We start from the raw sequence: 55865 nt of genomic DNA on the forward strand, positions 1-55865 counted from the left end.
CAATCTGGACGGCCTGCTCTTCGCGCAGCAGACGGTAAACCCCCACGACCTGATCCAACGGATCGGATTTAAGCGCATTGTCGCGCAGGATCAGATGATCGAAATAGGCGTCAAAACGATCAATTTCGAGCCGGGCGTCATGATCGACCATATCCCCATCGGCGCCCAGTTCCTCGACAAACACGCGGTAGCGCAGGCGTTGCGCGGCCCTCAGCTCTTCCTCAGTCGTGGCAAGCTTAACCTGAAATTCCGGCACATGTGCGCTCATCGCCCCACCGTGTCCTCTTTGTTTTGATGCGTTTTAGGCAGGCGACGCTCAGAAATCAACCAAGCGACAATCTGCGCATGCATTCATAGATTTTTCACGCAATACACGATTTGTTAACCAAATCAGACGTCTGATGCGGGCATGAGCATGACACGCGTGCCATCCAAGACGACCTTACCCGCGTCCCGGAAATTGACGGTGATTTTGCCGCCGATGTTGGATTGAACCTGTCCCAGCCCCCAATCGGGTTGATCCGGATGGGTAACCAGCATACCGGGTTCCAAAAAGGCGTTCAGATCTTGCATGGGGCGCTCGTCGCAAAAGGGAATACAGATGTCACATAGTACGGATTTCGCCGCATTGGTAGGGTCACGGATTTGCCACGACCTGATCAGCCCCGTAGGCGCAATTGGAAATGGTTTGGAACTACTGTCGTTAACAGGGGACGCCAAAGGGCCAGAGATGGACATGATCTCTGACAGCGTGAACAACGCAAATGCGCGTATTCGCCTGTTTCGAGTGGCCTTTGGTCAGCCGGGCGATACGCAGATGGTCGGCGAAGCGGAAATTCAATCTATTCTTCAGGGACTTGCGCCCAGTTCTCGCGTCTCCACCTACTGGGAAGTGGACGGTGCGGTGCCGCGCTCTGAACTGCGCCTCGCCTTCTTGGGGTTGATGTGTTTTGAAAGCTCGATGCCCTTTGGCGGGAGCATCACAATCACACGTGAGGGAGAGGGCTGGTTCCTGCTGGCCGAAACGGAAAAATTGCGTGCTGACCCTGATCTGTGGGAGCCGGTGGCAAAAGGCGATGTGCCAGAGGGGCTGGTCCCGGCAAAAGTGCAGTTTGGCCTGCTGCCGGTGGGCGCCAAAATGCTGGGGCGGGATTTGAAAGTGGATCTCAATGAGGTGAGTATTGAGATGCGCTTCTGATTAACCCATCTTTAACAAATAGATAGGGCGCCCTGTTAAGGCGCCCTTTTTCATTTTCACAGTGCCTAGAGATCAGATCGCCTCAGGAACGGGTCGCGCCATCCCCTTCGACCAGATATTTGAAGCTGGTGAGCTGTGCCGCGCCAACAGGACCGCGCGCGTGCATTTTGCCGGTGGCAATGCCGATTTCTGCGCCCATGCCAAATTCCCCACCGTCTGCAAACTGCGTGGAGGCATTGCGCATCAGAATGGCGCTGTCGAGCCGCTCAAAGAACCGCGCTGCTGTCGCATCGTCTTCGGTCAGAATGCAATCGGTGTGATTGGAGCCATATTGGCGGATATGCGCAATGGCCCCGTCAACATCAGGCACCACTTTGGCAGCGATATCCATATCCAGATATTCTTTGCCCCAATCCTCAGAGGTGGCCGCCGTGGTGCCTGCGATCTTTTGCAGAGTCTCATCCGCATGCACTCGCACGCCGGCGTCCAGCAGCATTTGAATGAGCGCCGCGCCCAGCGTTTCTGCGAGGCTTTCATGGATCAGCAGACATTCCGCCGCGCCACAGATGCCGGTGCGACGGGTTTTAGCGTTGAGCACCACATCCAGGGCCTTTTGCGCATCGGCAGCCGCATCAACATAGATGTGCACGATGCCTTCAAGATGGGCAAAGACCGGCACGCGCGCCTCGCGCTGCACGAGGCCCACGAGGCCCTTGCCGCCACGTGGCACAATCACATCCACGGTGTCCACCATGGTCAGGAGTTCCTGCACCGCGGCACGGTCACGGGTGGGCACCAGTTGAATAGAGGCTTCTGGCAGGTCAACGGATTTCAACCCATCAACGAGGCAGGCATGAATGGCACCGGAGCTGTGAAAGCTTTCAGAGCCGCCACGCAGGATCACGGCGTTGCCGGACTTCAGGCACAGCGCGCCCGCGTCTGCGGTCACATTGGGGCGGCTTTCATAAATCACGCCAACCACACCCAACGGCGTGCGCACGCGGCGGATGTTGAGGCCGGAGGGCATATCCCATTCGGTGAGCACTTCGCCGACAGGATCATCCTGTGCAGCGACTGTGCGCAACCCGGTAACGATGCCGCCGATGCGGTCTTCATCCAGCATCAGGCGATCCATCATGGCGTCAGACAAGCCCTTGTTACGGCCAAATTCGAGGTCTTTTTTGTTCGCCTCAATGATCTCGGCACGACGGGACCAGACCGCATCGGCGGCGGCCTCAAGCGCGGCGCGTTTCACCTCCGGCGGGGCAAAGGCCAGCTCCGCGCTTGCCGCTTTGGCTTGCGCGCCAATCTGGGCCATCAGGGCGGGGATATCTGCGATGTCTTTCATCAGATCTGTCCTTTGTGGGTTACGATATGTGATCAGAGTTTCGCCTTCGGCGAGGATATTTGGATCAAAAGGAAGGCTAAAGTGCCATGTCGTCACGGTGAATAAGCGCTGTGCGACCGGGATAGCCTAAAATGGGTTCAATGTCGCGGCTGTGATGGCCCTTAATGCGGCGCGCTTCCTCAGAGGAGTACGCGCTGAGCCCCTGACCGAGACGGTGGCCGGAGGCATCGGTGATTTCAATCGGGTCGCCCCGGCCAAATTGCCCGTTGACCTCGGTCACACCGGCAGGCAGCAAGCTTTTGCCGGAGCTGAGCGCATGGGCCGCGCCGGCATCCACCACCAGAGCGCCCTGTGGTTTCATGGAGGTGATCCAGCGTTTGCGGGCCAGCTGTGGCGTGCCTTCTGCGGTGAACCATGTGGCATTGGCCCCTTGTTCCAGCGCCTGAATGGGACGCAGGGCAGAGCCTTCGGTGATCGCCATGGCACAGCCGCCAGCGGTGGCGGTTTTGGCGGCCATCAGTTTGGTGATCATGCCGCCTTTGGAGAGGCCGGACACCCCTTCGCCGGCCATGTCTTCGATCTCCGGCGTGATGGTATCAATCAGCTCAAAGCGCTTAGCGGTGGGATCTGTCATCGGATTTGCCGAATAAAACCCATCCACGTCCGAGAGCAGGATCAGATGATCCGCGCCGGTGGTCAGCGCGATCTGCGCGGCGAGACGGTCGTTGTCACCATAGCGGATTTCATCCGTGGCCACAGTGTCATTTTCATTGACGATGGGCACAACGCCCAGCGTCAGCAATTGATCCAATGTGGCGCGCGAATTGAGATAACGGCGGCGATTGGCGCTGTCTTCCAGCGTCACAAGCACCTGTGCGGTGGTGATCTCGTAAGGCGCCAAAACCTCTTCATAGGCGCGGGCAAGACGGATCTGGCCCACGGCAGCGGCCGCCTGCGACTGATCCAGCGATAGATCTGCGGCGGCAGGCAGGCCAAGCGCGCCGCGCCCCAGCGCGATCGAGCCCGAAGACACCAGCACCACATCGGTACCGCGCGCCTTCAGCATGGCAACATCAGCGGCCAAAGCCTTCAACCAGTCAGCCTTCAACAGGCCCGTATTCCGGTCAACCAGCAGAGCTGACCCGATTTTAATAACAACCCGCTTGGCAGTGATCAGGGTTGCCACGGCGCCTCTTCCTCATCTGCGGTGTCTTCGATTTTCTGGCGCACACGGTCATCATCGATTTCCGCCCGCAGTGCACGCAGCACCTCGGTGGTGCCTTCATGGCTGGCCCCGGACATGAGCATCACCGGGCCTTGGGCCACGGCCTCCAACTCCTCTTTGAGGAATTCACGCTCTTCGGCGTCCAGACTGTCAATTTTGTTGAGCACGGTCACGCGGGGTTTGTCCGCGAGAATATCGGCGTAGTTGGTGATTTCCTGCACGATGGTTTTATAGTCTTCCAGGAGCGTGCCGGAAGTACCATCCACCAGATGCAGAAGCACCGCACAGCGCTCCACATGGCCAAGGAAAAGGTCACCAAGACCCCTGCCCTCGCTGGCACCCTCGATTAGGCCGGGAATGTCAGCCACAACAAATTCGACCCCATCAACACCAACAACACCAAGGTTCGGATGCAGCGTGGTGAAAGGATAATCGGCGATCTTGGGCCGCGCATTGGAGGTGGCGGCAAGGAAGGTGGATTTGCCTGCGTTTGGCAGGCCGAGCAGACCCACATCGGCGATCAGCTTCAGGCGCAGCCAGATGGTGCGCTCCACCCCCGGCTGGCCCGGATTGGCCCGACGCGGGGCCTGGTTGGTGGCAGATTTGAAATGCAGGTTGCCAAAACCGCCGTTGCCGCCTTTGGCCAAGAGCACGCGCTGGCCCACCTCGGTCAGATCGGCAATCAGGGTTTCCTGATCTTCATCCAGAATTTCGGTGCCCACAGGTACGCGCAGCACGATGTCATCGCCGGATTTGCCCGTGCGTTGATTGCCCATGCCCGGCTGGCCGGATTTGGCAAAGAAGTGCTGTTGATAGCGGAAGTCGATCAGCGTGTTGAGCCCTTCGACAGCTTCGGCCCAGACGTAGCCCCCATTGCCGCCGTCGCCCCCATCAGGGCCGCCGTATTCAATGTATTTCTCACGTCGGAAGGACACACAACCGCCCCCGCCGCCACCGGAGCGGATGTAGACTTTGGCAAGGTCGAGGAATTTCATGTCAGTGGTCCTTTCGGGGCGCGTTTTGCGCTCATACCCTGCCTGCGCGCAAGGCTCAATCCAGTTTCAAACTATAGGTCCAGGTTGGCACTGTGGCATCGCGGGCCACAGAGAAGCTTTCAGCATCCCCCAGATACTGAAAACCGCAGTTTGTCAGCACCCGCGCAGAGGCCGGGTTGTCCTGAAACACGGAGGCGAAGATTGTGCTGCTCTCCAGCGGGTTGGCCGCGATCAAAGCACGTACGGCCTCTGAGGCCAGTCCGGTGTTCCAGAACGCCTTGCCAATCCAGTAGCCAATTTCGGTCTGCCCCTCATCAACGCGCGTGAGGCTGATCAAGCCCATGACCTCAGGATGGCCTTCGGTACTGCCATCAATGGCCCAGACGTCCTCGACCCGATCTGCGGATTGCGCGCGCGCGATGAACGCCTCGGTGGCACCGGGAGGCACCGGGTTGGGGATGCTGGTGGTCATACGGGCCAACTCGCGATCGGCCGTGTGCATTTCAATCAAACCAAGATCGGAGCGGCGCAGCGGCCGCAGCGCAAAACGTGGGGTATCGACAACGGGTTGATTAACTATTGTGTCCAGTTTCATACGCGTTCTCCTCCTCAAAGAACCACATAAAGCACAGAGAGGACGGTCAGGGCCGCCAATGTGCGCATTAAATAAATTTCCCCGCGCGTGCCTGCGACGCGTCTAGCGATCCGGTCTCCGGCATAGGTCCAGATCGGATGCAGAACGGCCTGCGCGCTCAAAAGGCAGATGGCAATTGTTGCCGTGGCCATCAAGGCTGATGTCCCCGGTGTGACAAAATTTGTAAATCCGGCCACGATCATGGCCCAGGCCTTGGGGTTGAGCGGGTGCACCAGAAGGCCAGCGGCAAATCCCGGCGGCGTTTGCGGATCTGTGCTTGCTGTGGTCAGGCGCAGATTGGCAACCTTCCAGGCAAGCCAGAAAATATAAGCCACACTCAGCCATTTCAGCGCTTCAAAAAGCCCCGGCACCGCCTCGGCGAGTTCCATCACACCAAAGCCAATCGGCCAGATGATCAATTGTTTGCCCAGAGCCACTCCGGCCACAAATGGCAAGGCCGCCCGAAAGCCAAAGCGCGCACCTGTTGCCAAAAGCGCCATATTCGCAGGTCCAGGTGTACCCACCTGACTTGCGGCAAAAACGCTAAAACTGATCACGGCAACGCTCATGGCGTATCTCAATACTCAAAAAGAAAAAGGGACCGGCGTTTGCTGCCGGTCCCTTAGATGTCTCATAACCTTTTGGGTCGGCTTATTCAGCGGCCTCCGCCACTGGCAGAACCGAAATAAAGGTGCGGCCTTTGAGGCCTTTGTGGAACTTCACGTTGCCGTCAACGGTTGCAAAGATGGTGTGATCTTTGCCCATGCCAACGCCTTCGCCCGGCCACATCTTGGTGCCGCGCTGACGCAGGATGATGTTGCCTGGGATCACGGCTTCGCCACCGTATTTCTTCACGCCAAGACGGCGACCTGCGGAGTCGCGACCGTTACGGGAACTACCACCAGCTTTTTTATGTGCCATATCGTTAGTCTCCTATCCGTCTTTTACTTCGCCAGTTCGGCTGCTTGCGCAACCCACTCTGGCTTCACTTTGGCGCCTTCGAAGGTGTCAACATCCACGGCTGCCAGAGCAGCGTAAGTGGTGATGCCTGCTTCCACCAGTTTCTTGGCAGCGGCTGGACCAACGCCGGTGATGGCGGTCAGGTCGTCGCCTGCTGCTGCCGGAGCTTCTGCTTTTGCAGCGGCTTTGGCAGGTTTGGCTTCTGCTGCTGCGGCTGGAGCGGACACGGAGCCTGCGCCGATTGCAGCTTTCACACCAGACTTGTCACCACCGGTGGCAAGAATGTCGGTGATGCGAACCAGTGTCAGTTTCTGACGGTGGCCCACGGTGCGCTTGGAGCTGTGCTTACGACGACGCTTCACGAATTTGATCAGCTTTTCGCCTTTGATCTGGTCGATCACGTCAGCCTGCACGGCAGCGCCTTCAACGAAAGGTGCGCCAACAACGGTGGACTCACCGCCAACCATCAGCACATCGTTGAATTGAATCTTTTCGCCAGCGTCTGCAGCCAGTTTTTCGACACGCAGGACGTCGCCTGCTTGTACTTTATACTGTTTACCGCCGGTCTTCAGGACTGCGAACATGTCCTATTCCTTCGATCTGATCGCGTCCTGTGGCCCCGCATCCTGAAGGATTTGGCGTTGTGGCAGGCTTTGACACCATGCCGCCTCGAACTGCGCGCCCCTGTATGGGGCTGTGTTACAATAAAATCAGGCGCAAAGTCTGCACTTCACGCCGGATGCGCGCTTATCCTGTGGAAAACCTCTCAAGTCAACCCTTAACTTCTGCGCCCTCCCTCAAACGGATAACGTCAAAGCTCTTGTGAGGGTTGCAACTCCCCCATGCGCAGCGCCAGCGCTTCAAACCGGTTGGACATCACTTCAAAATGCACCGCGTTCATCAACTCATAAACCGTCATCATATCCGGATGCTCCAGTGCTTCTGTATAGGCTGCTATCTCCTCCACAGAGAAGTCCTGATAGGTATAGGCGGCATTGCGCAGAGACGACTGTTCCATTTCCTGCGCAATCTCTTCTGCATTTTCATTGAGAGCCGCGCGCAGCCCCTCCTCATCCGTGCGCAGAGAGATCACCCCCGCATAAGAAGCCGCCAAAAGGAACCTGACCTGAATTTCAGTCATGGCCTGCCCGCCAATGTCTTTGGGATCAATCGCGTGGTTCATGCGCTTAAACAAATCAATGCGCGGATCGTCATTGGCTTTGAGCGCGTCAAGCAATGCGCCCCCGTCCGTGTCTTTGGCGATATCATCTCCCATATGCGAACTGTTCTCTACCGCCACAAGGCGTTGGCCAAGGTCGCTGGCATAAAATTCAGCCGCATGCGCCAACAAAGCCTCATCCAATGTGGCTTCCAAAATATCAAGCGCGCGATTCTGCATGAGTTCAACATCAAACACATCCTTAGAAAGCGCCTGCCACTGAAGGCCAAAATCTTCCTCGGCCAATCCCAGCATTTCCGGTGCCGCCGAGGCGGAAAGCGCAATTGACTCAATCGCCACATCAAACCCAGTGACCTGTAAAAACGCCGCCACCCGGTCGCGATCTGCGGCCTGCGCGCCGCCTGCGATGCCAGTCAAGCAGAGCAAAAATACAGCGCAGAGGCCAAAAATGGCGCGCAGGGAGATCACGGAGGGCGGGGCCAATCGGGCAAGAGCTGAAACCATGGCCACAGGCTAAATCATTTCGCAGGCGAAACAACGCAAATCCCACTTGCACGTGATCACGAACGCGCGTAAACGACGGCGCACCAAGACCACGGTCTATGCGGACGGAGAGGTGCCGGAGTGGTCGAACGGGGCGGTCTCGAAAACCGTTGTCCCTTCACGGGGACCCAGGGTTCGAATCCCTGTCTCTCCGCCATTTACACGATTTTGCCCCCTGAATCGCCACTTTGGCTGCCCCAATCGGAATGCCTGAACGGTTTTGGTACCAACGGTGCTCAGATGAGCTCGTATTAGTAGGGTAAACTGCGGCAAGATCTTGCTTGGCCCGCAGGCCGTCAGCCTCTTGGCAATACGACCTGCGCCTGAAGTCGCAACCTCCAGCCTTCTGGTCCGTTATCGGGCGACACGGCCCAATAGCCCGCGCCAAGCATCCAGCTGACAGGTACGCCGCCAAGAGGCTTCAACTTGGCCACATTTACGTTCAGGGGCACCGACCATTCATCATTCTCCCAGTCATACGTACTTTCCGTGGTGGCACTGAAGGTCCATGCGTCGGCAGTTGTGTAGGAGACAAAAGGTTGCACAAATGTGCTGTTGGTGGGTGTTGTCGGGCTGCTTTCCAGATCCCAGATATGGTTGGCAAGCGCGCCATATGTCCAAGGCCCGGAAACTTGCAGCGCAATTCCAGTGAGTCCCCCCGCCCAAGTCTCCGTGGACACATCTGACCCAGTTGGGATTCGGGCCACTGGACCAAGCCCCCAGGTCAGCCCAGCCTCCGTTGTTTGCGTATACCATGCACTGAACAGCACATCCGCAAGCCCACTTTGCGACGTTCCGGGAATAACGTCCTCCTGAGACACATAAGGCACAATCGTGCGGGTGACGATATTGGCCCCATTGTCCAGACTGAACGGTACGACGGGCTGAAAATTCACAGTGGTGCGAGACCCTTGATCGTCTTGCCCGATGTTATCGTCAAAGTTCAGTTGAAACGGGACAGAAACAATGGCCGCCACCGGGTTTGCCAACTGCTGGGCGAGATCGGCTTCTTGCGCATGGGCCATCACCCCCAACACGGACAAGATAAGTGATAGTTGAAATTTCATGGAAACCTCCAAAAAACAGAAACCGACTCATGGTCAGTCTAGGGGGGCTGAAGCGCCTGCCAGAGGTGTGCCACATACCGTGACGGCACCTTTGCGCATTTTGGAATAAAGAACGCCTACATGACAGACCGGCACCGCTGGTCAGCTGATCCGCACAAAATCTGCCAATTTGAATCGCTTTTGATTGAAGTCTTCTGTGGGCCCATAGAGGCGCAGGGCCGTCAGCGGGCGTTTGCCCCGCGTTGGGATCCAATTGCTCTGCATGCCCTCCGGCGCGGCTGGACCAACAAACAAGCTCACACCGCCATCGTCATTTTTCACCATGTTTGGAATATCATAGGAGGACAGTGTCGTGCGCCCCTCCTCCGTGTAAATGAACGATTTGGTAGCGCGATCATAGACCGTCAGCGCCCAGAATTGCGACACGGGCATGTCTGCGGGCAAATCCAACCGATACGTCGCGCCTGCCATCAGCGGCGCGCCAGTATTGTCCGCCAGTCCCATCATATATTGCGTTGCCGGAGCGTCGGATAACTCCGTTGGCATGTAGGTACACCAAAAATACTCCGCTGCGCGCTCATAAGTGTCGATCCTATCGTCATATTCCCAAGTAAACCGCTTGTTCTCATCGGTCAGAAGAAGTGAGGCATAGTGACGATCCGGCCAGTAGAGCTTCTCCTTAGGAATGGCGTCAAACCAGGCTTCCATAGCGTACCAGACGTCAATGGCTGCTTGGCGCATGGCCTTCTTTGCAGTGTCATTTGGCGCATAGGGCCTCCCCCTCTTGATCCCCAGTGTTTCCATCATGCCCAGCATGACTTTGTGTTTGTCCTCAGGCGGCTCCACCGTAAACACATGATACATGTCTTCAAAAGCCCGCTCATCAAAGAACGGCAGAGTTTGATAGCCACTCTCGATTGGATCAAAAAACCGCTGTTTAGGTGGGTTTTGCGCTTGCGCGAGCGGATACATACGCAGCTTTTTAGCATAGGCGTAGGCATCTTCGGTGGTTTTGCCTTCGGCGCGCACCGACCTGAATGCAAAGGCAATACGATAGTTGGGGGATGGCACATGAATGTAGCCTTCCGGCGCGTCTCCTTCATATCCGGGTGGTGTGAAGAGATATTTTGCACCTTTGCCTTGATCCATCCCTGATGGACCTACGTCGGCAATCGTATATTGCCATGCATCCACCACTTGACCATAGAGGCTGCCCTCCGGACCAGCAGTAGGCACCTCCAGCACAAGCGGGCCGGCCTGCAAATCAGAAAAGGCTGTGATGTAAGGCGTGCTGGAATTGGCGGTTGTGGCCTCCAGATTGGGGGGCGCCGCAGCGGACCATGCCAGAATATCATTGTCCCTGAGGCCTAAATCTTCGAGCGCAGCGGCGCGGAAGCGATAAATCGCCTGCGCGGGCATGGCCCAAAGCAACAATTCAAAAGCACGCTGATAAGCCAGTTGATAGCCAAAGTCTCCGACAGAGGCGCTTACCCCGGCGGGGGGTTGCCCCCCACGCGGCTCTTTGCCCTGACCATCCGCCGGAAGAGAGGTCTGTGGCGCGGAAGAATCTGCGGTTTGCGCATGGGCGCGATGGCTCAAACCAAGGGCAAGACCAGAAGCGGCCAAAGCATGAAATGCGCGACGGGACATCATGGGCGTCTAACTCCGATTGAATCACTTGTGCAAAGCCTACAGCCTCCCTTAGGAAGAGATTGCCCACCGTTGGGCACTTTGGAAAAAATATGAATTTACAACAAGCAATTGAGAGCGTCGCGCGTAGCGGTTGGCTCTCCCGGCAACCAATGTCCTTTGTGCAAAACTTGCGCGATATCTGTGAACTGCGCCCCCTGAAAGCCGGTGAGCGGCTGACATCCTTAGGAGATCCGGGCGGCAGCATTCTTGGGCTCGCTTCCGGGACCTTAAATGTCTTTATCGCCTCCGGGCCCTTCCCCCCTTTTCTTTGTTACATCGCCCACCCCGGCTGGTGGACAGGCGAGGCCGCCGCTGCCACCCAGAGCGCCAGACGCGTAGAGCAAGTTGCCCGTGTCGATTGCCAGATCCTGGTCATTCCATCCAAAGGTCTGCGTGACTTGGTGCTAAAGGATCCGGAAACCTGGCGTAGGCTCGAAGAAATCACAGTCGGGCATATGGACCATGCGCTTGAGTTGGCCTGCATTCGCGGCGGATCTGACAAATGGATCCAGACGGTCAGCACCCTCCTGCGCCTTGCTAATCAGTTCCCAGCGGATCAGAAACAGGTTGAGATCAATGTCAAACAGGCGGAAATCGCAGAGATGGCGGGGCTGAGCCGCAACAGTGTTGGTCCGGTGCTTTCAGCGCTCACCCAAAACGGTGCCGTGACCCAACGCTATGGGGCGCTTCTAGTAGATCGTGACAAGCTTTCCAAAGCACTCCCGAACTGAAGAGCGGACATGGGCCGAGACAGAAAGACGCAGAGTTTCCCTCCAAACATTAAAAATTTGAAGATTTAAAAGCAAAAAAGCCCTCAAGTCTTTGCGACTTAAGGGCTTTTTATGGCTCCGGCGGTAGGGATCGAACCTACGACCAATTGATTAACAGTCAACTGCTCTACCGCTGAGCTACGCCGGAACATTTATCTCTGAGCTGCCTCAGAAGGTGTCGCAGGGTATAGCCGCGCTTTTTGGGGACGTCCAGAGGATTTCTCACCAATTGCAGGAAGAAATTTCACCTCAGACCACAAGCTTGCGAAAAACAAAAAAGCCCTCAAGTCTTTGCGACTTAAGGGCTTTTTATGGCTCCGGCGGTAGGGATCGAACCTACGACCAATTGATTAACAGTCAACTGCTCTACCGCTGAGCTACGCCGGAACATCTATCTCTGAGCTGCCTCAGGAGATGTGGCGGGGTATAGCTTTGGATTTCAGAGACGTCCAGAGGCTTTTTTGAAGTTTTTTGAATTTCCGCAAAAAACTTTTACAGCAGTTCAAAAACCGCATCTGCGGCGAGCTGATCCCGCACTGAGACACGCTTTTTACCATGCAAATCAACGAGGTGAGCAAAAACGTTGCGTGTGGCAGCTGGCAGTAGCGCGGCAGGAGTTTCTTTATATATTGCCGAAGCCAGTGCCTCTGCGGTGGTTGACCCACTGGTCAGCCCTGCCAGGATTTCAGACTCCCGCCCCTTGCGGTGCGCCATCAACCACGCCAAGCGCTCTGATGGGTTTTCTATCGGAGCACCGTGGCCTGCGTGAAATACCCGCCATTGCCGCGCAGAAAGCTTCTCACAAGACGCCATAAAATCGGTGAGATCACCATCTGGTGGGGACACCAGAGAACTGGCCCACCCCATGACATGGTCTCCGCAGAAACAGACATCCTCCATCGCCAGAGAAATATGGTTTCCAAAATGGCCGGGTGTGTGAATCACCTCAAGCGCCCAGCCCCTGCCCCGCAGCACCTCGCCTTCGCAGACCACACGATCTGGCATGAAGTCCAGATCCACCCCTTCGCCGCCACCAGCCAGACCACTGTCCGCAAGGGCTTGCATCACCGCACTACGCCCGGCATCGGGATCCCCATAAGCATAGACCGGCGCACCAGTTTCGTCCGAGAGCGCCCTGGCCAGAGGGGAATGGTCCAGATGGGCATGGGTCACAATGATATGTGTGATTGTCTGCTCTGGCGTCACTGCTGCCAGAATGGCCTTCAGGTGGTCTGGGTGATCTGGCCCCGGATCAATCACGGCAAGCTCTGTATCTCCAATGAGATAGGTGTTGGTCCCCCGAAAGGTCATCGGCGACGGATTAGGCGCGAGGATGCGACGCAGATTTGGCGCCAATTGCTCGGCTTTTCCGGGTTCAGGGTTGAAAGCCAGAATATGGGCGTCCATGGTCATCCTCTCAGAATATCTTTCGCCAAGGTGTAGGCATGTTTTTTCGCTGGCTCAAACGCTATATGCCCCGCAGTCTCTATGGGCGGGCTGCGCTGATCCTGATCCTGCCGGTGGTTTTGCTGCAACTCGTGGTCTCTTTCGGCCTTGTCACACGGCATTTCGAAGGGGTGACAGAACAGATGTCACGGGCCGTTGCGCGGGAGGTGCAGCTCTTTATTGATGCCGTCGCCGTCAAAGAGAGCGTGCCCGATGCGCTGCCCACGGTGTTAAACACTCTGGATATGGCGGTCACCTACCCCACAGAACTCAGTTATGAGGATACGCGCGTCTGGTATGATTTTTCTGCCTTTATCATCTCGCGAGAATTTCGCGCCTCCCTGCCTCAGGTCACGGCGGTGCAGCTGGCACAGGATGGCAAGGTCTTCTTACATCTGGACCTGCCTGATGGGCCGGCGATTCTGGATTTTGATCGCGACCGTGTCTCCGCCTCAAACTCACATCAGCTTTTTGTAAATATGGTCTTTTTCGGCGCGGTCCTGACATTTGTGGCCTATCTCTATCTGAGAAACCAATTGCGCCCAATCAAACGCTTGGCCGTCGCCGCAGAGGCATTTGGGCGCGGCCGCTCGGTTGCTTATTCCCCCGGTGGCGCGATCGAAGTGCGCGCAGCGGGCAGCGCCTTTCTGGACATGCGTGCCCGGATTGAGCGCCAGATGGAGCAACGCACCCTTCTGTTGTCGGGTGTCAGCCATGATCTGCGCACGCCGCTGACACGGTTCAAGCTTGGTCTATCCCTCCTGGATGATGTGGATCGGGAACCGCTGGAACGCGATGTCGAAGAAATGCAACGCATGCTGGATGCCTTTCTGAGCTTTGCCCGCGGGGTCTATGAGGATGAAACCGAAGGAGTCGACCCTGTCGTGCTGACAACCGAAATTGTTGAAGATTTCAAACGCAGCGGCGCGGATGTTGCGCTTGTCTCAACAGAGGGCAGCGGTGAGGTGGAGCTGCGCCCTGCCACGGTCCGGCGCGCCGTTGAAAATCTGATCGGCAACGCGGTGCGCTATGCCAATTGCGCCCAAGTCTCTGTCCAGATCACAGATCGATATCTGCGCATTCGCGTGGAGGATGATGGGCCGGGCATCTCGCCTGCGCAACGCGAAGAAGCGCTTAAACCCTTTGCCCGACTGGAACCCGGACGCAATCAGAACAAGGGGATTGGCGTTGGTCTGGGCCTCTCCATTGCCGCCGATGTGGCCCGCGCCCATGGTGGCATTCTGCGCCTCGGCGAAAGTGAAACTCTGGGTGGCCTACGCGCAGATCTGGTGCTGGGCATGTAGGCGCTCTGCCGCTTTGACCACTGGCTCACACAGGCGCCCGCTTTACAGCGCAATTCAGAGACGATAGCAGTCAGAAAAATGTGCTGCGACAATTAGAAAGGAAGCGACATGCGTATTGGCAACCGAGAGATTGGCCCAAATCATCCGCCCCTCGTTATCGCAGAAATCGGCATCAATCACGGCGGTGATCTCTCTGTCGCCAAAGAAATGGTGCGTCTTGCGGCCCTGTCTGGCTGCGAGTTGGTCAAGCATCAGACCCATTTTGTCGACGATGAAATGACAGATGAGGCCAAACAGATCTTCCCACCAAATGCAGATGTCTCGATCTGGGAAGTGATGGAGCAATGCGCATTGTCCGCCGAGGATGAGCTGGAGCTGATGCGCTATACGAAAGAGCTGGGCATGATCTTCATCTCCACGCCCTTCTCGCGCAAAGCCGCAGATTTCCTTGCAGAGGCGGGCGTTCCGGCGTTCAAAATCGGCTCCGGTGAGGCCGACAATCTGCCCTTGATCCGCCATATCGCCTCCTTTGGCAAACCGGTCATCATGTCCACCGGCATGCAAACCATTGAAACCATGCAACGCTCTGTCGCCATCCTCGAAGAGGCAGGCGTGGAGTATGCGCTGTTGGAATGCACCAACCTCTACCCCTCGCCGCCTGAAATCGTTTCGCTGCGCGGTGTGACCGATCTGAAAGAGGCCTTCCCAAATGCAGTGGTGGGCTTCTCCGATCACTCTATTGGGCCGGAAATGGCGCTCGCTTCCGTGGCGCTGGGTGCCTGCATTCTGGAACGGCACTATACCGATACGCGCTATCGTCAGGGCCCGGACATCATCAATTCGATGGACCCATCAGAGCTGCGTTTCTTGATTGAACGCTCCCGCGAAATCTGGATTGCCGCAAATAACCCGAAACAGCGCACTGAGGCCGAAGAACCGGTTTATGCCTTTGCGCGAGCCTCTGTGGTGGCTGACAAGGATCTGCCAGAAGGTCACGTGATCACAGAGCAAGACATCTGGGCGCGCCGTCCGGGCTCAGGCGAAATCCCGGGCTATGACTTTGACAAAGTGGTCGGCAAGACCCTGACACGGGCGGTCACACGCAACACGCAGTTGAAGTGGGAAGATTTGAAGTGATGCACGTGCCGGACAATTTGGGCATCTGGTTGATAAACCTACCCAAGGACAGCAAGCGTCTGGAGAAGATGCAGAAGCAGCTCGCTGATTTGGGAGTAACTGCAACGATTTTTCCGGCGATCAATGGCAAAGAACAAGCGCTAGAGCTGAAAAAAAATGTTGATGAGGCGGCCTACACTCGCAACATGGGGCAAAGCTTATTGCCGGGAAAGATGGGGGTTTATGCAAGCCATGTTTCTGTCTGGGAAGCATTTCTGCAGTCAGATCACGATTACGCATTGATTTTAGAAGATGACGTAATTTTTCATGATGATTTCCCCACTGCATTTCAGACTGCATTGGACGCCCAGCAGCATTGGGATCTGATACGTTTCAACTGCATTCGCGCAAAAATGCCTATTTCTCAGGGAGCATTGGGGGCATACCGTCTGAATGCTTACTTGGGGCCGTTTACAGGTAATGCGTGTTACCTCATCAAACGATCTGTTGCGGAAAAACTCTGCACTAAAATTTGGCCACAAACACGCGCGATGGACCATGAACTTAACCGTTTCTTTGTACATGACTACCGCCAGATGGGTCTCGAGCCTTTTAGCAGTCACCCAGACGACGGTGGAGTGTCGACGATTACTGGCCGTGAAATGGACCAAGTCCGCAAGCCTAAATGGCATAAAAGACTGCCACACTATCGCCTAAAGGCCGCGAACTATTTCCGGCGCGCATGGTGGCTCATGAAAAACGGAATGCTCTTGCCCTCTCATAAGGACCTAACATAGCGTCAGTCTTCTGAACACTCTCAACTATCGCTATCTGGGCAATGTGTGGCATGCAGATCCAAACCCTTTCTTTCGGCCTGGTTCCTCCTGAACTGGAACTGACGCGTGCTTTGCCGACACGTTGCGAGATCCGCGATGAGAACGTTTGGCAGTCGTATGATCAGACAACACTGTTTTATGATGTGGTGCATTGCAGCCAAAGCGGGCTAGTGAAAGTCTTCATGCCGAAGCTTTTCAATTTAAAACATGCCTTTCTGGCATCGTCATTTCTGTTTGACGATACGCCGATCAAAATTCACCGTCTGATCGAAGGGCGTCAGTTTGATGTTGCGGTATTTAAAGTGGTGTCAAAGCCCAACATCTTTCGTGTTGTGATGTCAAAAAATGCCGAAGTTACAGCCAGAGTAAATACACGCGATACAACTATCTCCGACGCAAATATCCTGTTCACAATGTCAAAAGACAATCCACTGGAGTGGATCAAGGATTGGGCGCAGTTTCACGTACGGCAGCATGGCACGGATACAATTGTCATCATCGACAACGACAGTGACACCTACAATCTTGAAGACATCCTTGAATGCCTTTCTTCAATCAATAACTTAAAACACATTCGCATCCTGAACGCACCATTGCCCTTTGGCCCCAGTCAAGGCGACTGCACGCATTGGAGCCTTGCAAAATTTTTGCAAGTGGCCATGCTCAATCTCGGATTTTGGAGATTTGGAATGCGCAATTCCGTTTTTCTAAACTTGGATGTAGATGAATTGCTTATGTCTCGAAAAGACAACTCAATCTATGACAAGATACGCCAGAAGCCCTTTGGATACATGACATTTCCCGGAGAGTGGTACTACGCAACTGACCGCGGACAACGACCTATGCACTCAGACCACTTTCTGTATTGCACCGATGACAAACCCTGCCCTACGAAATACGCAATTCACACGGACTCGATCTTATCGAAACTGGCTCTCAAGGTGCACAATTTGAATTATATCGACCGGCGTTTTTTCAAGAGCAAGGATGACTTCTACTTCTTGCACTGTCGACAAATTTCAACATCTTGGAAGTATGATCGATCGAGCGGTAACACCAAACACCTTCAAGAAAATACGTGGGCCCGCAATAAGCTCGAAATTGCGCTCAACCAAACAAGCTCTCAATGATAGGCAAATGAAGACATCCCTCCTCTTCCTCACCGGCACCCGCGCTGATTTCGGCAAGTTGGAGCCTCTGGCCATCGCTGCGCGGGATGCGGGCTTTGATGTGACGTTTTTCATCACCGGCATGCATATGCTGGCGCGATATGGCATGACCAAGCTTGAGGTGCATCGCATGCCCGGTGTCACCAAACATGAGTTTCTCAATCAGCGCCCCGGTGATCCGCAGGACATCATTCTGGCCAAAACCGTGGTCGGCTTTTCTGATTATGTGACAGAGACACGCCCGGATATGGTGGTGGTTCATGGCGACCGGATTGAGGCGCTGGCGGGCGCTTTGGTGGCGGCAACCAATTACATTCCCTGCGCGCATATTGAGGGCGGCGAGGTGTCCGGCACGATTGATGAGATCTACCGCCACTGCAACACCAAGCTGTCGAGCCATCATTTTGTCAGCTCAGATGCCGCCAAGAAACGGGTCATGGCCATGGGAGAACCTGAGGGGGCGATCCATGTGATCGGCTCACCAGAGCTGGATTTCCATGCTGGGCCTTCTGGTGTCACGCTGGAAGAGGTGAAAGCGCACTATGATATTCCCTTTGATGACTTCGGGCTGGTGACCTTCCATCCGGTGACGTCCGAGCAAGCCACGATGGGCGCACAGGCCCAAGCGCTTTTTGCAGAACTTGAGGCATCCGGAAAGAACTATGTGGTGATCGCGCCCAACAATGATCCCGGTTCAGAGGACATTTTCAAAGTTCTGTCACAGCTGCCCAAAGACCGCTTTCGTCAGTTCCCGTCGATGCGGTTTAACCACTTCTCAGAGTTGATGAAAAACGCCGCCTGTATGATTGGCAACTCCTCCGCTGGTGTGCGCGAAGCGCCCTTTTTGGGCTTGCCCTCACTGGATGTTGGAACCCGCCAGACCAACCGCGCACAGGCCGGATCGGTGTATTCCTGCGCCGCAGAGGACAGTGCGGCAATACAGGCATTTTTGCAAAACCAATGGGGCACGCCGCATCAGCCACACACCGGCTTTGGCGAAGGCCGCTCTGCCGATCGCTTTGTGGATCTGCTCAACAGCGACACGTTCTGGACCCAAGGTCTGCAAAAAGCCTTTCAGGACAACGCCTGAAAGGCTTGAGCATTTAGGACATATCCATATCCACAACACCGGTGAAGCGCCGCGCCTCCCAAGCGCGCGCAATCAACAGGCTGCTGTCGCGCATTTTGTCAAATCGGGGCATAAGCGGGTTGCCGGATGTCTCCTGCCCGCGTAGAAGCGCCAGAAAATCGCGCATCATATTCATGAACATGTCATTGCGCTCAAAGGAAAACGGCGTGACCTGCGCCCCCTGCCCCATATCTTCGGACAAGGTGGGGATCAGGAAATCCAAATCCACAACGCGTTCTGCGCCCCGTAACGCGGCTTTGCGCAACGAGACAGGTGAGACATAATCCATCGAAATGGTGCCCACCGCGCCAGAGGCCGCGACAACATCCACACGGGTGGCAAAATCAATCTGCGGAAAATCCTCATGTGCAAGTGCCCGCACATCAGAAATCTCCAGCGGGCCCATTACCGCCAGCGCCAGATCCATTTCGTGGCAGAGATCCATCAAGACACCGCCGCCTTCAGGCTCGGCGGCATAGCTCCCGGCAAAAGACCAGTTTTCCCGCCACTGACGCACGTCATGGCCGATCTCAAAAGAAAACCCGTAGGTCTGGCTCAGATCTAGGGCCGACAGTGCTCGCACCGCCGGGTGATAGCGCATCATGAACCCCACCATGGAGCGCGCCGCCACAGGGGCGGCAGCAGCGTGAATGGCCTCCACCTGCGCCACACGCCAGGCCAGCGGTTTTTCCGCATAAAACGGCCAATCCCGCGCCGCGCACATCTCGATCAGCTCCAGCCGGATCGGCGTGGAGGTGGCAATCACCACCGCCTCAATATCCTGACGCGCCTCAAATGCGGCGCGGTCAAACCCGCGCCAGCCGATCAGCTCAACAGCCTCGCCCAATGCGGCCAGATTGGCCGCATGGCGTTTGCCAATCGAGCCTGCACCGATGACCGCAATCACCACGCGGAGAAGCCCCCATCCACATTGACCATCTGACCGGTCATATGGCCTGCGTGTTTGCTGGCTAAGAAGAGCATCACATCCGCAATCTCATCAGGCTGCGCCATGCGGTCCTGCATGATCAATGCGCCCACGCGCTTCTGGAACTCCTCGGAATGCCCGTTGAATACCGCGCCCGGCGAAATCGTGTTCACCGTGGCGTCGCGCTTGGCCCAATAGCCTGCAAGCCAGACGGTCATGCCGTGGATCCCTGCTTTGGACACGCCATAGGCAGAGAAGTTCTTAAACGGCATGCCGTCATAAATCGGGTGATGCGCACCGTTAAGGGCATACATCGACGCCACATTGATCAAAGCGCTTGGGTATTTGCCCACGATGTCGCGATCCATCTGGCGCGCGATCATGAACGCACCGGTCAGATTGGTGCGCATGGTGCGCTCAAAGTCTTCGACGCTGGTGTCGGCAAAATCCGGAAACGGCTTGCCTGCCCCCATCAACATCTCGCCCGTGATGGCGGCGTTGTTGAGCACCACATTGGGCTGCCAGCCATCTGCCATCACCCGCTTGAAGATCTCAACCACCTCTTCTTCAACACCCACGTTCAGGTCGTAGTAGCCAAAGTTCGGATTATCGCCATGCGCCTCTTTGAGGGCATCCGCGCGTGCGCCGGGCAGATCGGTGGCCACAACCTTGGCACCGACTTCCAGCATGCGCCGCACATAGGTGGAGCCCAGCACACCGCCGGACCCTGTGATAAAGACTGTGCGCCCGTCCAATTGTTTGTCCATTCTGTCTGGCCTCCTTCAGCCGTCTTGACCAAGCTCTTCACGCAGAAGCATCTCGACCAGCTTGAAATCAAAGGGGGAATCCACATCAATGCAGCGCTCTGGCGGCATTTCAAACGGGATCACACGCCCCTCATAAATGGTTTTGGCACGGCGCAGATACTCTGGCGCAACCACATAGGTTGAGGCGGCGTGCTCATAAACAGTTGGCGCGGCCTGCCGCGCCCAGACCCCGCCGGGCAGTGGTTTACTGACCTGCAAAGCTCCGGTTTCATCCGGTTCCACAAGGTTGAAATAGGGATTCTTGCGCGCCTCACAGACACTCATCACCATATCCGGCGCCTCTTTCAGAAAGAGATCAATCGCCCCGCTGATATCGCTGCTGTGACGCAGAGGTGAGGTGCAATCCAAATCCAGAAAGGCCGTGGCGGCCCGCCCGGCCGCAGCTTCCGCTGCCGCCATGGCATGTTGCCAGACACCCCATTTGGGCGCGGCATCTGTTGCGAGTTCCGCGGGACGCAGACCAATCTGCAAGGCGCCCTTGGCAATGGCATGCTCATAGATGGCCTCATCATCTGTGGATACGACCACTGCCTCAACTTGAGGATGCTCAAGCAGCTGGTCGAGAGACCAGTCAATCATCGGCTTGCCGCAGAGATCCTTGAAGTTCTTGCCCGGCACGCCTTTGGAGCCTTTGCGCGCTCCGATATGTCCGAGGATCATTCCTGTCTCTCCATTGTTTTTAAACCGCTTTGCTTCATTCAATGCCAGACTAGCCCTCGCCCTGCAATCCCCGTGCGCAATGTGGCGGGGATGCCTTCGCAAACGCGGCAATGTGCTTGCGCGTGCGCAGGACAGAACCTAAATACGAAACTGAATTTTGGACAGATGCAACGCAGGAACATCCCCACCATGGACGCACCGCAGGGCAAATTCTCTCATCGTGTGAGTGACGTCTTCATCCGTGGGTTCCTCGCGACCATGCGCACCCTGCCTTATGAACAGCGCATCGCGCTTGCTGGGAAATTTGCCACCAAAGTTCTGGCCCCACTCACGGGCAGTCGTCGCCGCATTCGCGAAAACCTTGCCTTGGTGATGCCCGAGCTGTCCCAGGATGCGGTCGAAGCCATTGTGCGCGAAACACCAGAGACCATGGGCCGCATGCTTATGGAAACCTATTCGCCCGATGAGTTTCTGGCACGTTGTGCGACAACCCCGATCCTTGGCCCCGGACTGGAGATCGCAAAAGCTTCGCAAGCGGAGGGCAAAGGCGGCCTTTTGGTCACCGGGCATTTTGGCAATTATCTTGCTGCGCGTGGGGCGTTTTTGGCAAATGGCATCCCCATTGGTGTGCTCTACAAGCGGATGAACAATCCCTTCTTTAACGCGCATTACGTGGAGGCCATGGCCAAATTTGGGGAACCGATGTTTGAACGCGGTCGCCGCGGTATGTCCAGCATGATCAAACATCTGCGCAGCGGCGGCTTTGTCGGTATCGTGCAAGATCAACGCATCAAAAATGCGCCTGTGATGCCCTTCATGGGCAAACCCGCACGCACGGCTTTGTCGTCAGCTGAACTTGCGCTGAAATATGACATACCGCTGATACCGGTCTATGGTGTCCGCGAGCCTGACGGCAGCTACAAGGTTGTTACGGAACCAGCTATCGCGCGCAGCACGCCCGAGGAGATGACGCAGGCCGTAAACGCAAGCCTAGAGGCGCAAATCCGGGCACACCCAGGCCAATGGATGTGGACTCATAATCGCTGGCGCGATGCCGGAAATGCCACGTCGGAAGACCGCGCACGCGGCAAAGCTTAAGTCGATTTTTAAAGGCGCTTCGCAGAAACGCCGTATTTGCGCACCAGTTTCACCATCTCTCACAGGCAAAATCACACATGCGCCCAAGTCTGCCCGGGCGCTTGCTGCCATAGGAGATATTCATGTTTCAGGCTTTATTTGCGACGCCCAAAGCCGAGCCTCAAAAGGTCTCGCGCCATGCGCGTCTGTTCGAGCTTCTGCGCCAACAGAACCTTGCATCACAAAGCGCGCAGGCCAGAGCCGCGCGCGCTGAGGGTGATTTCCTTGCGGATCGCTTGCTGCAAAATGCCACAAGCTCCCTGCGCCGCAACGCATAAGGCCAGTGGCAAGTTTCGCTCAGCCGCGAAAGCCTGTGGCGACCACAAATTTTTCGGAACTGTCTGAGCGGCTGCTGGGTGGTTTCACGTTGGCGACTTTGGTGAACTTTTGTTTCAGGAGCTTCTGAAGCTCGCCTTCCGCCCCCCCGGCCAATACTTTGGCCACAAAGGTGCCGCCCTCTTCGAGAACGTCAAATGCAAAGTAAGCTGCCGCTTCACAGAGTGCCATAATGCGCAGGTGATCGGTCTGTTTATGTCCGGAGCTGGCCGCGGCCATATCGCTCATGACCACATCCGCTTTGCCACCCAGCCAGTCTTTGACCTTCAGATCGGCATCGTCTTCCATGAAATCGAGCTGATGGATTTCAGCGCCCGCAATAGGCTCCACTTCCTGAAGATCGACCCCCAGAATGGTGCCAACTTTCTTGCCAGCCTTCTCGCCAAGCGCATTCACGCGCGGCACGGCGACCTGACACCAGCCACCGGGCGCACAACCCAGATCCACAACCCGCGCACCGGGCACGAGAAAGCGATACTTGTCATCCAGTTCCATAATTTTAAAGGCCGCGCGGCCACGGTAGCCTTCGGCCTTGGCGCGTTGAACGTAGGGATCATTCAACTGGCGCTGCAACCAACGGGTGCTGGACAATTTGCGCCCGCGCGCAGACTTGACCTTAATGGTCAAATCACGCTGTCCGCGTCCTGATGTGTTCTTGCCGGTCGGTTTCTTGGCCATATCCGCACCCGTTTTCTCTAGAGAGAGTGTCTTCTAATCATTTTTGCCAGCTTCACAAGGCGAACCGCAATCCGAACGTCTTAAAAATGCCCGTCCTCCAAGACTCCATCTGCACTCATCTGCGCATAAAGCAGCCCCTCCCGCAGCCCGCGGTCTGCAACAGAGAGCCGATCCGTCGGCCAGCAGCGCAACAGCGCCTGCAAAATTGCAGAGCCACTCATGATCAGAGCCTGGCGATCCTGCCCGATGCGCGGATCATTACGCCGCCCCTTTGGCCCCAAATCCAGATAGCCACGGATCACCTTGTCAATCTGATCACTGGTCATGCGCAGCCCATCCACCTTGTTGCGGTCATACCGCCGCAATCCAAGATGGCTCGCCGCGACAGTTGTCACCGTGCCGCTGGTGCCGATAATCTGAAACCCCTCACTGGGGGGCGCATCTTTATAAGGGGCAAACTCGCTCAGGTTCTCCTCAAAAAACCAGCTCATCAGGGCAAAGCGCGCAGCATCATCTTCCACATCCCGGAATTGATCTCGCAGCGTGGCAACCCCGAGAGGAACCGAAATCCAATCCACCACTTTGGCAGCCGGAAATGGGCTGTCGACCGTGTGAAAACCGCCTCGCAGGCGCATGATCGCGCGTGGGCGCTCGATACGGGGTACCGAGGAAAGATCAATCCAGACAAGCTCTGTAGAGCCGCCGCCAATATCCACCACCAAGAGCTGTTCCGTCTTGGTGGAGACCAAAGGCGCGCAACTGATCACGGCCAGACGTGCTTCTTCTTCGGCCTGTATGATCTCCAACTGCAAGCCGGTCTCACGCCGCACCTGACGCACAAAATCCCGTGCGTTCTTGGCGCGACGGCAGGCTTCTGTGGCCACCAGCCGCATGCGCTTCACCTTGTGGCGTTTGAGCTTCTGCTGGCAGATGCGCATGGCCTGTATGGTGCGCCGCATTGAGCCACGCGACAAACGGCCGGTGCTCTCCAGTCCGGAGCCCAGCTGGACAGACTTGCTAAAGCTGTCCACCACATGAATCTGGCTGCCCTTTGGCTGAGCAATCAGCATGCGACAACTGTTTGTGCCCAGATCCAGCGCCGCATAGAGCGTGCTGGGATCGGGCGGTTTGGGCGCGGGGCTCTCAACCGGTTTTGGGAATGCGCCCGCACCTTTGGGACGCTTGGGCGCCATCGTCACGCCCTCCATTTCGTGTTGCTCTCAACCTAGTCTGTCGGCTCCCGCCACGCAATCCCTCCAACCCATTCAATAGCTTGAAACCGAGCATTGATTTTACGCCCCTGCGCCGTTCATCTTTATCATGTAAAGATTTCACGCCGCACCGCATAGCGAGCGCGCTTTGTCAGGGCTACAAAGTGCTCACAACAAACCCCGAGGTCGCGTTAAGCTGTCCTTTTGTCGAAATTGTGCCAAGCCGGTCGCCGTCCCTGCCCTAGGAATGTTCTACCGAATACTGGAGGAATCAAATCCTATGCCTGATGTTACCATTGTTTACTGGCGCGATATTCCAGCTCAGGTGATTGTGGGCAAAGGGCGTCGTGGCGCAAAAAAACCTTTGGCCGAACGCTTTGAACAAGCCATTGACCGCGCTGCAATGAAAGTCGGCGCTGCGGATACCGATGCGTATCTGGCAGAATGGCGCAAGGCTGATCCCTACACAGTAGAAGGTGAGCCGCAAACCATCTTGGAGGATGAGGTGGCGCGGCTTGAGGCAGAATACGATCGCGAGCGCATCAAGGCTCTGATCGCAAATGAAGGCTGGGCATGACACGCCCCTCGTTTTGGGAGGCCGCAATGGCTTTGTTGAATTTCAAGCGCAAGTCGGATGAGGGCAAGACCACCTCGCCGGAGATGGAAGCTTTCCTGAAAGGCTACTCCATCGAAGTCATGCCGCGCACAGCGGCAAAGGTTGAGGATTTCCGCGCTCTGTTGCCAGAGGGCACACGCGTTTATATCGCGCACATCGAAGGCACCCCAATCGAAGACATGGTTGCCACAGCCAAGCGCATCAAAGGCGAAGGCTATGATGTGATGCCCCACTTCCCGGCGCGCATCATCAAAGACAAGGCCACCCTGGAAAACTGGATCTCCATGTATCAGGGCGAAGCCGACGTGAAACAGGCGCTTTTGTTGGCCGGTGGTGTGACAACCCCACATGGCGACTTCTCTGACTCCATGCAACTGCTGGACACAGGCCTGTTTGACAAAGCGGGCTTTACCAACCTGCACGTGGCGGGCCACCCAGAGCCCAACATGGACATCGACCCCGATGGCGGGCGCACCAACACCTATGCTGCGCTGGACTGGAAACAGGAATATTCCAAACGCACCGACGCCTCCATGGCGCTGGCGACGCAGTTCTGCTTTGAAGCAGAGCCGGTGATCGAATGGGCCAACACGCTGAAAGAGCGCGGAATGAACCTTCCGATCCATATCGGCATCGCAGGCCCTGCCAAGCTGCAGACCATGATCAAATTCGCCATTGCCTGTGGCGTTGGCCCATCTCTCAAAGTGCTCCAGAAGCGCGCGAAAGATGTGTCCAAACTGCTTTTGCCACATGAGCCCACCGAAGTTCTGGCCGGTCTGGCAGCACACAAGGCGGCCAACCCCGACTTCAACATCGAAAAAGTACACTTCTTCCCGCTCGGTGGCATCAAAACCAATGCCAACTGGGCCATTGAAAATGGCGGCGCCTCTACCAAACCCGCTGCTGCACAACAGGACTGACCATGACCCGTACCATTATTGAATCTGCAACCCAAACCGCGATCATGGGCTTTGATCAGCCTTTCACCGTGATCGGCGAGCGCATCAACCCCACGGGTCGTAAAATCCTGAACGAAGAGCTGGAGCGCGGCGATTTCTCCCGCGTGCAGGCCGACGCGCTGGCACAGGTTGCCGCCGGCGCCACCGTTCTGGACATCAACTCCGGCGCGGTCTTCTCCAACAAAATGGCCGAAGATCCCCGCTACGCGGACAACAACTTTGTTGAGCCAGAACTGATGCGTCAACTGGTGGAAAAAGTACAGGAAGTGACCGATTGCCCGCTGTGTATCGACAGCTCTGTGCCCGGCGCGCTTGAGGCAGGTCTGGCCGCGGCTAAAGGTCGTCCGCTGCTGAACTCCGTCACCGGTGAAGAAGAGCGTCTGGAAGTGGTTCTGCCGCTGGTGGCCAAATACAATGTGCCTGTTGTGGCGATTTCCAACGATGACACCGGCATCTCCGAAGATCCGGAAGTACGCTTCGCGGTTGCCAAAAAGATCGTTGAACGCGCTGCCGATTTTGGCATCCCGGCGCATGACATCGTGGTTGATCCTCTGGTGATGCCAATTGGCGCCATGGGCACTGCGGGTCTGCAGGTGTTTGAACTCAACAACCGCCTGCGCAATGAACTGGGTGTGAATACCACCTGTGGCGCGTCCAACATTTCGTTTGGCCTGCCAAACCGTCACGGTATCAACAACGCCTTCCTGCCAATGGCGATGGCCACGGGCATGACCTCCGCGATCATGAACCCGGTTGCGCTGCCAATCGGTCCTAAAAAGATCGCTGAGAAGAAAGCAGAAGTTGAAGCCGCCGGTGTGGTTTTGCCAGAAGGCATGGACGACGAAACTTTCGTAAAACTCTTCGGCATGGGCTCCACCAAGGCGCGCGCCGGTAAGGAAATGGAAGCCATCCGCGCTGCCAACTTCCTGACCAACAACGACGACGGTGGTGCAGAGTGGATCAAGTTCAACAAATCCCCGGATGACGCCGCATCCGGTGGACGTGGTGGTCGCCGCCGTCGTCGCGGCTGATCGCACCTTAAAATGCCAAAACAAATGAGCCCGAAGTGCAATACTTCGGGCTTTTTTTGTGTTTTTGTAAAATTAGGGAAGCGCGGTTAACTCGTCCTTTACCAAGGTACCGTCAAGTAAACCTATGCAACCCACACTGGCACATACGACCACCGGTCAGACTTGGCTGGATCAGGTTTTCAAAACCCTCACAACCGGGGAAACCTGCGCGGTAAAGCGTCGGGTAGCGGATGTAGATCGAGAGTGCGGGCGCGCGGCTTTGGAACTTGCCGTGCGCAAACGCGGCTGGCATCTCATCGAAACGGACCGGGATTTCATCATTCTTTGTGACACCAGCCCGTTTCGTGTAATCTGCTGAAAATCACCCGCGTTTCTTACGTCCACGGTAGTCCAGAGCGCCTTCTGTTGGATCAGACTCCGCACCAAACAGACTATGTTTCTGAATTTTCTGGGTTCCTGTCACTGGAATATCAGCCATGAAACGGATCCAACCCGGCGCCTTGTAATAGGCCAGCCGCGCAAAGCACCACTCAAACAGCTCTTCTGCCAAAGCCTCTGAAACATCACCAATTATTTGCACGCAGGCCATGACCTCTTCGTCACGCATCGCATCAGGCACAGCCACAACCGCAACGCGATCCACTTTGGGATGGTCCTGCAGGCAAGCTTCGATTTCAGCAGCGGCAATGTTCTCGCCAGAGCGGCGGATGATGTTTTTCTTGCGATCCACAAAGAACACCATATCGCTGTCATCCATCATCACCGTATCGCCGGTGTGAAACCAGCCTCCGCGCCAGGCCTCCTCTGTGGCCTCTGGCAGGTTCAGATACCCGGAAAACGCGCCGCGCCTTGGGGTCGCATCGCTATAGCGCAACACCATTTCACCGGGCGTACCGCGCGCCACTTCGATGTCATTTTCATCTACAACACGCACGTCCAGCCCCGGCTGTGGCCGCCCCATTGCGCGGGTGTCGATCTGGCGCGGCTCATGACAATCCGCCAGCATTCGGCACATTTCGGTCATGCCCCAAACTTCGACCAGCGGAAAGCCAAAGCGCTCTTCAAAGGGGCGGTGCAAGGTGGGTTCCACCCCTGCCCCAACGGCCCATGTGACTTTATGTTTCTGCTCCCAGTCTTCCGGTGCCCGGTTCATCAGAGCCGGAATAATGATGCCCAGATAATGCGCCGCTGTCGCCTCTGTTTCCGCGAGTTCACGCCACCACGCGCTGGCGCGAAACCGCTCAGTAACGATATGGGTGCTGCCGGTTTCGATGACTGCCATAAACAGCAAAATGGCTGCATTCACATGAAAAAGCGGCAGGGGGCAGTAAACTTTGGTGTGCCCCGCTTCAAATTGGATCAGACCACCGCGAGAAGCGTACCACTGCCCCATTTCCACCTCATAGGCATGGCTGAGCATACAGCCCTTGGGGCGCCCCGTGGTGCCAGAGGTGTAGATCAAACTGGATTCTGTCTCATCGGTGGGCGGCCCTGATTTGGGCGGCGTGGAGGGGCTTTGCGGCAATGCTGGCAAGGTTTGCTCAAACACCACCATCTGCACGTCACGCCCGCTCTCGGCGATGCCCGCCTGCATCAACTCTGTGAGCGTGGGCGCCACCAGCGCCAGCTCAGCACCACAGTCCTGCAACAGATAGGCCACCTCCGCAGGGCGATAGTCTGGATTAACCGGGACCCAACTGATGCCACACCGTGCCAGCGCCAGTTTTACAAGCAACATTTCAGGCCGGTTTTCAAGCAACACGGCAACGCGGTGTCCATGGCCGTAACCTGCGGTTTTGAAGGCTGTTGCTATCTGCATGACCTGCGCCAGCGCCTGCCCATATGTGCAGTCATACCCATCTGGATGATAGGCCCGTTCAGCATTGCCTGGCACACGCAGAAAAACGTTGTTTTCAAAGAGCTTGGCGCGCGCAGTGAACAGCGCATCAATGGTGGTTGTCATGTCCCGGTCTCCTCCCCTGAGTGGGGCGACTTTACGCAAAGTCGAGGAGGGTGCAATCCGCAACAATACGGGATGAGGCAATCATGCTGCGCGTCGGCGCTCTTCCATCAGTTGGCCATTGAATTCCGCGCCCAGCACAAAGATTGCAGACATGAGATAGAGATACACCAAAGCCGACATGATCCCGGCCAATCCTGCATAGGTCACGGAATAGGTCGAAAAACTGGAGATATAAAAAGCAAAGGCTTTAGAGGCCACCCACCAAAGGATGACGCACAATAAAATGCCCGGCCAGAGGTCACCTGTCTTGTGTTTTACCCCTGGCAGCCATTTGTGACAGGCATATAGGAAGAACAGGCTGATCGAGATCGTGACCAGCTGGCGGAAATCCTCGTTACTGAGAATGGATTGATTGAGCCACGGCACAAACTCATCAAAGTAGTGCAAGGCCAGTGGCACAATCAGGCTGACGCCGCCTGCGATAACAAACAGGGATGATCCGGCGATCACAAAAAGGATCGACAGGCCTCGTGTCTTCCAGAAGGGGCGCGGATCGGTCTCGCGATAGGCATCCGTGATGACAAGCCGGATCGCATCGACACCATTTGAGGCAAAGATAATCGCCAGAAGCGCCCCTACGGTCACCGTTGAACTCCCGGCCTGAAGCACCGCACGCAGCTCGCTTTCAATGGGCCCCGAAATCGCATCCGGCCAGGCCCCAATGGCAAAATTCACCAGATCATCGACTTTGGCCTGTGGGCTGAGCACACCGGCAAGCGACAAAGCAAATAGACAGAAGGGAAAAATGGCAAACATGAAAGACAGGGCCAGGTGCGAGCTGCGCACAAAGCCGCCCTTTTCCAGAAAACGGAGCACGGTTGCCTGTAAGCTCTTCAGCATTGTCACCCTACCCCATTTCACCCGTTTGACGCGATTTGGCCTGAGCGCGCCCTAAGCGTCAAGACGATATGCCGGTACGAGACGCACCAAAAACAAGACACCGGCCATTTGGCATGAATTCACAATGAATCTTCTTAGATTCAAAAACGATTTGTTTAGAATTGCACCATATCAAGGTTACACGGAACGACAGGATCTGGGGAATGGATCAACTGCTTCCGGGAACGACCTGCGCCGCAGCCCTCCCTAGGCATATGTGACGCATTTAGACGACCAACGCCTACTCTCCCTCCTCCTCCCTCAGGCGTTGGTTGTCTGATCAAAATGTTACGCCTTGGCATTTTGATCTGTCTGTGCCCATGCCAGACCGCTCACGAAACCCAAGGTACGCGCCGACCCTCTTTACGAGCGTCGGCGCCATAATTTCAGCCGACAACGCGCCACATCGAAACCAAAGACCAAAAGCTGTCAGCTCAATTGCGTGTCAAGTAGTTCTCAATTTCGGCGCCCGCAGTCGCAATAGCTCTGTCCTGCACCGGAGATGATTTCGCTTCGATCTCCAAGTCTTTGGTAACCTCTTTGTATTTTTCCAGATATCCCGCTGGCAGGTTGTGAGCGACCCCCTGATGGCAATCAATACATGTTTTCCCCTCATCCAACGCCTGTTGATGCTGCGCGGCGGCACGGTTCTCTTGAATGGTGAAATCCATGTATTCGAAGTTGTGACAGTTTCGACATTCGCGACTGTCACTTTTCTTCATTTTCACCCATGACAAACTCGCCATATGAAGCCGATGCGCATCATATTTCTCGGGGGTATCGATGGTGCCCATCAAAGTGTGATAGACATCTTTACTGGCGAGAATTTTGGCAACGATCTTATGCTGCCACTCCTTTGGCACGTGACAATCCGGACAGGTCGCGCGCACGCCAGAGTGATTGTTGTAGTGCACGGTTTCTTTGTATTCGACGAAGTTGCGCTCCATCTCATGACAGGAAATGCAGAACTTCTCCGTATTGGTGAGCTCCAGAGCCCAGTGGAAGCCGCCCCAGAACAAAATCCCGGATGCAAAGCCAAACACCAAGAGACCTCCAAGCGACCAACTGCCGGTTGGAGATCTGACGATGTGCCACGCACGGCGGAAGAACCCCTTGGGTTTGCCCGTTTTTTCATCTTGCTCAGACATGCGCTCGCTCCTTTCCGATAGGGTCAGTGGGAGGGGGTGAAGACATTGTCCACCAAGGCAGGCGTGTTGGCCTGAGGCACATGGCATTGGTTACAGAACCATCGTGTGCCGGCGATCGCATCCAACTGTTGACCGTCTCGATCAAGGTAGTGTGTCATGGAAAGCGTGGGCGCACCGCGATCTCCTGCGACGCTCCAGTCGTGACAAGCCAAACACTGGTTGGCACTCAAATCGATCTGATACTGATCAATAGAATGCGGAATGAGTGGCGGCTGTTGGCGGTAGTTGCGCACGAAACGACGGGCTTCCTGATGTTTGACCTCATCAATGCGGTTCAAACCATCGAGCGGATCCGCACGGAGCGCTTTGACGTTACCTGCCTGATCTGCCCAAACCATGCCGCCCAGAGCAATCAAAAAAGCGGCAATGAAAGCACTGAAAGTCTTCTGAAATTTCATCGTTCTGTCTCCTTGGCGTACTCAGGCGAGCAGATCGCCCTTTGGCTGCATCTCAGACGCGCGCAACTTTGCAGGCGCATTTCTTGAAATCGGTCTCCTTGGAAAGCGGACATGTGGCATCAAGCGTGAGCTTGTTGATCAACTGCCCCTCGTCAAACCACGGAACAAAGACAACGCCGCGCGGCATTTTATTGCGCCCTCGCGTCTCAACGCGGCTGTGCATCTCGCCCCGACGAGTGGAAATCGTGATTTCCTGCCCACGCCGCAGGCCACGGGATTTGGCATCTTCCGGATGCATAAAGACCTGCGCATAGGGATAGGCACGGTGCAACTCTGGCACGCGGCGCGTCATGGAACCTGAGTGCCAATGCTCAAGCACACGCCCAGTCACCAGCCAAAGATCGAAATCCTCGTCCGGACTTTCCGCTGGTGGCTCATAGGGGGCAAAAATGATCTTGGCCCGGCCATCTTTATGGCCATAGAACCGCACGCCCTCCCCTTCTTTCACATAGGGGTCATAGCCTTCACGGAAACGGTAACGCGTTTCTTTTCCGTCAACCACAGGCCAGCGCAGACCGCGCTCTTTGTGATAAGTATCAAACGCAGCCAGATCATGCCCATGTCCACGCCCAAAGGTGGCATATTCTTCAAACAGGCCCTTTTGAACATAAAAGCCAAAGGCTTCGGACTCCGCATTGGCAAAGCCTTCCGCTGTGTCTGAAAGCGGGTATTTATCAACCTGTCCGTTGGCAAAAAGCACCTCAAAGAGCGTTTTACCCCTGAACTCAGGATTGGCCGACAATATGTCATCGGGCCAAACCTCATCTGTGAGAAACCGTTTGGAAAACTCCATAAGTTGCCAGAGATCTGATTTTGCTTCGCCCGGCGCATCCACTTGCTGGCGCCAGAACTGGGTCCTGCGCTCCGCATTTCCATAGGCCCCCTCTTTCTCCACCCACATCGCGGTGGGCAGAATAAGATCCGCCGCAACCGCCGTGACCGTGGGATAGGGATCGGAAACCACAATGAAATTTTCTGGGTTGCGATAGCCGGGATATCCCTCCTCGTTCATGTTGGGAGCCGCTTGCATATTGTTGTTCACCTGCACCCAATATGCGTTGATTTTTCCGTCCTTCAGATCACGGTTCTGTTGCACCGCATGGGAGCCCGGCTTGGCATTCAAAATACCCGCTGGCAGCTTCCATTTCTTTTCAGAAATCGCTCGGTGCGCATCATTGTTGACGACCATGTCGGCAGGCAATCGATGAGAAAACGTGCCAACTTCCCTTGCGGTTCCACAGGCGGAGGGCTGCCCGGTGAGAGAGAATGGCGAATTGCCCGGTTCCGATATTTTACCGGTCAGGAGATGCACATTATAGCACAGCCCGTTCACCCAGGACCCGCGCGTATGTTGATTGAATCCCATCGTCCAAAGGCTCATCACCTTGCGCTCTGGATCAGCATATTGAGCAGCCAACCGTAAAAGCGCGCTTTCAGGAACGCCCGACAACGCGCTGACCTTTTCGACGGTGTAGTCGCTCACGAGAGCTTTGTAGGTTTCAAAATCGACGCTTTCGAGCTTGCCACTGTTGGGGTTGGCCGCAGCTTCCTGAAGAGGGTTTTCAGGCCGCAACCCATATCCGATATCTGTCGCTGTCGTATGGAAGCTCGTATGTTTGTTCACGAACTCCCAATTCACCGCATCATTTTCTATGATGTAGTTTGCAATGAAATTCAGGATCGCCAAATCGGTCTGAGGCGTGAAAATCATGCCATTGTCCGCCAGCTCAAAAGAGCGGTGCTCAAAGGTCGATAAGACATGCACCTGTGCGCCCGGCTTGGTCAGCCGAGTGTCTGTCAGCCGCGACCAGAGGATCGGGTGCATTTCGGCCATATTGGAGCCCCAAAGCACAAAGGTGTCGGCGTGTTCAAAATCATCATAGCATCCCATCGGCTCATCAATGCCGAAGGCGCGCATAAACCCGACCACCGCGGAGGCCATGCAATGGCGCGCGTTGGGATCGATGTTGTTGGAGAGAAACCCAGCTTTCATCAGCTTGGCCGCGGCATAGCCTTCCCAGACTGTCCATTGGCCCGAGCCAAACATACCGATACCGCTGGGCCCTTTGTCTTTCAGCGCGGCTTTGAACTTTTCTTCCATGACATCAAAGGCTTCTTCCCAAGAAACCGGAGTAAACTCCCCATCTTTGTCATAAGTGCCATTGGTCTTGCGCAGCAAAGGTGTGGTCAGGCGGTCAGCACCATACATAATTTTGGATAAGAAATAGCCCTTGATACAATTCAGCCCCCGGTTCACTGGCGCTTCTGGATCTCCCTGTGTCGCCACCACCTTGCCATCCTTTACTCCGACCAACACGGAACAGCCCGTGCCACAGAAGCGACAGGCCGCTTTGTCCCAGCGAATATCGGGCGTCCCCACCTGTGCGACTGCATCCGTTGGCAATGTGATACCGGCAGCCGAAGCGGTGGCAGCCGCAGCGGAAGCTTTAAGAAATGTGCGACGAGACGTTGGCAATGTCATGGCGGTCCTCCTTCAATGCGCTTGCGCGGCGGCCGATTGCGCGCCTGATGCTTCAAAATGGTGGTAGGTCAGCGTAACGGTGATCACGCCGGGAATCTGATGCATACCCATGATGATTTCCGATGCGCGGCGTGTGTCCGTATCCTCAACAGTCACAACGATGCGCCCACCTTCAAAGGCGTGCACCTCACATCCCTCAGTTTGATCAATGGCCGAAACGATATTCGGCGCTTTTTCAGGCATCGCGTGAACGAGGCATCCGCAGATGTTGTACATGGTCAGGTCTCGCTGGCTGTGAATGGGCTGGCAGAGTGGACGGCGCAACGCGCCGCAATGAAATGGATTGGGTGGGACAGGCGCCGACACAGGCGCCACAGCCGCTGCAAAGATCGCGGTCTATTTCCGGCTGCGCGCGTCCTGTGGTCATCAGACGGAAGCGCACTGCAACTTCGTCGCAATGATCCTCACATGCCCGACAGGAAATGGCGTGAACTGAAAGGCAGGTTTCCGCGATATCCGCGCGCCACATCCAGGGATGTGCATCTGAAAGCGCCTCTGTTTTGCAAACCTCCGTACACTTGCCGCAAAACGTGCAGGCGCGCAGGCTCACATCTAATATTGGAAATCCATTTTGATCTGCGGTGATAATCGCCTGTGGACAGGCTTCGGCACAGTCACCGCAATGCGTACAGAGGTTTTCAAATATCTCCGGCCCACATGCTCCCGGCGGGCGCAACACATCAGCCGCGTCAAAACGCCCCTGTAACACATGCCGGCGATGCGGCGCATTTGGCTTGGCAGTCTTCATTAAGGTTGACCTCAAGAGAGATACCCGGGCTCAAGTCGCCCCATGAATTGCGCGTGCTAGTCTGCGATTGGGACCGATCATCGCCCGAAATCACATTGACTCAAAGCTTTGAGATCAAGCGTGATTTTTATGACAAAAAAACACCTTTAGGGAGATTTTGCAGTAAAAATGATCCAATAGCGTGTATGCAGGACGTTGCGACGAAAGCCTTACCAGCGACGCCAACTCGTGTTTCTGTACTGCTACAAACTCTGCGTTTCTTGGCACAAACCCACATTTGACGCAGTCGAAAACACAAGGACGCCCCCAAAGAACCGATATCCTCAATTGCCAACAGATGCAAAAATCCCGATGCGTTTGAGATTTCTCATTCTGCTGAATGAGTAAGCTGCATTGCGTTACACAATCCAGCATTCAGTCTCATTTCAGTAACTCATTATTGCATCGAATCGCATCAAAAGATAAACCAACCAAACGGTCGATGAATTTGGGGATGCCCAGAACACCAACGGAGACAACATGACTGAAGCCTTCATCTGCGACGCAACGCGCACCCCGATTGGCCGATATGGCGGCGCGCTTTCTGCTGTTCGCACGGATGACCTCGCAGCCCTGCCCATTGCCGCGCTCATGGCGCGCAATCCTAAGGTCGATTGGGCCAGCCTCGATGATGTGATTTATGGCTCCGCCAATCAGGCCGGAGAAGACAACCGCAACGTCGCACGTATGGCGGCCCTATTGGCAGGCCTGCCCACAGATGTCCCCGGCACCACCATCAACCGGCTGTGCGCCTCAGGCATGGATGCGATTGGGATGGCATCGCGCGGTCTGCGCGCCGGAGACTACGATATGGTGCTGGCCGGCGGTGTCGAAAGCATGTCTCGTGCGCCTTTTGTGATGCCCAAGGCCACCAGCGCTTTTTCCCGCAGCAATGAGGTCTATGACACCACAATTGGCTGGCGCTTCGTTAATCCGAAGATGAAAGCGCAATATGGCATCGACAGCATGCCGCAAACCGCCGACAACGTGGCCACAGATTACAACATCAGCCGCGCGGATCAGGATGCTTTTGCTGCGCGTTCACAGGCGAGATGGCACGCTGCGCATAGGGCTGGATTTTTCGACGCAGAAATTTCGCCTGTGACGCTACCCCAGCGCAAGGGAGATGATCTGGTCATCACAACGGATGAGCATCCCCGGCCCGAAACCGATGCCGCCAAGCTTGCAAAACTGCGTGGCGTGAACGGCCCGGATCAGACGGTCACCGCAGGAAATGCCTCCGGCGTAAATGACGGTGCCGCGGCTGTTCTGATGACCACAGAGACCGCGGCGGTGCAAAACGGCCTCACGCCCATGGCGCGCGTGGTTGGCATGGCCGCTGCCGGAGTAGAACCGCGTGTGATGGGCATTGGTCCCGTACCTGCGACACGCAAAGTGCTGGCCCGCGCTGGTCTTACCATTGAGCAGATGGATGTGATCGAATTGAATGAGGCCTTTGCTTCACAGGGCCTTGCGACACTGCGTGCACTGGGGATTGCGGATGATGCCCCCCATGTGAATGCACAAGGTGGCGCCATAGCCCTTGGCCATCCACTTGGCATGTCAGGCGCGCGCATCGTGTTGACCGCAGCATATCAACTCAAACGCACCGGCGGGCGCTATGCGCTCTGCACCATGTGCGTTGGTGTTGGACAAGGCACCGCGCTCATTCTCGAAAGGGTCTGAGACCCAATACCTGAGGAGGACCCCATTCATGTACGCTCAGATGATCGCATCAGAGGCCACAACGGAAGATCCGCAAAAGCTCGCAGAATTTCAGGCCAGGATTGACGCCGATATCAAAGTGGAGCCGCGTGACTGGATGCCCCAGGGCTATCGCAAGACCCTGATCCGCCAGATCGGCCAGCACGCGCACAGCGAAATTGTCGGCCAACTTCCAGAAGGCAATTGGATCACCCGGGCGCCCACATTGGAGCGCAAGATGATCCTGCTTGCGAAGGTACAGGATGAGGCTGGACACGGCCTCTACCTATATGCCGCCGCCGAAACGCTGGGTGTGAGCCGCGATGAACTGACGGAAATGCTGCTCGATGGGCGGATGAAATACTCCTCCATCTTCAACTATCCCACGCTCAACTGGGCTGACATTGGGGCTGTCGGATGGCTGGTGGATGGCGCGGCCATCATGAACCAGGTGCCGCTGCAACGCACCTCCTATGGGCCCTATTCTCGCGCGATGATCCGCATCTGCAAAGAAGAGAGCTTTCATCAACGCCAGGGGTTCGACATCATGATGAAGATGGCACAAGGCACTGATGCACAAAAGAAAATGGCTCAAGATGCGCTCAATCGCCTGTGGTATCCCTCCCTGATGATGTTTGGCCCTTCTGATGCGGACTCGGTGCATTCCACGCAAAACATGGCGTGGAAGATCAAGATGAACACCAACGACGAGCTGCGCCAGAAATTTGTCGATCAAACCGTGCCACAGGCTGAGTTTCTGGGCCTGACCATCCCGGACGAACACCTGACATGGAACGAGGCCAAAGGCGGCTACGACTATTCCGACCCGGACTGGACGGAATTTTTTGAGGTGCTCAAAGGCAACGGCCCCTGTAACGCCGATCGCATGGAGGCCCGCAATAAGGCCTGGGACGACGGCGCATGGGTGCGCGACGGCCTCATGGCTCATGCTGAAAAGAAACGCGCCGCGCAAACGGCCGCACAATAAGGAGACAGCCCATGAGCAAAGAATGGCCCCTCTGGGAAATCTTCATTCGCGGCCAGCACGGCCTGAGCCATCGTCATGTCGGCAGCCTGCATGCCCCAGACGCGGAAATGGCAATCAAAAACGCCCGTGATGTCTACACCCGTCGCAACGAAGGTGTGTCGATCTGGGTGGTGGAGGCCAATAACATTGCTGCCTCCTCCCCATCAGACAAGGGGCCTCTTTATGAGCCGTCCGAAAGCAAGGTCTATCGACACCCCACCTTCTATGACATCCCCGACGATGTGGGACACATGTGATGGCTGTCGAAAAAACCTATCTTGCGGAATTCCTGCTGCGCATGGGGGACACCACCCTGATCCTTGGCCACCGCACATCTGAATGGTGCGGCCATGCCCCGGTTCTTGAAGAAGATATTGCCCTTGCGAACACTGCACTGGATCTGATTGGACAAACACAACTTTGGCTTGGCTATGCAGCTGAGGTGATCGGGGATGGCAAGAGCGCAGATGATCTGGCCTTCCTGCGTGACGCATGGGATTTCCGCAATCTGTTGTTGGTGGAGCTGCCAAATGGCGACTTCGGGCAGACGATCATGCGCCAATTCTTGTTTGACGCTTACCATTCCATCCTATTGCCTCGACTGGTGTCTTCCGGCGACCTGCGCATTTCGGAAATTGCCGAAAAGGCCAGTAAAGAAGCCGCTTACCACGTGGAACGCTCTGCCGATACCGTGGTGGGGCTTGGGGATGGCACAGAGGAAAGTCACAACCGGATGCAGACGGCGCTCAACCGCCTGTGGCCTTACGTTGGCGAGATGTTTGACAGCGATGACATTGACGCCGCACTGGCACAAGCCGGCATTGCCCCCGATCCTGCCAGCTTGCGTGCCGAGTACGATGCACTGGTTGGTCAAGTTCTTGGCAAAGCCACGCTCACCATCCCGCACAGCAGCTTCGCCCACAAAGGCGGGCGCACGGGCCAAACCCACACCGAACATCTGGGACATTTGCTCACCCAGATGCAGTGGCTTCAGCGAGCCTATCCGGGGGCGACATGGTGATCCCCTCCTCCCTCAGATCTGAAAGACACTTTGTGAGACAGGAAAGCCACGGAACTGTCGCGCAATCCCCCGATATCGCCAAAATCTGGGATTGGCTGCACGCCATTCCTGATCCGGAGATACCCGTGATTTCCCTGACTGATCTTGGCATTATCCGTGATGTTGCCTACGAAGGCGATACGCTGATTGTGACAGTCACACCGACCTATTCCGGCTGCCCCGCCAGTAGCATCATCAATATGGACATCGAAAACGCTCTGCGTGGGCACGGCGTGGAAAAGCTCAAATTGCGACGTCAGCTCAGCCCAGCCTGGACCACAGACTGGATGACACAAGCAGGCCGCAAAAAACTCAAAGCTTATGGCATTGCCCCTCCTGAGCCCGCCGGAGGGCCCAAAGCCTGCCCAAATTGCGACAGTCACAACATTGAAAAGATGAGCCAATTCGGCTCAACGCCTTGCAAGGCACAATGGCGCTGCAGAGCCTGCCTTGAGCCGTTTGACTATTTCAAGTGCATCTGAGGAGCCCAACCATGGCGCATTTTCATGATCTCGAAGTCACCGACGTTCGCAAGACCATCCGGGATGCGGTGGTCATCACACTGTCGCCACCAGAGGACGCGCAAGAAGCCTTTGACTTCACGCAGGGCCAGTATTTGACCTTCAAGCGAGATTTCGACGGTGAGGAACTGCGGCGCTCCTATTCTATTTGCGCTGGAAAAGACGACGGCCTCCTCCAAATCGGCATAAAGCGCGTAGATGGCGGGGCCTTTTCAACATGGGCCAATACCGATCTAAAAGTCGGGGACACACTGCAGGCCATGCCGCCGATGGGCCGGTTCTTTACCCCGCTGGACACGGCCTCTGACAAAACCTATCTCGGCTTTGCAGGCGGCTCTGGGATCACGCCTCTTCTGTCGCTGATCAAAACAACTTTAGCGCGGGAGCCTCAGGCCTCCTTTACGCTGGTCTATGCAAACAAGGCCGTGAGCACGATCATGTTCCGTGAGGAACTGGAAGATCTTAAAAACACCTACATGGGGCGCTTCACGGTGATCCATATCCTTGAAACCGATGCGCAGGATATAGAGCTTTTCTCCGGGCTGGTCAGCCAAGACAAATGTGCGCAGCTCTTTGCAAGTGGCTGGATTGATATCAACAGCGTCGATATTGCTTTCATCTGCGGTCCTGAGCCAATGCTGCACGCCATTGTCGCAGCGCTGAAGGCGCATGGGCTGCCTGAGGCGCAGATCAAATATGAACTGTTCGCTTCCGGCCAACCCGGTCGCGCCAAATACCGCGCCACAGGCAGCGCCCCCTCAAACAAGGCTGTAGACGTCAAAATCACACTGGATGGTGCCACCCAAACACTGCAGATGGATCATGCCACCACATTGTTGGATGCGGCGCGCGCGAATGCACTTGACGCACCTTACGCTTGCAAAGCGGGTGTCTGCTCAACCTGCAAATGTCGCGTGTTAAAGGGCGAAGTAGACATGCATACCAACCACGCGCTGGAAGACTATGAAGTGGAAAAGGGCTACGTTCTGTCCTGTCAGACCTATGTGTTGAGTGATAAGGTCAGCATTACCTTCGACCAATGAGCTGCCCTCTCTTCCGCCCCCCAAATGAAAAGCCTCACGCAGCAAAAGGGCCGGAGAACATCCGGCCCTAAACGCCATTCCTCTTTTAAAACTCTGTGGTTGGGACCGTATCAGGCGACGAGCCGCCGCTCTCTTCCTCGGTTTCAAAAGCACCACCCACACCCACGCCATAATCTAGTGACTGAGACTTCGTGTCATAGCCTAAACTGAAATCCAGATAATAGTCTTCATCCAGATATCCGACACCTACCGTTGGGCGGAAAGACTGCGATCTGAACTTGTAGTCGGCTCCGAGTGCAAGCACCGCACTGTCGGGCTCATTATCGTGAAAAATACGAAACCCAAGTGCGAAATCCCCACCAAACACGTAGGATACCCCCACACCAAAAGCGGGCTCGGCATGCGCGACACCTCCAGACAAAAACGCTGCGGTTAACGCGCCAAATTTAATAAGTTTTTTCATAAATAAATCCCAAATCAAACATCAGTACGGGATTACTGTACCACAAAAAGAAGCGTTTTTCTAATCAGAGTGACTTCACCTATTCAATCCGATATCTAAAGCGCTTCGGGTTTTTACCTGAATCATCTCGTAACGCGAATGTCCCGAGGATGCCGTTGGCATGGCAGGGTATTCGTGTCTCAAGTTGAGCCCGAAACGCTATAGTAACTGGAAGGCATGCCCCGGTTTCATCCGCTCAGCGGATATGCATCTAACAGGGTCATACCTATGGCACGCATTGTGCAAGCCTTTTGATCAGTTGATGCAGGCCGCGCTCAGACCGATTGGAGATGCCTCACACCCGGTTGGATCGGTCGTTGGGTCGCTGGTTGGATCCACATCCGGAGAACCATCGCTTGCCGGTTCTTCTGTCTCAAAGGACGCCCCAAGACCCAGCCCATAGTCCAGAGCTTTTTTGCCCGTGTCATACCCGAGGCTGAGATCCAGATAATAGTCTTCGGCCAAATAGGCGACCCCAACGGTCGGGCGGAAAGCACGGGATCCGAATTTATAGTCCGCGCCCAAGGCTAGTTTCATTTCATCTGGCTCGTTGTCATGGAACACGCGGACACCCAAGGCCCAATCGCCACCAAAAACATAGCTCAGGCCAAAACCAAATGCCGGCTCTGCATTTACGGCAGCACCACCGGAAACAAGGGATACAACAGCCGCAGCAAAAATATGCTTTTTCATAACTCTACCTTAAAATACATTCTCAATATTTGATGTAATACAATTTAACCAAATGGTAGAGAAAATCATTCTCTTTCTTGGCGATGCAATTTGCTTTCACTGTGGCGTATTGCGCACACCCCCAAGGATCAAATCGGCCACCAGATCTGCATATCGTTCACGCGCATCGGTATCCGCATCGCCCTGCCACATATAGTGCCAGTTCAGCATACCAAAGATCGACATCGTGACCTCTCGCAAGCGCTGGTTGTCATGATCAAAAACACCTGGTGCATTGGCTGTGACAACGCCGTTCACCAACTGAACAAGGTCACGCTGATAGTCACGCAAAATGGCCTGTTGCTCCTCAGACAACGCGCGCATGGCTGTGCTTTGCACCCGATGTTCGTCGTCTGCGCCCTGATACGCCAGCAGGATCTCCCGCAGCACAAGGCGTAGTTGCGCAGGTGCGGCCAGCCCGCTCAGGTCCAGCCCGCACAAACGATCCCGCAACGCACGCAAATAATTGTCCAAAACATCAAAGAGCAGCGCATCTTTGCCATCATAGTAGTGATAAATATTGGCCTTTGAGATTCCGCATTCCTTGGCCAGCACCGCCATAGAGGCCCGATCAAAGCCCTGTTCCGCAAAGACCCGTGCGGCCGCCTTCAGAATATGCGCACGCTTCTGATCATGGTCTTTGGCAATGGTCCGCGCCATGGTTTATCCTCTATGTCTGTTGTCGACGACACGCTTGGCCTTGCCCTGTGATCGTTCGACATCCCCGCGTGCACCAACGACAACCTCGGCGGAAATGCCGATAATGTCCTTGATATGTTTGGTCAACATCCGCGCGGCAGCTGTTTTGCTCAATTCGTCCGCCGCCGCTGGCACCGCCTCCACATGCACACGCATCGCATCCATCCGCCCTGCGCTGTAAAGCTCGATCTGATAGTATGGGGCCAGACCTCCGGTTGCGATCACCTGCTCTTCTACCTGACTTGGAAAAACATTCACGCCGCGCAGAATGATCATGTCATCGCTGCGCCCGGTGATTTTCTCCATACGGCGCATCGTGCGTGCTGTCCCCGGCAACAAGCGCGTCAGATCCCGCGTACGGTAGCGGATCATCGGCAACCCTTCCTTGGTCAATGTTGTGAAGACAAGTTCCCCCATCTCACCATCCTCACACACCTCCCCCGTTTCCGGGTTGATGATTTCGGGATAGAAGTGATCCTCCCAGATCACAGGCCCATCTTTGGTCTCCACGCATTCATTGGCCACGCCAGGCCCCATGATTTCACTCAACCCATAGATATCCACCGCATGCATATCAAAGGCATCTTCCACTTCTTTGCGCATCGCATCTGTCCAGGGTTCTGCTCCAAAAACGCCAACGGACAGGCTGGTGTCCCGCGGATCCAGGCCAGCTTTGTGAAACGCCTCCAGAATATTGAGCATATAGCTCGGTGTGACCATGATGCCGTCTGGACGAAAATCGGTGATCAACCTCACTTGTTTCTCGGTCTGCCCCCCACTCATGGGTACCACTGTGGCCCCAAGCCGCTCAATCCCATAGTGCGCGCCCAAACCACCGGTGAACAGGCCATAGCCATATGCGTTGTGAATAATGTTGCCCGCCCGCAGCCCAGACGCCCGCAAACTGCGCGCCATCAGATCAGCCCATGTGTCAATATCCCGCCGCGTGTACCCCACCACAGTGGGTTTTCCGGTTGTGCCAGAAGAGGCATGAAGACGGGCAATCTGTGCCCGTGGTACGGCAAACATCCCAAAGGGGTAGCTGTCCCGCAGATCGTCTTTGTAAGTAAACGGGAACTTTGCCAAATCTGTGAGGGTTCGGAGATCGTCGGGATGCACACCCGCCGCATCAAACCGCCTACGATACAACTCCACATTCTCATAGGCATGCGCAAGCGACCACTTCAGCCGCTGCAACTGAAGGGTGCGAATTTCATCAATCGAAGCAATTTCGATCGGATCCAGCTCGTCCTTGCGTGGTGACAGATCTTTCATAACGTCCTCCCCAAACGTATGTTATTCTTTGAAAACGGTGTCTTTGATCTGGCGCGATGCGCCCCGAAAAACCGCAATGGCCACGTTTTCCTGATTGCTCACACGCACGTCATAGATCCCGCTCCGCCCACTCAGGCACACCTCCTGCGCGACCGCGGTCAAAACATCTCCCATCTGCGCCGCAGCCAGATAGGTAATGCTATTGTGCTGCGCCACGGTTGCCTGATTGCGACTGTTGCAGGCAAAGGCAAAGGCGCTGTCCGCAAGTGTAAAGGTGATCCCGCCATGGCAGATGCCATGGCCATTGCAATGCGCCTCCCTCACAACCATTCTCAGGGCTGCCTGACCTTCCTCCACATTGATGATCTCAAACCCCAAATTTTGGCTGACATGATCCGCCGCCCAAAGGGCCGCGGCGCTTTGTTCGGCGCGCTGTTTTGGCGTCATCCAGACCTCCCATCATGTTCTCCTCACCTCTCAGCTTGCATAAACCGAACGGTTGGTCAATAAATGTTTCAGGGAGACTTTGAGGGAGAGAAAGATGTCCGTTCAGTTCGTTTCAAGCTTTGCGGCCGGCGATTGGATTGCTCCAAGTAGCGGCGCACGCAGCATCGCCTCAGCCATCACCGGTGATGTCATCGCCACCGCCGGAAATGACGCTTTGAACGTGCAGAACATGCTCGACTATGGGCGCACCCTCGGCGGCCCGGCTTTGCGAAAGATGACATTTCATGACCGGGCGCGCATGCTCAAAGCGCTGGCGCTTCATCTGAGAGAGCATCGCAAAGTACTCTATTCTGCCTCTTTCAACACAGGCGCCACCCAAACCGATCATCTAATTGATATCGATGGTGGCATCGGAACCATGCTCCTTTACGCCTCCAAGGGGCGTCGAGAAATGCCCGACAGCTGCGTCTATCTGGACGGCGAGGCCGAACAACTGTCCCGCAACGGCACCTTTATGGGGCGTCACATCTGCAACCCGCTGCAAGGTGTGGCGGTGCATATCAATGCCTTCAACTTTCCTGTTTGGGGCATGTTGGAAAAACTTGCGCCCACATTGCTGGCCGGCGTGCCAGCCATCGTAAAACCCGCCACCAACACATGCTATGTGACCGCACTCTGCGTGCGTCTCATCATCGAAAGCGGCATTCTGCCAGATGGTGCGTTACAATTGGTCTGCGGCGGATTGGGCGACATGCTTGATCATCTCACCTGTCAGGACGCAGTGGCCTTTACGGGCGCAGCTCAGACAGCACAAAAACTCCGTGCAAACCCCCGGATCATCGCCAACGCTGTGCGTTTCACAGCAGAGGCCGACAGTCTCAATGCCTCTATTCTGGGACCGGATGCTGCGCCCGGAACGCCAGAATTTGACCTCTTCATCGAAGAGGTGAGCCGAGAAATGACCACAAAGGCCGGGCAAAAATGCACAGCCATTCGACGTATCATCGTCCCTCACAGCGACACGGATGCCGTGATAGAGGCCCTGTCCACACGGCTTGCCAAAATTCAGATCGGGGATCCGCGATTGCCAAGCACAGACATGGGGCCACTGGTATCCCTAGACCAAAAACGCGATGTACTGGCAAAGGCGGCCCTACTGGCAACAGAAGCAGACCAGGTTTTTGGCAATAGAGAAGTGGTCTCGGTAGCTGGTGCAGATCCTGACAAGGGTGCCTTTGTCTCCCCCCTGCTGTTTCACTGTGCCACGCCAGACACCGCCACTCATAGTCATACCACAGAGGCCTTCGGCCCGGTGTCCACTGTTATGGGATATCAGGATCTGGATCACGCCGTCACACTGGCCAACAAGGGGCAAGGCTCACTTGTTGCCTCTGTCATCACACATGACACAGACGTGGCGCGCGCCCTGACGCTGGGCATCGGCGCATTTCATGGTCGCCTCTACCTCAACAATCGAGACAGCATGCAAGAGGCGACAGGGCACGGCGCCCCCCTGCCCCATATGGTACATGGCGGCCCCGGACGCGCGGGCGGCGGCGAAGAACTCGGCGGCATTCGCGCGGTAAAACACTATATGCAGCGCACAGCCCTACAAGGCAGTCCTGACATGCTCACCGCAATCACCGGACATTGGCATCCAGGCGCGCAGGAAATCGACGCAGAGACACATCCGTTCACGCGACGCTTTGGCGAATTGGCCGTTGGAGAGACGTTGCATTCGTCCGCGCGCGAAATCACGCTGGATGACATCGAGCATTTTGCAAAATTCACCGGCGACACATTCTACGCCCATATGGATGAGGAGGCCGCCAAGCGAAATCCGTTTTTTCCGGGGCGTGTGGCCCATGGCTATCTGCTCCTGTCTTTCGCAGCCGGGCTTTTTGTGGAGCCCAATGAAGGGCCCGTTCTGGCCAATACGGGGTTGGACAGCCTGCGTTTTATGAAGCCTGTGGTTGCCGGAGACCACATCAAGGTACGCCTGACCGTCAAACACAAGACAAAACGCAACGCAGATTACGGCGAAGTCCGCTGGCATGTGACCGCGCTCAATCAAGACGATGAAAAAATTGCCGAATATGATCTACTGACAATGGTGGCCTACTAAAATGGTTCAAGAGTAGCTTCTGGCATTCTCTCGACTGCGGGGCGTTTTGCCCCTCAGAAACACTGGCTCGGAGAAGCAGTTCACGCTATGCAATGCGCATCTCAATCCGGATGTGCACATGCCCCTCACGCTGACTCAACTCTCCGATCTCGCCACATTGCCATTTGATGAGATCATTGATGTGCGCTCGCCTGCGGAATTTGCCGAAGACCACATCCCCGGCGCCATCAATCTGCCTGCGATGTCCAATGCAGAGCGGGCAAAAGTTGGCACCATCTATGTTCAGGACAGCCCCTTCAAAGCCCGCAAGATTGGCGCGGCAATCGTCTCTCGCAATATGGCGGCACATCTGGAAGGGCCGCTGGCAGAACGGGACGGCAGCTATCGGCCACTGGTGTATTGCTGGCGGGGCGGTCAACGCTCTGGCTCAGTGGCGATCATACTCAAACAGATCGGCTGGCGCGCAGACACGGTGGAGGGTGGCTATCAGGCCTATCGCCGCCTTGTCTCCAAAGCCCTTTATGATGGGCGCATGCCCTGCCCCATTGTGCTGATCGACGGTGGCACCGGCACCGCCAAAACCCGCCTACTGGATCACCTTGCTCAACAAGGCGCACAGACGCTGGATCTGGAAGCCATGGCAGAACACCGTGGCAGTCTTTTTGGACCCATGGGCGCAAATCAGCCCAGCCAAAAAGCCTTTGAAAGCAGGCTCGCCATGGGGATCGCGGGAATTGATCCGGCCCGTCCGGTCTATGTGGAGGCGGAAAGCTCCAAAATTGGCCGCCTGATCCTGCCGCCCAGCCTCTGGCAAGCCATGATCGCTGCCCCAACCCTGCGTCTCAATGCGCCGCTTGACGCGCGTGTGGCCCATCTCATCACAGCCTACCCCGACATGCGCGCGGACACCGACAAACTGCTTCAGGTGCTGGAGCAGCTGACAAGCTACCACGGTCATGACTGTGTCACGCAATGGAAGGCTTTGGTGGCGGCGCAGGATTACCAAACCCTCACGCGGGCCTTGATTGAAACCCATTATGACCCGAGGTATCGGCGCATCTCCCGCAACCATGCTGCCAAGGCCCAAGAGCTGTTCCTTAAGGATCTCAGCGATGCCACATTGGCACAGACCGCATCAAAGATCATCGCGCGACAACAGGCAGACGCATAAGCGGCCCACCTTCACAAACAGCGCAGCCCCACTGGACCGGCCTCAAGCTGACCAATCACGGCTGCCTCATGCCCCGCCGCGCGCAGCTTTATGCGCAACTCTTCGGCCGCCTGAGGCGCAACCGCTGCAAGAAGCCCGCCCGCTGTCTGCGGATCATGCAACAGCGCGACCTTTGGTCCAACACCCCCAGCCACCGGCGCATGGGCGCGGTTGGCGTCATAGATCGTGCTGCGATGCCCTTCTGCGGCCAGAGCTTCGGCCCCCGCATAGGTCGGGATTGCCGCGAGATCCAACACAGCCGCCACATCAGAGGCTGAACAGATCGCTCTCAAATGCCCCGCCAGACCAAAACCCGTTACATCCGTCATCGCATGCGCAGATCGCAACAATTCCGCCGCATCCCCCTGCGGCTGCGCCATTCGCTCCAGAAGCGCTGTCACATCTGCACCCCGCGCTTTTCCCTGCATGGAGGCCGCCAATATCGTGCCTGAGCCAATCGGGCGCGTCAGGATCAGCGCATCGCCGGGCTGCGCCCCTGCAACTGTGATCGCGGCCTGCGCCAACACGCCCGTCACGGTCAAGCCGATACTGAGCTCCGCCCCCATGGTGCTATGCCCGCCAACGATGTCCGCTCCGGCGTGGCGCACCACATCCCCTGCTGCCGCCATGATTTCCGCCATGGCACGGGCCTGCAAATCCGGAGACATGCGCGGCAGGGTCACCGATATCAGCGCGCTTTGCGGTGCCGCGCCCATGGCCCAGATGTCCCCCAAGGCATGCACTGCCGCGATGCGCGCAACCAAGCCATGATCCGCCACAAAGCCGCGCAGATGATCCACACTGATCACCTGTGTCACATCGCCAAAGCGCAGCTGCGCCGCATCATCTCCGGGGCCGCTCAAGACATCCGCGCGCCTGTTCTGTGGCATCTGCGCCAAAGCTTTGGCCAATTCTGTCGGGGCAACCTTGGCCCCACAGCCGCCACACAGCATCTGCTGCGCAGTTTCCTCTGCACCAAGGGCCACCGCTCCTTGGTCTGGTGATAGAGACGCCCCCATGTTGGGGTAATGGGTGAACTGCGCCATGAATTTCTGATCAATCCGGTCCTTGATCGCCCAAAGCCGCTTCGCCGGTTTGGACAGGCAACGCCCCCATTTGGCCGCCATGGCCTCCTGTCCCCCCAATGAAATCAGCTTGAGGTAATCCCCCTGCGGCAAGAAGGATCGCGGCGCGCCCCCGGCAAGCTCCGCTTTAAGATTGTGCAGCAGCACAGGCGCGGCCCGCACAGCAAACACCCCGGCTTTGGGTCTTGGCGAAGCCGTGAGATGCGCACAATCTCCGACCGCAAACAGCCCCTCACAGCCCAACACCCGCAACTGGGCATCCACTTTGACAAAACCATCTGCATCACAGGGCAGCGGCGATTGCGCAACCCACGGGTGGGCAAACCCGCCTGCTGTTGCCACGGTCAGCTCCGCTGAGATTTGGCGCCCATCGCTCAGGATCACGGCCTCTGGGGTGACTTCTGCGACCTTGGCATTGGTCTCCACATTGACGCCCAATCGCGCCATCGCCGCCCGCAGCACCGGGTCCGCGCGTGGGATAATCGGCGCAAGCTGTCCTTCCGCTTCAATCACCGTGACGCCGCCTTTGGCTCCGACGGAAGCAAGGCGATGTGCCATGGCCATGGCCAGCTCAACCCCGGCCACGCCCCCGCCAATCACTGCAACATCCGGCTGGGCCTGTCCCGCCGCAACCTGCGCTACAAAAGAGGCCCAGCGGTCAGCATAGGTATCCAAGGGTTTTGCGCCAACGCCATGCTCCACCAATCCCGCCAGATGGGGTGTCACTGCGTGCAGCCCCACATCAAGGGAGGCCACATCATAGGCAATTTTACCCCGCCCTGTGACCGTGATGGTCTTGGCCACCGGATCGACAGACTCTGCAGCGCCCATGATCAAACGGGCACCGGCAAATTGCGCAAGCTTCACAAGATCAATATCCAGTGCGTCCCGCGTGTAGTGACCGGCAATATGACCCGGCAACATGCCGGAGTATGGTGCTGTCGGGCCCGGATTGATCAGCGTCAGCTGCACCCCAGCCACCGGGGCCATGGCCCACATGCGCAAAGCCAGCGCATGGGCATGCCCGCCACCGACCAAAACCAGATCTCGTGTCAGAATGCTGTTTCCCGTCATGCCCATTGCCCGCTCCTTGCCCGCCCCATGCGGTCTCTCGGCAAACCGATACCCGATCAGACAGCACAACAACAGCCACCTTCGAAAAAGTGAATATGACTTTTGCGGCAAAACCCGGAGTACCTCCCGGCGGTCAGCTCAGCGGATTTTCACCAAATCGCTGGCTTTTTAACACGCGCAAACGATCCTTTCTGGACAAGCGCTCTCCCCCCTGAGAATGTGCCCCGTCACGACATCGGAGGGATACCATGAGCGCGCGCAAAATCATCATCGACACAGATCCGGGGCAGGACGATGCCGTTGCCATCCTTATGGCGCTTGCCAGCCCGGAGGAGATTGATGTCTTGGGAATCACCGCCGTAGCAGGCAATGTGCCACTCTCCCTGACATCAAAAAATGCACGCATTGTCTGTGAGTTGGCAGGTAAAGCAAACGTTAAAGTCTATGAGGGATGTGATCGCCCAATGGGACGGGCCCTGGTAACGGCAGAACATGTGCATGGCGAAACCGGTCTCAATGGGCCTGCTCTGCCGGATCCTGTCATGACCGTAGAGACCCAGCATGCGGTCGATTTCATCATCGAAACCCTGCGCAGCCACGACACAGGCACCGTCACGCTCTGCCCGCTTGGACCCCTAACCAATATCGCAACGGCGTTCACAAAAGCGCCGGACATCATTGAAAAAGTTCAGGAAATCATCCTGATGGGCGGGGCCTATTTTGAAGTTGGTAACATCACACCTGCTGCTGAATTCAACATTTACGTTGATCCGCAAGCCGCTGATATTGTGTTTAAATCTGGCGCATCAATTGTGGTGATGCCCTTGGATGTGACCCACAAGGTTCTGGTGACGAAACCGCGCAATGATGCCTTTCGCGCGCTGGGCACCAAGGTTGGCAAAGCCGTCGCAGAAATGACGGATTTCTTTGAGAGATTTGACAAAGAGAAATATGGCTCCGAAGGTGCGCCACTGCATGATCCCTGCGTCACCGCCTATCTGATCGCGCCAGATCTCTTTTCCGGACGCCACATCAATGTGGAGATCGAAACGCAATCTGAGCTCACCATGGGCATGACCGTCGCCGACTGGTGGGGCGTCACAGAACGTACCCCCAATGCGCTCTTCATCGGGGATGTCGACGCAGACGGCTTCTTTAAACTATTAACAGAAAGACTATCCCGCCTATGACCGGCGCCCTGCACCTTGCCACCGCTGAGGACTTTGCCAAGCTCGAAGCCCTCGTAGCGGCCTTTCACGCGGAACACCAAATCATATCGGATGCAACGCACCGACAGACCGCGCTTCAGCCGCTTTTGGAAGGCTCCCCCTATGGGGTTGCCTATCTGATCGGCCCAAGGCGCGCACCCGTAGGCTATGTGATTGTGAGTTTCACATGGTCCATAGCATTTGCGGGGCTGAGCGCCACGATTGAGGAGGTTTTCATTCGCCCCAATGTGCGCGGGCGCGGCATGGCTTCCAATGCGTTGATTGGCCTCTGCCAAACGCTTGAAAACAATGGCGTGGTGGCGCTCCATGTCGAAGGGTCTCCAAACCCTTCCACCTCCAGCAAGCTGTTTGCCCGGCTTGGCTTTCGCGCAGCCGAGCACGGCACGCGCCTGACGCGTCTGCGCTGAAACAAGGCGCGGGGTGGCATTTTTCCCCTCCGCGCTTATGTTGCCCTCATGACCCTGCATATTCCTTTTGACAACAGCTATGTTCGCCTGCCTGACCGGCTTTACGCCCGTCAAATGCCGACACCCGTTCGCGCGCCGCAATTGATTGCGTATAATCAGCCCCTTGGCGCCACTTTGGGCATCACCGGTACAGAAGATGAGGCGCAGCTCGCGAAGGTCTTTGCCGGCAATGTACTACCAGACGGCGCAGAGCCGCTGGCGCAGCTCTATGCCGGCCATCAATTTGGAAACTGGAACCCGCAACTGGGGGATGGCCGCGCGGTTTTGCTTGGTGAATCAAGGGGATATGACATTCAGCTTAAAGGGTCTGGACCCACGCCTTTCTCCCGCCGTGGCGACGGGCGCGCTTGGCTGGGTCCGGTACTGCGCGAATATATCATGTCTGAGGCCATGCATGCGCTTGGTGTGCCAACAACCCGGGCGCTAGCCGCCGTCACCACCGGCGAAGAGGTCATCCGCGAACGCCCTCTGCCCGGTGCGGTTCTGACCCGGGTGGCAAGCAGTCACCTGCGCGTGGGCACCTTTCAGGTTTTGGCCGCACGGCAAGACAAAGAGGGGCTGGCCGCGCTGCTGGAGTTCGCCATCGCACGTCATTATCCCAAAGCCACAGGCGCAGCGGATTTTTTAAAGGCCGTGATCCAGTCACAAGCAGAACTTGTCGCGCATTGGATGGCATTGGGGTTCATCCATGGCGTGATGAACACCGACAATGCAACAATCTCTGGCGAAACCATCGACTATGGGCCCTGCGCCTTCATGGATACATTCCATCCCGGACAGGTGTTCTCCTCCATAGATCGTGACGGGCGCTATGCCTATGGAAATCAACCAGATATCGCCGTCTGGAACATGGCACAGCTGGCCACGGCGCTGCTGCCGCTCGAAGACAATTCCGACGCTGCGGTGGCCGAGTTTACCGATCTGGTCAACGCCATGCCTGATGTGATCCGAAGCGCTTGGCGCGCCCGTTTTGGCGCCAAGCTGGGGCTCACAGAAGCAGATGAACAGGATGAAGCTCTCATCATTGAATTTCTCACCATCCTTTCAGAGCAAAAGGCTGATTTCACAAATGGTTTCAGATCTTTGTCGCGCACTCCTGAAAGTTCGGAGATGCTGATACCTCACAAGGGTTTTGCGTCTTGGCATACAAAATGGCAGGCAAGGCTCACGGACGGTGAAGATGCTGTGGCACAGCATATGGCCGCGGCCAATCCGGCGCGCATCCCGCGCAATCATCAGGTGGAAGCCATGATTGCCGCCGCAGTGGCGGGTGATTTTGCACCCTTCCACCAATTGGCACGCGCCTTGGCCGATCCCTATCAGGAGGATCCGCAATACCAAAGCTATTGCCTGCCGCCACGACCCGAAGAAAGAGTGACACAAACCTTCTGCGGCACTTAACAAACCCGCAGCAAGACGTATCATCAGGATCAGACACCAGCAGCAGAGACAGGCTCACCGTGCGCATTGCCAGTTACAATCTTCAGAAATGTGTTGGCATTGATATGCAGCGGCGCCCGGCGCGCTCGATGGTGGTGATCCGGGCGCTGCGCGCAGATATCGTTGTGTTGCAGGAGGCAGACAAACGACTCCCGCCACGTCCAACAGCCCTGCCGCGCGATCTGGTCGAAAAGAAGGGGCTTGTGCCGGTAGATTTTGGACAGCCTCGGGGCTCTCTTGGCTGGCATGGCAATGCGATGTTGTTGCGCCCTTCGATACAGGTGATTGAAGCGCAGGGGCTGGATTTGCCCGGACTTGAGCCACGAGGCGCCATTCGGGCGGATCTGGACACAGAGGAAGGTCCGATCCGGGTGATCGGACTGCATCTTGGCCTATTGCGGCGCTACCGCCTGATGCAGCTGAATGCCGTCTCTCGCGTGCTACGCCGCCTGCCGCCTTTGCCCACGATCATTGCTGGGGACTTCAATGAATGGGGCCCAAAAACCGCATTGGACGCGGCGACGCCAGGTTTTGATTTTGTGCCCACCGGCCATACCTTCCCCGCACCACGCCCCATTGCCGCATTGGACGGCTTTGCCCACACCGATAAGGTCATCGCGAAAAATCATGGCATTTTGACACGCATTCCAGCGCAAGCCGCCTCCGATCACCTCCCCATTTGGATGGACTTTGATATCACTGATGAGACCCCATCACAAACATCACGCCAGACAGACACGCCAAAGGCCAACGCATAATGACGCGCTATTTTGTTTACGATGTATTTACGAATTCACCCTTTGGTGGCAATCCATTAGCCGTCATTCCTGATGCAACACAACTGGAGGAAGGCGACCTTCAGCGCATCGCCCGCGAGTTCAATTTCTCCGAAACAACCTTTGTCTTCCCGCCCGGAGACGCCACCAATACTGCACGAGTGCGTATTTTCACACCCACGATGGAAATCCCCTTCGCCGGTCATCCAGTCATTGGCACCGCTGTGGCCCTCAACGATATAGGCGGTACAGACGAGATGATGCTGGAACTGGGCATCGGGATCCTACCCTGCAAAGTACAGGTAGGTATGGCCGCGTTCACCACATCCGCACAACTGGAAATACTGGCCAAACCAGATCCGGAAACCGTGGCAGCGGCGTTAGGTGTTTCCACGCAAGATATTGATTTTGAAACGCATCCGCCAACCATGGCCTCTCTAGGTCTGCCCTTTACTTTGACCCGGCTGAAAGATCGCGAGGCCCTGAGCGCGATTGAAACCGATGTCTCTGCCTTTCGTGCAGGACATGCCGCTTTCCCATCAAGCCTCGATTTTGCTCAATTTGCCTACACGCGCGAAAACGGCATAGTACATGCCCGGATGTTTGCACCACTCGACAATATTCCCGAAGACCCCGCCACCGGCAGCGCCTGTGCCACATTGGGGGCCTTGCTGGCCAAAATTGAACGGGCCCCAGTGACACTTTCAATTATTCAGGGCGAAGATATGGGCCGGCGCAGCGAAATTTCAGTGCAAGCCGCGCAAGACAATGTCACAGTATCCGGGCGTGCGGTAAAGGTCATGGAAGGGGTTCTGAGCCACAGACAGAAACAGTGATTTTGAATTGCAACATTGCCAGCAAAACCTGTGGTAACTGCTGAGTGGTTTCGATAGACAGGAAAGCCAGAAAAACAAACGGATCCAAAACGGACAAGTCATGGGCGACACAATCATTGAACGGTGCGAAGCAAAAGGCCTGCGAATGACGGGGCAGCGACGCATAATTGCCGCTGTGCTACAGGACAGCACCGATCACCCCGACGTGGAAGAGCTCTATGCCCGCGCCTCCGCGCGTGACGCAGGCATTTCACTGGCCACTGTCTATCGTACCGTGAAGCTTTTTGAAGAGGCAGGGATTCTCGACAAGCTGGAGTTTGGCGATGGTCGTGCGCGCTATGAAGATGCGGAGCGGGCCCATCACGACCATCTCATCGACATCAACTCTGGAGAGGTGATCGAATTCGTCGATCCCGAGATTGAAGCGCTGCAGGAAAAAATCGCAGAAAAGCTGGGCTATAAACTCAAGGGCCACCGGCTGGAGCTCTATGGCGTTCCCCTCAAACAATAGCCGCAGGCTGACAACCTTGTTGTTGGCGGCGGGCGCCTCCTCACGCATGCGTGGGCAGGACAAGCTTCTGCAACCCATTGATGGCATACCTCTTCTGAGGGTTCTGGTAGAGCGGGTCTCAGACATCTCTGATCAGGTGCTTGTGGCCCTGCCCCAAGACCGCCCCGCCCGCGCGGCCGCTTTGAAAGGGACATCTGCACAGAGCATCGTGGTGCCAGAAGCATCAGAGGGCATGGCGCATTCACTGAAAGGGGCTTTGTCCTTTGTGCGACCTGACGCCAGTGCAGTCATGATTGTACCCGCAGATATGCCGGAGCTGACAGCAACCGACTTTGCAACGCTGTCAGAAATGCATCAGACCCACCCTGACCTCATTATCAGAGGTGCAGCTGAGGATGGTCGCCCGGGACATCCTGTGATCTTTCCCCAGCCTTATTTTCTCGCTCTTTCAGAACTCTCCGGCGATGTGGGCGCGCGCAGTATTTTGCAGGAAAACAAATCGCACATTCATCTATGTCCCTTGCCAGCAGAGCATGCACTCACAGATCTGGACACTCCCGAGGAGTGGGCCACTTGGTACGCAGCCCAATCTGATAGAGGGCTTTAGGTCAGAACAGGAAATGACCGCTGTCCAGATCGTTGATCGCCACATCTTCCAATGTGATTTGATCGCTGCCCACAAAGATCACAACATCCTCGCCGGACTGACGGATATGGTTGCTCATAAGATCCGTGTAATCCGTGATTTCCGCCACAAAAGACAGATCCATCACGTCATAACCACCTGAGACTTCAAAATCGGTTATGAGGTTCTGGCCAAAGTCATTGTGGAACACAAAGACATCGGAACCATCTCCACCTTCCAGACGGTCATTGCCCTGATCTGCGCGCAGCGTGTCATTGCCCGCGCCCCCAATGAGCGTATCGTTGCCGCCGGCCCCGCGCAGGAGATTGTCGCCATCATCACCGGTCAGAACATCGCTGCCGCTGTTTGACCCGATCAGATGCTCAATCCCCATGAAGCTATCTTCACCGCTGTTCTGCCCCGTGCTCAGATCAACTATGATGCCTGATTGCAGCCCCCAATAAGAGACCGTGTCTTCGCCAGCACCGCCGATAAACGTGTCACGGCCCACTTCATCGCGGAAATAGTCATCGCCTGCGCCGCCATCCATGATGTCATTGCCGCTTTGACCATAGAGGCGATCAT

60 protein-coding genes and 3 tRNA genes (2 of these 63 cut by a window edge) are annotated in these 55865 nt (G+C 56.2%); 29 read left to right on the plus strand and 34 right to left on the minus strand.

Features of this window, described 5'->3' with window-relative positions; genetic code table 11:
* Together J7382_RS05600 and J7382_RS05605 are read right to left on the minus strand one after the other, a co-directional pair.
* On the minus strand, positions 1–268 hold the start of the coding sequence (locus J7382_RS05600; protein WP_209067896.1) for a GNAT family N-acyltransferase. 512 nt of this gene lie to the left of the window's left edge; the window shows 268 of its 780 coding nt (coding positions 1–268); it begins with the start codon at positions 266–268; the stop codon falls past the left edge of the window.
* 122 nt (positions 269–390) lie between these two features.
* A complete protein-coding gene (locus J7382_RS05605; protein WP_058240805.1) occupies positions 391–573 on the minus strand; it encodes a DUF3553 domain-containing protein in 183 nt (60 codons plus the stop codon).
* A 28-nt stretch (positions 574–601) separates the two neighbouring features.
* Here J7382_RS05605 and J7382_RS05610 point away from each other — a divergent pair, with 28 nt between their 5' ends.
* Entirely contained in the window at positions 602–1198 is a 597-nt protein-coding gene (locus tag J7382_RS05610) for a histidine phosphotransferase family protein (RefSeq protein WP_209067898.1), read from the plus strand.
* 82 nt (positions 1199–1280) lie between these two features.
* On the opposite strand, the gene J7382_RS05615 is transcribed toward J7382_RS05610, so the two are convergent.
* The 8 genes from J7382_RS05615 to J7382_RS05650 form a co-directional block, all read right to left on the minus strand.
* A complete protein-coding gene (locus J7382_RS05615; RefSeq protein WP_348540013.1) occupies positions 1281–2579 on the minus strand; it encodes a glutamate-5-semialdehyde dehydrogenase in 1299 nt (432 codons plus the stop codon).
* Between the two features lie 43 nt (positions 2580–2622).
* Positions 2623–3732, minus strand: coding sequence for a glutamate 5-kinase (gene proB, locus J7382_RS05620; RefSeq protein WP_209067901.1), 1110 nt, complete (start codon positions 3730–3732; stop codon positions 2623–2625).
* Positions 3720–4766: a GTPase ObgE gene (obgE, locus tag J7382_RS05625; RefSeq protein ID WP_058240809.1), complete on the minus strand. Its 1047-nt coding sequence runs from the start codon at positions 4764–4766 to the stop codon at positions 3720–3722. The genes proB and obgE overlap by 13 nt, the downstream gene beginning before the upstream one ends.
* 55 nt (positions 4767–4821) lie before the next feature.
* Complete coding sequence (locus tag J7382_RS05630; protein WP_209067902.1) at positions 4822–5361, minus strand: GNAT family N-acetyltransferase; 540 nt, start codon at positions 5359–5361, stop codon at positions 4822–4824.
* A 14-nt stretch (positions 5362–5375) separates the two neighbouring features.
* On the minus strand, positions 5376–5969 hold the full coding sequence (locus J7382_RS05635; protein WP_209067903.1) for a LysE family translocator: 594 nt from the start codon (positions 5967–5969) through the stop codon (positions 5376–5378).
* Between the two features lie 82 nt (positions 5970–6051).
* The gene (gene rpmA, locus J7382_RS05640) at positions 6052–6321 is read right to left on the minus strand and encodes a 50S ribosomal protein L27 (protein ID WP_058240812.1); all 270 of its coding nucleotides are present in this window, start codon (positions 6319–6321) and stop codon (positions 6052–6054) included.
* A 23-nt stretch (positions 6322–6344) separates the two neighbouring features.
* Positions 6345–6944, minus strand: coding sequence for a 50S ribosomal protein L21 (locus J7382_RS05645; protein WP_209067904.1), 600 nt, complete (start codon positions 6942–6944; stop codon positions 6345–6347).
* Between the two features lie 227 nt (positions 6945–7171).
* On the minus strand, positions 7172–8044 hold the full coding sequence (locus J7382_RS05650; RefSeq protein WP_209067905.1) for a DUF2059 domain-containing protein: 873 nt from the start codon (positions 8042–8044) through the stop codon (positions 7172–7174).
* Positions 8045–8150: 106 nt separating this feature from the next.
* Here J7382_RS05650 and J7382_RS05655 point away from each other — a divergent pair.
* A tRNA-Ser gene (locus J7382_RS05655) sits at positions 8151–8240 on the plus strand.
* Positions 8241–8379: 139 nt separating this feature from the next.
* Here J7382_RS05655 and J7382_RS19915 read toward each other — a convergent pair.
* A complete protein-coding gene (locus tag J7382_RS19915; protein ID WP_247744859.1) occupies positions 8380–9150 on the minus strand; it encodes a transporter in 771 nt (256 codons plus the stop codon).
* Positions 9151–9291: 141 nt separating this feature from the next.
* Positions 9292–10800, minus strand: a complete 1509-nt coding sequence (locus J7382_RS05665) for a DUF1214 domain-containing protein (protein ID WP_209067906.1) — start codon at positions 10798–10800, stop codon at positions 9292–9294.
* 92 nt (positions 10801–10892) lie between these two features.
* Here J7382_RS05665 and J7382_RS05670 point away from each other — a divergent pair, with 92 nt between their 5' ends.
* The gene (locus J7382_RS05670; RefSeq protein ID WP_209067908.1) at positions 10893–11573 is read left to right on the plus strand and encodes a Crp/Fnr family transcriptional regulator; all 681 of its coding nucleotides are present in this window, start codon (positions 10893–10895) and stop codon (positions 11571–11573) included.
* A gap of 112 nt (positions 11574–11685) precedes the next feature.
* Here the strand turns inward: J7382_RS05670 and J7382_RS05675 are convergent.
* The 3 genes from J7382_RS05675 to J7382_RS05685 form a co-directional block, all read right to left on the minus strand.
* Positions 11686–11760: transfer RNA gene (locus J7382_RS05675), tRNA-Asn, on the minus strand.
* Positions 11761–11924: 164 nt separating this feature from the next.
* Positions 11925–11999: transfer RNA gene (locus tag J7382_RS05680), tRNA-Asn, on the minus strand.
* Positions 12000–12104: 105 nt separating this feature from the next.
* Positions 12105–13019, minus strand: a complete 915-nt coding sequence (locus tag J7382_RS05685) for an MBL fold metallo-hydrolase (RefSeq protein WP_209067909.1) — start codon at positions 13017–13019, stop codon at positions 12105–12107.
* A 38-nt stretch (positions 13020–13057) separates the two neighbouring features.
* Here J7382_RS05685 and J7382_RS05690 point away from each other — a divergent pair, with 38 nt between their 5' ends.
* The 5 genes from J7382_RS05690 to neuC all read left to right on the plus strand — a co-directional run bounded on the left by J7382_RS05690 (position 13058) and on the right by neuC (position 18573).
* Complete coding sequence (locus J7382_RS05690; protein ID WP_209067910.1) at positions 13058–14362, plus strand: ATP-binding protein; 1305 nt, start codon at positions 13058–13060, stop codon at positions 14360–14362.
* 108 nt (positions 14363–14470) lie between these two features.
* On the plus strand, positions 14471–15499 hold the full coding sequence (locus tag J7382_RS05695) for an N-acetylneuraminate synthase family protein (RefSeq protein WP_209067911.1): 1029 nt from the start codon (positions 14471–14473) through the stop codon (positions 15497–15499).
* The gene (locus tag J7382_RS05700) at positions 15499–16275 is read left to right on the plus strand and encodes a glycosyltransferase family 25 protein (RefSeq protein ID WP_209067912.1); all 777 of its coding nucleotides are present in this window, start codon (positions 15499–15501) and stop codon (positions 16273–16275) included. Before J7382_RS05695 ends, J7382_RS05700 begins: the two co-directional genes overlap by 1 nt.
* 50 nt (positions 16276–16325) lie before the next feature.
* Positions 16326–17444, plus strand: coding sequence for a hypothetical protein (locus J7382_RS05705; RefSeq protein ID WP_209067913.1), 1119 nt, complete (start codon positions 16326–16328; stop codon positions 17442–17444).
* Between the two features lie 7 nt (positions 17445–17451).
* Positions 17452–18573: a UDP-N-acetylglucosamine 2-epimerase gene (gene neuC / locus J7382_RS05710; protein WP_209067914.1), complete on the plus strand. Its 1122-nt coding sequence runs from the start codon at positions 17452–17454 to the stop codon at positions 18571–18573.
* A gap of 13 nt (positions 18574–18586) precedes the next feature.
* On the opposite strand, the gene J7382_RS05715 is transcribed toward neuC, so the two are convergent.
* From J7382_RS05715 to J7382_RS05725, 3 genes are read right to left on the minus strand one after another with little or no spacing between them, the layout of a single operon-like run.
* A complete protein-coding gene (locus J7382_RS05715) occupies positions 18587–19522 on the minus strand; it encodes a Gfo/Idh/MocA family oxidoreductase (protein WP_209067916.1) in 936 nt (311 codons plus the stop codon).
* A complete protein-coding gene (locus tag J7382_RS05720; protein WP_209067918.1) occupies positions 19516–20307 on the minus strand; it encodes an SDR family oxidoreductase in 792 nt (263 codons plus the stop codon). The genes J7382_RS05715 and J7382_RS05720 overlap by 7 nt, the downstream gene beginning before the upstream one ends.
* Before the next feature lie 15 nt (positions 20308–20322).
* Positions 20323–21027 (minus strand): acylneuraminate cytidylyltransferase family protein, encoded by a 705-nt coding sequence (locus tag J7382_RS05725; RefSeq protein ID WP_209067920.1) that lies wholly within the window; start codon positions 21025–21027, stop codon positions 20323–20325.
* Positions 21028–21216: 189 nt separating this feature from the next.
* Between J7382_RS05725 and J7382_RS05730 the strand changes: the two genes are divergently transcribed.
* Positions 21217–22125 (plus strand): lysophospholipid acyltransferase family protein, encoded by a 909-nt coding sequence (locus J7382_RS05730; protein ID WP_209067922.1) that lies wholly within the window; start codon positions 21217–21219, stop codon positions 22123–22125.
* 122 nt (positions 22126–22247) lie between these two features.
* Positions 22248–22442 carry a hypothetical protein gene (locus J7382_RS05735; RefSeq protein ID WP_058240825.1) on the plus strand — a complete coding sequence of 65 codons (195 nt, stop codon included), beginning with the start codon at positions 22248–22250 and terminating at the stop codon, positions 22440–22442.
* Positions 22443–22461: 19 nt separating this feature from the next.
* On the opposite strand, the gene J7382_RS05740 is transcribed toward J7382_RS05735, so the two are convergent.
* Entirely contained in the window at positions 22462–23178 is a 717-nt protein-coding gene (locus J7382_RS05740; RefSeq protein WP_209067924.1) for an RlmE family RNA methyltransferase, read from the minus strand.
* Positions 23179–23258: 80 nt separating this feature from the next.
* On the minus strand, positions 23259–24371 hold the full coding sequence (locus tag J7382_RS05745) for a Ppx/GppA phosphatase family protein (RefSeq protein ID WP_209067926.1): 1113 nt from the start codon (positions 24369–24371) through the stop codon (positions 23259–23261).
* A 298-nt stretch (positions 24372–24669) separates the two neighbouring features.
* Here J7382_RS05745 and J7382_RS05750 point away from each other — a divergent pair, with 298 nt between their 5' ends.
* The 4 genes from J7382_RS05750 (at position 24670) to J7382_RS05765 (ending at position 27353) form a co-directional block, all read left to right on the plus strand.
* Positions 24670–24966 (plus strand): virulence factor, encoded by a 297-nt coding sequence (locus J7382_RS05750; protein WP_209067927.1) that lies wholly within the window; start codon positions 24670–24672, stop codon positions 24964–24966.
* 26 nt (positions 24967–24992) lie between these two features.
* Positions 24993–25925: a methylenetetrahydrofolate reductase gene (locus J7382_RS05755; protein ID WP_209067929.1), complete on the plus strand. Its 933-nt coding sequence runs from the start codon at positions 24993–24995 to the stop codon at positions 25923–25925.
* Between the two features lie 2 nt (positions 25926–25927).
* Positions 25928–26995 (plus strand): dihydropteroate synthase, encoded by a 1068-nt coding sequence (locus J7382_RS05760; protein ID WP_209067931.1) that lies wholly within the window; start codon positions 25928–25930, stop codon positions 26993–26995.
* A gap of 124 nt (positions 26996–27119) precedes the next feature.
* Entirely contained in the window at positions 27120–27353 is a 234-nt protein-coding gene (locus J7382_RS05765; RefSeq protein WP_058240829.1) for a hypothetical protein, read from the plus strand.
* Between the two features lie 3 nt (positions 27354–27356).
* Here J7382_RS05765 and J7382_RS05770 read toward each other — a convergent pair whose 3' ends face one another.
* The 7 genes from J7382_RS05770 to napF all read right to left on the minus strand — a co-directional run bounded on the left by J7382_RS05770 (position 27357) and on the right by napF (position 34853).
* On the minus strand, positions 27357–28958 hold the full coding sequence (locus J7382_RS05770; protein WP_209067933.1) for an AMP-binding protein: 1602 nt from the start codon (positions 28956–28958) through the stop codon (positions 27357–27359).
* 81 nt (positions 28959–29039) lie between these two features.
* Complete coding sequence (locus J7382_RS05775) at positions 29040–29858, minus strand: YihY/virulence factor BrkB family protein (RefSeq protein ID WP_209067935.1); 819 nt, start codon at positions 29856–29858, stop codon at positions 29040–29042.
* A gap of 473 nt (positions 29859–30331) precedes the next feature.
* On the minus strand, positions 30332–31045 hold the full coding sequence (locus J7382_RS05780; protein WP_209067936.1) for a NapC/NirT family cytochrome c: 714 nt from the start codon (positions 31043–31045) through the stop codon (positions 30332–30334).
* A 23-nt stretch (positions 31046–31068) separates the two neighbouring features.
* Entirely contained in the window at positions 31069–31503 is a 435-nt protein-coding gene (locus tag J7382_RS05785) for a nitrate reductase cytochrome c-type subunit (protein ID WP_247744860.1), read from the minus strand.
* A gap of 52 nt (positions 31504–31555) precedes the next feature.
* Positions 31556–34045 carry a nitrate reductase catalytic subunit NapA gene (gene napA, locus J7382_RS05790; protein WP_209067937.1) on the minus strand — a complete coding sequence of 830 codons (2490 nt, stop codon included), beginning with the start codon at positions 34043–34045 and terminating at the stop codon, positions 31556–31558.
* A 12-nt stretch (positions 34046–34057) separates the two neighbouring features.
* Positions 34058–34321: a chaperone NapD gene (locus J7382_RS05795; RefSeq protein WP_209067938.1), complete on the minus strand. Its 264-nt coding sequence runs from the start codon at positions 34319–34321 to the stop codon at positions 34058–34060.
* The gene (napF, locus tag J7382_RS05800; protein ID WP_209067939.1) at positions 34281–34853 is read right to left on the minus strand and encodes a ferredoxin-type protein NapF; all 573 of its coding nucleotides are present in this window, start codon (positions 34851–34853) and stop codon (positions 34281–34283) included. The genes J7382_RS05795 and napF overlap by 41 nt, the downstream gene beginning before the upstream one ends.
* 519 nt (positions 34854–35372) lie before the next feature.
* Between napF and pcaF the strand changes: the two genes are divergently transcribed.
* From pcaF to J7382_RS05830, 6 genes are read left to right on the plus strand one after another with little or no spacing between them, the layout of a single operon-like run.
* Positions 35373–36578 carry a 3-oxoadipyl-CoA thiolase gene (gene pcaF, locus J7382_RS05805; RefSeq protein ID WP_209067940.1) on the plus strand — a complete coding sequence of 402 codons (1206 nt, stop codon included), beginning with the start codon at positions 35373–35375 and terminating at the stop codon, positions 36576–36578.
* Between the two features lie 28 nt (positions 36579–36606).
* Positions 36607–37584: a 1,2-phenylacetyl-CoA epoxidase subunit PaaA gene (gene paaA / locus J7382_RS05810; protein WP_209067941.1), complete on the plus strand. Its 978-nt coding sequence runs from the start codon at positions 36607–36609 to the stop codon at positions 37582–37584.
* Positions 37585–37595: 11 nt separating this feature from the next.
* Positions 37596–37880, plus strand: a complete 285-nt coding sequence (paaB, locus tag J7382_RS05815) for a 1,2-phenylacetyl-CoA epoxidase subunit PaaB (protein ID WP_209067942.1) — start codon at positions 37596–37598, stop codon at positions 37878–37880.
* The gene (gene paaC / locus J7382_RS05820; RefSeq protein WP_209067944.1) at positions 37880–38644 is read left to right on the plus strand and encodes a 1,2-phenylacetyl-CoA epoxidase subunit PaaC; all 765 of its coding nucleotides are present in this window, start codon (positions 37880–37882) and stop codon (positions 38642–38644) included. Before paaB ends, paaC begins: the two co-directional genes overlap by 1 nt.
* A 32-nt stretch (positions 38645–38676) precedes the next feature.
* Complete coding sequence (paaD, locus tag J7382_RS05825) at positions 38677–39165, plus strand: 1,2-phenylacetyl-CoA epoxidase subunit PaaD (RefSeq protein ID WP_348540006.1); 489 nt, start codon at positions 38677–38679, stop codon at positions 39163–39165.
* A gap of 11 nt (positions 39166–39176) precedes the next feature.
* Positions 39177–40247, plus strand: a complete 1071-nt coding sequence (locus J7382_RS05830) for a 2Fe-2S iron-sulfur cluster-binding protein (RefSeq protein ID WP_209067947.1) — start codon at positions 39177–39179, stop codon at positions 40245–40247.
* An 85-nt stretch (positions 40248–40332) separates the two neighbouring features.
* Here J7382_RS05830 and J7382_RS05835 read toward each other — a convergent pair whose 3' ends face one another.
* The 5 genes from J7382_RS05835 to paaI form a co-directional block, all read right to left on the minus strand.
* Positions 40333–40710 (minus strand): hypothetical protein, encoded by a 378-nt coding sequence (locus tag J7382_RS05835; RefSeq protein ID WP_209067948.1) that lies wholly within the window; start codon positions 40708–40710, stop codon positions 40333–40335.
* 294 nt (positions 40711–41004) lie between these two features.
* Positions 41005–41442: a hypothetical protein gene (locus tag J7382_RS05840; protein WP_209067949.1), complete on the minus strand. Its 438-nt coding sequence runs from the start codon at positions 41440–41442 to the stop codon at positions 41005–41007.
* A gap of 96 nt (positions 41443–41538) precedes the next feature.
* The gene (locus tag J7382_RS05845) at positions 41539–42141 is read right to left on the minus strand and encodes a TetR/AcrR family transcriptional regulator (protein WP_209067950.1); all 603 of its coding nucleotides are present in this window, start codon (positions 42139–42141) and stop codon (positions 41539–41541) included.
* A gap of 3 nt (positions 42142–42144) precedes the next feature.
* Positions 42145–43455 (minus strand): phenylacetate--CoA ligase PaaK, encoded by a 1311-nt coding sequence (paaK, locus tag J7382_RS05850; protein WP_209067951.1) that lies wholly within the window; start codon positions 43453–43455, stop codon positions 42145–42147.
* A 21-nt stretch (positions 43456–43476) separates the two neighbouring features.
* On the minus strand, positions 43477–43902 hold the full coding sequence (paaI, locus tag J7382_RS05855; protein ID WP_209067953.1) for a hydroxyphenylacetyl-CoA thioesterase PaaI: 426 nt from the start codon (positions 43900–43902) through the stop codon (positions 43477–43479).
* A 94-nt stretch (positions 43903–43996) separates the two neighbouring features.
* Here paaI and paaZ point away from each other — a divergent pair, with 94 nt between their 5' ends.
* Both paaZ and mnmH read left to right on the plus strand, forming a co-directional pair.
* A complete protein-coding gene (paaZ, locus tag J7382_RS05860) occupies positions 43997–46027 on the plus strand; it encodes a phenylacetic acid degradation bifunctional protein PaaZ (protein WP_209067954.1) in 2031 nt (676 codons plus the stop codon).
* Between the two features lie 118 nt (positions 46028–46145).
* A complete protein-coding gene (mnmH, locus tag J7382_RS05865; RefSeq protein WP_209067955.1) occupies positions 46146–47198 on the plus strand; it encodes a tRNA 2-selenouridine(34) synthase MnmH in 1053 nt (350 codons plus the stop codon).
* Positions 47199–47209: 11 nt separating this feature from the next.
* On the opposite strand, the gene selD is transcribed toward mnmH, so the two are convergent.
* Positions 47210–49402: a selenide, water dikinase SelD gene (selD, locus tag J7382_RS05870; protein ID WP_348540007.1), complete on the minus strand. Its 2193-nt coding sequence runs from the start codon at positions 49400–49402 to the stop codon at positions 47210–47212.
* Positions 49403–49644: 242 nt separating this feature from the next.
* Here selD and J7382_RS05875 point away from each other — a divergent pair, with 242 nt between their 5' ends.
* From J7382_RS05875 to J7382_RS05905, 7 genes are all read left to right on the plus strand, one after another.
* Positions 49645–50586, plus strand: coding sequence for a nucleoside hydrolase (locus tag J7382_RS05875; protein WP_209067956.1), 942 nt, complete (start codon positions 49645–49647; stop codon positions 50584–50586).
* Positions 50583–51032: a GNAT family N-acetyltransferase gene (locus tag J7382_RS05880; RefSeq protein ID WP_209067957.1), complete on the plus strand. Its 450-nt coding sequence runs from the start codon at positions 50583–50585 to the stop codon at positions 51030–51032. The genes J7382_RS05875 and J7382_RS05880 overlap by 4 nt, the downstream gene beginning before the upstream one ends.
* Before the next feature lie 48 nt (positions 51033–51080).
* The gene (locus J7382_RS05885; protein ID WP_209067958.1) at positions 51081–52493 is read left to right on the plus strand and encodes a protein adenylyltransferase SelO; all 1413 of its coding nucleotides are present in this window, start codon (positions 51081–51083) and stop codon (positions 52491–52493) included.
* Between the two features lie 59 nt (positions 52494–52552).
* Positions 52553–53290 carry an endonuclease/exonuclease/phosphatase family protein gene (locus J7382_RS05890; protein WP_348540008.1) on the plus strand — a complete coding sequence of 246 codons (738 nt, stop codon included), beginning with the start codon at positions 52553–52555 and terminating at the stop codon, positions 53288–53290.
* Positions 53290–54144: a PhzF family phenazine biosynthesis protein gene (locus J7382_RS05895; RefSeq protein WP_209067959.1), complete on the plus strand. Its 855-nt coding sequence runs from the start codon at positions 53290–53292 to the stop codon at positions 54142–54144. The genes J7382_RS05890 and J7382_RS05895 overlap by 1 nt, the downstream gene beginning before the upstream one ends.
* A gap of 100 nt (positions 54145–54244) precedes the next feature.
* A complete protein-coding gene (locus J7382_RS05900; protein WP_209067961.1) occupies positions 54245–54655 on the plus strand; it encodes a Fur family transcriptional regulator in 411 nt (136 codons plus the stop codon).
* Positions 54633–55262, plus strand: coding sequence for a nucleotidyltransferase family protein (locus J7382_RS05905; RefSeq protein ID WP_209067962.1), 630 nt, complete (start codon positions 54633–54635; stop codon positions 55260–55262). Before J7382_RS05900 ends, J7382_RS05905 begins: the two co-directional genes overlap by 23 nt.
* Position 55263: 1 nt before the next feature.
* On the opposite strand, the gene J7382_RS05910 is transcribed toward J7382_RS05905, so the two are convergent.
* Positions 55264–55865: the end of a calcium-binding protein gene (locus J7382_RS05910; RefSeq protein WP_209067963.1), read on the minus strand. The gene runs 2911 nt beyond the window's last position; only the last 602 of its 3513 coding nucleotides appear in the window; its start codon lies beyond the right edge, outside the window; it ends in the stop codon at positions 55264–55266.

Source organism: Shimia sp. R11_0 (genome assembly GCF_017744035.1).
Taxonomy (GTDB): Bacteria; Pseudomonadota; Alphaproteobacteria; order Rhodobacterales; family Rhodobacteraceae; genus Shimia; species Shimia marina.

What these genes read in the sequence shown, in the direction of transcription:
- J7382_RS05605 (WP_058240805.1), bottom strand. Translation starts at nt 573, where the DNA reads ATGCAAGATCTGAACGCCTTTTTGGAACCCGGTATGCTGGTTACCCAT.
- J7382_RS05610 (WP_209067898.1), top strand. Translation starts at nt 602, where the DNA reads ATGTCACATAGTACGGATTTCGCCGCATTGGTAGGGTCACGGATTTGC.
- obgE (WP_058240809.1), bottom strand. Translation starts at nt 4,766, where the DNA reads ATGAAATTCCTCGACCTTGCCAAAGTCTACATCCGCTCCGGTGGCGGC.
- J7382_RS05630 (WP_209067902.1), bottom strand. Translation starts at nt 5,361, where the DNA reads ATGAAACTGGACACAATAGTTAATCAACCCGTTGTCGATACCCCACGT.
- J7382_RS05635 (WP_209067903.1), bottom strand. Translation starts at nt 5,969, where the DNA reads ATGAGCGTTGCCGTGATCAGTTTTAGCGTTTTTGCCGCAAGTCAGGTG.
- rpmA (WP_058240812.1), bottom strand. Translation starts at nt 6,321, where the DNA reads ATGGCACATAAAAAAGCTGGTGGTAGTTCCCGTAACGGTCGCGACTCC.
- J7382_RS05645 (WP_209067904.1), bottom strand. Translation starts at nt 6,944, where the DNA reads ATGTTCGCAGTCCTGAAGACCGGCGGTAAACAGTATAAAGTACAAGCA.
- J7382_RS05650 (WP_209067905.1), bottom strand. Translation starts at nt 8,044, where the DNA reads ATGGTTTCAGCTCTTGCCCGATTGGCCCCGCCCTCCGTGATCTCCCTG.
- J7382_RS19915 (WP_247744859.1), bottom strand. Translation starts at nt 9,150, where the DNA reads ATGAAATTTCAACTATCACTTATCTTGTCCGTGTTGGGGGTGATGGCC.
- J7382_RS05665 (WP_209067906.1), bottom strand. Translation starts at nt 10,800, where the DNA reads ATGTCCCGTCGCGCATTTCATGCTTTGGCCGCTTCTGGTCTTGCCCTT.
- J7382_RS05670 (WP_209067908.1), top strand. Translation starts at nt 10,893, where the DNA reads ATGAATTTACAACAAGCAATTGAGAGCGTCGCGCGTAGCGGTTGGCTC.
- J7382_RS05685 (WP_209067909.1), bottom strand. Translation starts at nt 13,019, where the DNA reads ATGGACGCCCATATTCTGGCTTTCAACCCTGAACCCGGAAAAGCCGAG.
- J7382_RS05690 (WP_209067910.1), top strand. Translation starts at nt 13,058, where the DNA reads ATGTTTTTTCGCTGGCTCAAACGCTATATGCCCCGCAGTCTCTATGGG.
- J7382_RS05695 (WP_209067911.1), top strand. Translation starts at nt 14,471, where the DNA reads ATGCGTATTGGCAACCGAGAGATTGGCCCAAATCATCCGCCCCTCGTT.
- J7382_RS05700 (WP_209067912.1), top strand. Translation starts at nt 15,499, where the DNA reads ATGCACGTGCCGGACAATTTGGGCATCTGGTTGATAAACCTACCCAAG.
- J7382_RS05705 (WP_209067913.1), top strand. Translation starts at nt 16,326, where the DNA reads ATGCAGATCCAAACCCTTTCTTTCGGCCTGGTTCCTCCTGAACTGGAA.
- neuC (WP_209067914.1), top strand. Translation starts at nt 17,452, where the DNA reads ATGAAGACATCCCTCCTCTTCCTCACCGGCACCCGCGCTGATTTCGGC.
- J7382_RS05720 (WP_209067918.1), bottom strand. Translation starts at nt 20,307, where the DNA reads ATGGACAAACAATTGGACGGGCGCACAGTCTTTATCACAGGGTCCGGC.
- J7382_RS05725 (WP_209067920.1), bottom strand. Translation starts at nt 21,027, where the DNA reads ATGATCCTCGGACATATCGGAGCGCGCAAAGGCTCCAAAGGCGTGCCG.
- J7382_RS05730 (WP_209067922.1), top strand. Translation starts at nt 21,217, where the DNA reads ATGGACGCACCGCAGGGCAAATTCTCTCATCGTGTGAGTGACGTCTTC.
- J7382_RS05735 (WP_058240825.1), top strand. Translation starts at nt 22,248, where the DNA reads ATGTTTCAGGCTTTATTTGCGACGCCCAAAGCCGAGCCTCAAAAGGTC.
- J7382_RS05740 (WP_209067924.1), bottom strand. Translation starts at nt 23,178, where the DNA reads ATGGCCAAGAAACCGACCGGCAAGAACACATCAGGACGCGGACAGCGT.
- J7382_RS05745 (WP_209067926.1), bottom strand. Translation starts at nt 24,371, where the DNA reads ATGGCGCCCAAGCGTCCCAAAGGTGCGGGCGCATTCCCAAAACCGGTT.
- J7382_RS05750 (WP_209067927.1), top strand. Translation starts at nt 24,670, where the DNA reads ATGCCTGATGTTACCATTGTTTACTGGCGCGATATTCCAGCTCAGGTG.
- J7382_RS05755 (WP_209067929.1), top strand. Translation starts at nt 24,993, where the DNA reads ATGGCTTTGTTGAATTTCAAGCGCAAGTCGGATGAGGGCAAGACCACC.
- J7382_RS05760 (WP_209067931.1), top strand. Translation starts at nt 25,928, where the DNA reads ATGACCCGTACCATTATTGAATCTGCAACCCAAACCGCGATCATGGGC.
- J7382_RS05765 (WP_058240829.1), top strand. Translation starts at nt 27,120, where the DNA reads ATGCAACCCACACTGGCACATACGACCACCGGTCAGACTTGGCTGGAT.
- J7382_RS05770 (WP_209067933.1), bottom strand. Translation starts at nt 28,958, where the DNA reads ATGACAACCACCATTGATGCGCTGTTCACTGCGCGCGCCAAGCTCTTT.
- J7382_RS05775 (WP_209067935.1), bottom strand. Translation starts at nt 29,858, where the DNA reads ATGCTGAAGAGCTTACAGGCAACCGTGCTCCGTTTTCTGGAAAAGGGC.
- J7382_RS05780 (WP_209067936.1), bottom strand. Translation starts at nt 31,045, where the DNA reads ATGTCTGAGCAAGATGAAAAAACGGGCAAACCCAAGGGGTTCTTCCGC.
- J7382_RS05785 (WP_247744860.1), bottom strand. Translation starts at nt 31,503, where the DNA reads ATGAAATTTCAGAAGACTTTCAGTGCTTTCATTGCCGCTTTTTTGATT.
- napA (WP_209067937.1), bottom strand. Translation starts at nt 34,045, where the DNA reads ATGACATTGCCAACGTCTCGTCGCACATTTCTTAAAGCTTCCGCTGCG.
- J7382_RS05795 (WP_209067938.1), bottom strand. Translation starts at nt 34,321, where the DNA reads ATGTACAACATCTGCGGATGCCTCGTTCACGCGATGCCTGAAAAAGCG.
- napF (WP_209067939.1), bottom strand. Translation starts at nt 34,853, where the DNA reads ATGAAGACTGCCAAGCCAAATGCGCCGCATCGCCGGCATGTGTTACAG.
- pcaF (WP_209067940.1), top strand. Translation starts at nt 35,373, where the DNA reads ATGACTGAAGCCTTCATCTGCGACGCAACGCGCACCCCGATTGGCCGA.
- paaA (WP_209067941.1), top strand. Translation starts at nt 36,607, where the DNA reads ATGTACGCTCAGATGATCGCATCAGAGGCCACAACGGAAGATCCGCAA.
- paaB (WP_209067942.1), top strand. Translation starts at nt 37,596, where the DNA reads ATGAGCAAAGAATGGCCCCTCTGGGAAATCTTCATTCGCGGCCAGCAC.
- paaC (WP_209067944.1), top strand. Translation starts at nt 37,880, where the DNA reads ATGGCTGTCGAAAAAACCTATCTTGCGGAATTCCTGCTGCGCATGGGG.
- J7382_RS05830 (WP_209067947.1), top strand. Translation starts at nt 39,177, where the DNA reads ATGGCGCATTTTCATGATCTCGAAGTCACCGACGTTCGCAAGACCATC.
- J7382_RS05835 (WP_209067948.1), bottom strand. Translation starts at nt 40,710, where the DNA reads ATGAAAAAACTTATTAAATTTGGCGCGTTAACCGCAGCGTTTTTGTCT.
- J7382_RS05840 (WP_209067949.1), bottom strand. Translation starts at nt 41,442, where the DNA reads ATGAAAAAGCATATTTTTGCTGCGGCTGTTGTATCCCTTGTTTCCGGT.
- J7382_RS05845 (WP_209067950.1), bottom strand. Translation starts at nt 42,141, where the DNA reads ATGGCGCGGACCATTGCCAAAGACCATGATCAGAAGCGTGCGCATATT.
- paaK (WP_209067951.1), bottom strand. Translation starts at nt 43,455, where the DNA reads ATGAAAGATCTGTCACCACGCAAGGACGAGCTGGATCCGATCGAAATT.
- paaI (WP_209067953.1), bottom strand. Translation starts at nt 43,902, where the DNA reads ATGACGCCAAAACAGCGCGCCGAACAAAGCGCCGCGGCCCTTTGGGCG.
- paaZ (WP_209067954.1), top strand. Translation starts at nt 43,997, where the DNA reads ATGTCCGTTCAGTTCGTTTCAAGCTTTGCGGCCGGCGATTGGATTGCT.
- mnmH (WP_209067955.1), top strand. Translation starts at nt 46,146, where the DNA reads ATGCCCCTCACGCTGACTCAACTCTCCGATCTCGCCACATTGCCATTT.
- selD (WP_348540007.1), bottom strand. Translation starts at nt 49,402, where the DNA reads ATGGGCATGACGGGAAACAGCATTCTGACACGAGATCTGGTTTTGGTC.
- J7382_RS05875 (WP_209067956.1), top strand. Translation starts at nt 49,645, where the DNA reads ATGAGCGCGCGCAAAATCATCATCGACACAGATCCGGGGCAGGACGAT.
- J7382_RS05880 (WP_209067957.1), top strand. Translation starts at nt 50,583, where the DNA reads ATGACCGGCGCCCTGCACCTTGCCACCGCTGAGGACTTTGCCAAGCTC.
- J7382_RS05885 (WP_209067958.1), top strand. Translation starts at nt 51,081, where the DNA reads ATGACCCTGCATATTCCTTTTGACAACAGCTATGTTCGCCTGCCTGAC.
- J7382_RS05895 (WP_209067959.1), top strand. Translation starts at nt 53,290, where the DNA reads ATGACGCGCTATTTTGTTTACGATGTATTTACGAATTCACCCTTTGGT.
- J7382_RS05900 (WP_209067961.1), top strand. Translation starts at nt 54,245, where the DNA reads ATGGGCGACACAATCATTGAACGGTGCGAAGCAAAAGGCCTGCGAATG.
- J7382_RS05905 (WP_209067962.1), top strand. Translation starts at nt 54,633, where the DNA reads ATGGCGTTCCCCTCAAACAATAGCCGCAGGCTGACAACCTTGTTGTTG.